Genomic DNA, 57,671 nt, shown 5'->3' with positions numbered 1-57,671 from the left:
GGTACCCAACCGGTGACCACCACCGGTTCATTTTTGGCATAGGCACGCCCCAGTTCTGAGGTCATGGCCGCACCGGAGCTGGCTTGCAGCTTATAGCCCAGGCCGTAATCTTTGATGGCCTGATCCGTTTTGAGCATCACACCGGACCCCGCATCAATCCCGACTATTTTTTGCTTATAACCCTTGTCCTCTTTAAGGTCGGCAATCGATTGGGCGTTGACGTATTCAGGCACGATCAAACCGATTTTCGCGTCTTTGAAATTGGGACCGTAATCCACCACTTTGTCCTTATTCTTCGCCCAGTATTCACCATGGGTCACGGGCAACCAGGCGGACAACATAGCGTCCAGCTTACCGGTGGCCACACCCTGCCACATGATCCCGGTCGCCACCGGCATCAACTTCACGTCATAACCCAACTTTTGCTTAATCACCTCTGCGGCCACATGGGTCGTGGCCACACTGTCTGACCAACCATCGACATAACCGATATTAAGTGTGGGCTTTGCCTGCGCACAGGCCACGCCTGCCCCCATCGCCAGCACCAAGGCAGTCCCCACACTCAAGAGTCGTCGCATCTTCATCAATGAATCCTCACCGTGTCGGGCCCGACGGGTGCCGGACCGCTTGAACCCGTATTTCGATGATCGACCCCTGATTAAATGCAACCTGCTCTGACGGCGACCTCAAGGCAACTGCAAACGACATGTGCCCAGACGTAACAAAATCATTCGCACGCGCTGACTCGCCTCAATTGCAGGTAAGATGCGCGGCTTTGCTCCCATACGGCCCGACCATGTCTGCGACTGCCCGCTTTCCTGCATTCCCTTATCTCTTTGCGTGCTTACTGAGCCTGTTTGCCGTGGCCGGTTTCTGGTATGGCCTGGGCCAACCGGTGATCCTGCCCGATGCGGCCACGCCCACCCACAAGTTGCAGTGCGCCTCCTACACGCCGTTCGACAAGGACCAATCGCCTTTCGATCAACCTTTCGTGCCGCGCATTGAGCGCATGGATGCAGATCTGGCCCTTCTGGCAACGCGCTTTGAGTGCGTGCGCACCTACTCCCAGGCCGGGCTTGAAGCCCTGCCCGAGCTGGCTCTCAAACACGGGCTCAAGGTGATGATGGGGGCCTGGGTCAGCCGCGACCCGGTGGCCACTGCCGCTGAAGTCAACGCGCTGATCGCATCGGCCAATGCACACCCGGATATCGTCAGTTCGGTCATCGTGGGTAATGAGGCATTGCTGCGCAAAGAAATCACTGCCCCGCAACTGGTCCAACTGATCGAGCAGGTGAAAAGCCAGATCAAACAACCGGTGACCTACGCGGACGTCTGGGAGTTCTGGCTGCAACACCCGGAAATCGCGCCCGCGGTCGACTTCCTGACCATCCACCTGCTGCCCTATTGGGAAGACGACCCTGCGGGGATCGATCAGGCGGTCAACCATGTCGCCCAAATTCGCCAAGCTTTCGGCAGCAAATTTGCACCCAAAGACATCGTGATCGGTGAAACCGGCTGGCCAAGCGAAGGTCGCCAACGCGAAACTGCACTGCCCAGCCGGGTCAATGAAGCCAGGTTCATTCGTGGCTTTGTCACGCTGGCCGAGCAGAACGGCTGGAAATACAACCTGATCGAAGCCTTCGACCAACCCTGGAAACGCGGCAGTGAAGGCGCCGTTGGCGGTTACTGGGGCCTGTTCGACGCCGATCGTCAAGACAAAGGCATACTCGCCGGCCCCGTGACCAACTTGCCCCACTGGCCCGTTTGGCTCGGCCTCGGCGGCGCAGTATTCATCGCCACCCTGCTGATCGGCGGACGGGTTCGCAGTACCCGTGCAGCACTGCTATTGCCTGCATTAGGCGGACTGTCGGGGTGCTCGATCATTGCCTGGGCGCAACTCGCGTCAGTCACCAGCCGTTATGCCGGTGAATGGATAGGGGCCGCAGCACTGCTGTTGCTCAACCTCATCGTCATGGCCCACGCTGCGTCGGCATTGGGGCAAAGAGACGGATGGCGCGAGCGCCTGTTCAATGTGCTTGAACGCCGCGCTGGCTGGTGGCTGGCCGCTGCGGGGTTCGCCGGAGCCGTCCTGATGCTTGGCCTGGTGTTTGAACCGCGTTATCGCAGCTTCCCGAGCGCTGCGTTGTTGCTGCCGGCACTGGTGTACCTGCTGCGCCCCGTGCGCGGGCCGCGCCGTGAATTGGGGTTGTTGGCGTTTATCATCGGTGCGGGGATTCCATTGCAGCTGTACGGTGAAGGTCTGCGCAATGAACAGGCCTGGGGCTGGGCGCTGGTAAGCGCATTACTGGTCGTGGCGCTGTGGCGCAGCGTCAGGTTGCGCCGACCTTAGTCACGCTAGAACAACGCGAGGCGCACCGACCCGGCGTCTCGCGCAGCTCATCAGCCCCCACAAGGCAAACGCATCGTTCAAACGCGCTTGGCCCTCACCAGGCGCAACCCTGCAATTACCACCGCAAACACAGCGAGACTGGCGTTATACAACGCCAGTGCTGGCAACCCGAAGACCAAGGCCAGCACCGCCAACGCACGGCCAAGGCGGCCGCGTACAAAAAAAGCCACCACCGCCGTGGCAATGCCTGCCCAACCCAGCACCCTGAAATGAATCAACAAGCCCAAGTTAGCGCGCAACTGGCACTCCCAACGGGTCGCCTCGGCCACGCAGGTGCCCACCCACTGCGGATCCTCCATCAAGCCATAACGCAAGCCATAACCGGCAGCCAGCCATAGGGGCACAGCCATAAACAGCAATATCAACGGCAAACGAGGGCGCATAACAACTCCGATAGGCAAAAGCGGCGCTCAGCTTAATCACACTTGTCGGGTATGCAAGCCTTGCAATCAGATATCTGTTCACTAAAGTCAATCAACGTGTATCGTCTGGTAGCCATTTGCCGCTTGCGACGCGTGGGGGGATTTATTTAGGGGTGCAAAAGGCACTTCGAAGGTAGCCCTGTGGTCATAGGCTGCGAATCTTCTCAGCTCCTTCTCTAGGATAGTCTTCATGCTTCGTTCTCTGTCCCTTGCTGCCCTGCTGGGCGGCCTTATATTGAGTGCGTCCGCACAGGCGGTCGATGTCGACCCCGCAACCTATGGCTACCCGATCACCAATCCGTTCGAAGCCACGATCGCCACCACGCCACCGCAGATGCGCCCTTATCTGCCGAGCGAAGATGACATTCGGCAATCGGATTACAGCCTGACCCTGCGCCCGGAGCGTGAGTTCACCCTGCCCGCCAACTTTTGGGCAGTCAAAAAACTCACCTACCGCATGGCCAGACAAGACCACCCGGCCCCCTTGATGTTCCTGATTGCCGGCACCGGCGCGCCTTACAACAGCAGCCTCAACGAATATCTGAAAAAACTGTTTTACCAAGCCGGCTACCACGTGGTGCAGCTGTCATCGCCCACCAGCTATGACTTCATGAGCGCGGCCTCTCGCTTTGCCACCCCGGGTATCAGCCAATACGATGCCGAAGACCTGTATCACGTCATGCAAGCGGTCCGCGCACAGCAGGCCGACGTTCCGGTGACCGACTATTACCTCAGCGGCTACAGCCTGGGCGCGCTCGACGCAGCCTTCGTCAGCCATCTGGATGAGACGCGCAAGAGCTTCAACTTCAAAAAAGTGCTGATGCTTAACCCGCCAGTCAATCTGTACACCTCCATCAGCAACCTCGACAAACTGGTTCAAACCGAAGTCAAGGGCATCAACAACAGCACCACCTTCTATGAGCTGGTACTGAACAAGTTGACCCGGTACTTCAAGCAGAAAGGCTACGTCGACCTCAACGCCGCACTGGTGTACGACATCCAGAACTCCAAGGAACGACTGACCAACGAACAAATGGCGATGCTGATCGGCACTATGTTCCGCTTTTCGTCAGCCGACATCGTGTTCACCTCCGACCTGATCAACCGTCGCGGCCTGATCACCCCGCCAAACTACCCGATCACCGAAGGCACCAGCCTCACGCCGTTCCTCAAGCGCTCACTGCTGTGCGACTTCGATTGTTACCTGACAGAGCAAGTCATCCCCATGTGGCGGGCCCGCACCGATGGCGGCACGTTATTGCAATTGATCGACCAGGTGAGCCTCTACGCGCTGAAGGACTACCTGCAAAACAGCCCGAAGATTGCCGTGATGCACAACGCCGACGACATCATCCTCGGCCCCGGCGATCTTGGGTTTCTGCGTAAAACCTTCGGCAATCGGCTGACGGTTTACCCGTATGGCGGCCATTGCGGCAACCTCAACTACCGTGTCAACGCTGACGATATGCTGGAGTTCTTCCGTGGCTAAACATTTATTACTGGTCGCCGCCCTGCTCAGCGCCGGCATCGCCCAAGCGGACAACAGCAAGGCCAACCTCGAACGCACCCAAGACGTCGATGGTTTCACCCAACCTTTGAAACTCCTGAAGTTCAACCCCGGCCTGGATCAACGTGAATTTGAACGCGCCACCATGAACGCCCTGAGCGTTTATGACCCGCTGGAGTCCGTGAACCGCCGGATCTACCACTTCAACTACCGCTTCGATCAGTGGGTGTTCCTGCCGGTCGTCAACGGCTACCGCTACGTGACACCCAGTTTTGTGCGCACAGGCGTGAGCAACTTCTTCAACAACCTGGGTGACGTCCCCAACCTGTTTAACAGCCTGCTGCAACTCAAAGGGCAGCGCTCGCTGGAAACCACCGGGCGACTGCTGCTGAACACCACCCTTGGCGTCGGCGGCCTGTGGGACCCGGCCACGTCGATGGGCTTGCCTCGCGTGAGCGAAGACTTCGGCCAGACCTTGGGTTTCTATGGCGTTCCAGGGGGGGCTTACTTGATGCTGCCGATTCTTGGCCCGTCCAACCTGCGGGACACCACAGGGCTAGTGGTCGACTACGGCGTCAATCAGGAAATCAACTTCCTCAACGTGCCCCACGAAAGCACGCGTCATCCGGAAATCTGGGTACTGGGTGCTGTCGACAAGCGCTACACCACCAGCTTCCGTTATGGACAGTTCGACTCACCGTTTGAGTACGACAAGTTGCGTTATATCTACACCGAGGCACGCAAGCTGCAAATTGCAGAATAGGTTAACTCCCACACAGCCAACTGAAGTGCCAGCGGGCTTAAGTTGGCTGTGGAGTGAGTACTCTGTGCCGAGTAAAAAACAGCGTTATAAATGACAAAATTCCTTAAACGTATAGATGTATCCTAAAAACACATTGCTAAACACCTTGTTAACGTGCGCCCCTAATACGCTTACTCTGGATTAGTCGTATGTTAACTACCCAATGGACTGAAGATAGTACAGAGCCCACCGTAAGAATTATTCTCGCCGATGACCACCCCGTAGTACTACTTGGGACTCGCGTGGCTTTGAAAAAATATCCAGACCTCACGTGCCTATCATCGCAGAGGCTTCGTGTACAGATTCATTACTTCGAGCATTTGACCACAGCCCATGCGCTCTTCTAATCACAGATATTTCTATGCCGGGAGGCACATTTGTTGACGGCATCAGTTTGATAGGCTATCTATGCAGAAAATACAAAAATCATTGTCATGACAATGACTAACAATGAACTAATCCTAAAGCATTTGCTTGATCTCAACAGACACGGACTCTTCGACAAGCACGCCTCACTCAACGAACTCAACAAGGCTGTTCAGTATGTCATTCAGGGCAGAAGATAGATAAGCCAGGGTTTTTCATCAACACTGACGGCGAGCCACTGTGGCCAACCTAGGCAAAATGCGCTATCAATAAAATAAGTTGAAGTTATGCGCTTACTGGCAACCGGCCTTGCAGGCCGAGAAATAGCCACACAGGTAAACCGCAGTGAAAACAATTAGCCGACAAAAACGCTCAGCCATGCATAAATTGGGAATCAACAGCCTCAGCAAGTTGAACACTGTCACTTGGAATGGTTTTTAAGCGTAGCGACGGGATTGTCTTCTCAAATGCAGTCCAAAAAAGCCTGAGCAACACTTGTATGCATCGCTCAGGCCAGCGCAAGCATTGATGAACTAAGGAGTGACAGGCTCACTCACATTAATCAGGCGCCCTAAATCGTCATAAAACAAAGCACGTCCGCATTCATCCTTAGTCATATTCCCATCGTCATCATATTCCAGATCAATCTGTGACGGATAACTGGCATGCGTGTTAACTACTTTACTCAATTGCACAGGATCTAAATTATCGTAGTAGTAGGTGGCAATATTGGACTGGTTAGCAAAAGACGTTTTGACACGCGTGATATTATCCAACGCATCAAACCTGAATATTTGCTCATCAATGGTATTCCCGTAAGGATCAACAGGCTTCTGAGTTCCCTCACATGTATATTTTGTTAGTCTAGCCCGCGCATCATATTCGTATGACTCATCCCGTAACACTTCACCATCATCGCCCTCTTCATTAAGGCTGATTAACACTCGCCGCTCAAGATTATCTACAGCTGTGTACATTTGCGACAGCTTCTGCTTGGCACCATTAAGATCAAAAATTCTTTCTATTTCTCGACCAAATTCATCATATTGCAACTCAATAATGACGAACCGCTCATTTAACTCATCCGTTGCATCTGTGGTTGTAATCCTCTTGGTCTGCCCTAGTTCATCATACGTAAAGTAGGAAGCTATGTTGCCCAAACAGGTCGAGCTCACGCGACCGCCCTTTTCAAAATCATACTCATAATCCTGAGTATTACCCAGCACATCCGTGTAAGCCAATATAAGGCCACGCAAGGAATAACGATAAGACATCGAAAACTCCCCCATCACCTCACGACTGAGCTCGCCAGTACTGAAATAATCACGGGTCATTGTGACTCCGTTCTCAGAGCATGAGTTCATGCGAGCATTGGAAGGATCATAGTTATAAATAGCTTCTACACCATTTAGTTTTCTTAATTTTGGTTCCTCCCCCAGCAGTGGATTATATTCATAGTCAATGCTTCGGCCACGAGATTTGATGACTTTATTCGGCTGAGTCTGACCGGGAGCGTACTCATACGATTGCTCACGCATACCGATCGTAGACGATGACATGCGACCTAGCCCATCAAACTTTTGTGTCCCAAGCAATTTATCGTCCACACTAATAGAGACCGGCAGATCTTCGACGGTATGCAAGGCATAATCACGCGTTACGATTGCACCACCAGGCAGTGTCGTATGTATAATTCGATCATAAGTATCATACGAATAAAGCGTACTATTAGAGAGCGCATCTACCTCTTTAGATTTACGTCCAAGGCCGTCATATTCGTAAGAGTGAGTACTGTAATGAGCGCCCAGCTCATTAAACCGCTGGATCCGTACAGGGTTATCAAATTTGTCAATGTAAGTTACAGTCTTGCCAGTTGTTTTGGTGACATTACCATCATTGTCAACTGATTGTTGCCAAGAAGTTTTGATACCTCCTTGCTGCCAGTCATCAGCTCCGCGGGGTTCCATAACCTCGTACGTTTCCACGCTATCAGGTCCAACCGAACAGAACTGCTGCCCCCAATCGTCATAACGCAAGTGAGTGACTAGAGGCCAATCCTTTTCCTCCTCCCAATCATATTCAGTTTCTTCTACCAACTGACCCAACGCATCATACAATGCCGCATAAGTAGGTCTAATAAGCTGTGCATTTAACTTGCTGTCAACGTTCATACGCTGCTCAGCAATCGTTCGATTGAAACCGTCGAAAAAAGTAAACGTCAAAACACCCTTAACATTCTTTGACGTTTGTGTTGCTTGGTCCCCAGGCTTTGAACACAATATGTAACTGTAATTGCGTGCGGCTTCATAGTCAGTACCGGGTGCCACAGTTTCGCGAGTGATGCGCTGCAAAGCATCGTACTCATAACGTATTTCAACATCGTTATCATCACGAACCAATAACGGCTGCCCAGAATAAATAGAGGCTTCACTCAATACCGTTTTGGTATGCGAATCCACATCAGATCTATTGACAATTTTAGTTCGTACTAGACCAGAGCCCGAATCGTTTTTAGCGGAAACGACTAACTCATACTCATATTCAGTTGTCATGACATGGCCATTTATATTGAGCGTTTCACGCGCTAATAAGCCATGACGCAATGGGTCAGTCACATCATTATTGTATTCATATTGAGTGCTCTGCAATACCTGAGTGGATTGGGTATCAATAGATTCCAGCAATGCGGTGTCCATAACGTGCCATTGATCTAACACATTATTGACAGAAGGTAATAACTTATAAGTGTAAGCAGTACTCAGTACAGGGGCTGCATGCACAGCCGTGAGTTCCGGTTTGATAGTTGTATTCTTCAGATGCCGTATAAAACCTTTAGGATCAGGCGGACAGGCTTGCCCTTCTCCTTCCCAAGGATAATACGTCGACGTCACAATCACACCGTTTGCTTGTTTAAACAGCGTCTCATTACCCTGCATATCATATTCTCGATACTCAGTCTGGCTACGTAACAAAGACTCTGTATTCGAACTCCATTGAGTAGTCGTGTTTTTAGGCAACTGGCAGTATGGCCATTGCTGACTGAAAGGCACATCAAATTGAAGATAGTACTCCGTGCTAACGGTCATCACGTTAGCGCCTTGAGTGGTTAGCTCCGATGTCAACAAATGAAAACTATTGAATAGCCGCTCTATTGTTTTTACAGCTTGCCCCGCCACATGCCAAGACTCCGTAGACTGGTACACATAATCCATCGATGCTTGATACAGGTTATCAGCACCTGAATTATCCCAAGTGATACCAGATCCGGCACCCAAGAAGTTAGTATCAGAGTAGCTGTACTGAGTCTCGACTATTTCTTGGCCGAAACCCGGGTCGCGCTTGCAGTGCGTAACTCGGGGTAAAGTGGTACTAAAAGCGCCCGGTGGTAATGGATGCCCCGACCAGTCATAAGTAATATCGTCCTGACCGCCCACTGGGGTCTGAGCTTGAACAATAAACATGAGACCCGTTACGGGATCCTTCCGGTACTTGAACCTCCAGCTTGCCCGCTCAGGTGTGGGCAAAACTAAGGACTCAACAGTGTTGTCACTACCGAGCAACAGTTCGAAGGTCGCTAAGGGTGTGCCTTGCTCACCCGCGTAGGGGTGCACATGCATGACCACGTTATTGTCAGAACCACGTGTTGAGTTAAAAATAGTCTGAGCCTGTTCATCTTCAATACGTGTCAATAAGAAGGGGAAATACAAGTGCTCATAAAAAAAAGAAACCGTACGGCCTTCTATAGAATGTGCACGGGTAGGTAATGCCATTTTCGACCCCGTCGCTCCCAGTTCTTCTAACTCCTCGAGCAGTCCAGACTTGTGGGCAACCAAGTATCGCCCATTACCCTGATCATAAAACTTGAAACTAAGAATTTTTTGTTCTTCGATTTCGCACAAGCCTTCCATGCCTGGGAGAACGCCATTGACTTTAAATGTCTCACCCGAACTCAAGGAAATAATAGAACGCACTGGATCATATTCAGTCCGTTGTAAAGACCAGCCCAGCCCACAGCCCATATCTTGTGCATTGAGGGGGTTAAACAAAAGTTGAAGAGATAGCTCAGGCCCTGCAAGGTTATTAACTTTTAGCGCAGGCAGACTAATAGCGACTGTGTATTGCCCTGTACGCGGGTCAACCCCTCCCTGCAAATAGCTTAAAAAATTAAATGCATTCGAATGAACAGCGGTAGATGCTGCCATGACGGCCTCCATCAACAACAAGTAAGAAGCTCAGGCTGGCCTAGCTAACGCACTGCGTTAGCCGCCCAAATAAATAAAGCCAACCTGAATTTTTGATACCCAATTTAGTACTTGAGCACCTGAAATATATTGACGTTGCGACTTTAAACAATGGCTATTCAGAGCGTATTATTTCTAAGCAGGTCCATTTGCCTCCAACCGTACCACCGGTCCCATGCTTTTCAAGTAGTCGCAACCCAGGTGTGATAACTGCCCCTTCTTCAAAACTTGAAATCTCAGCAAGGCGAACAAGCACTGTAGTGACCTCATACTTTATAGTTTTAAGCCTGAAATAAAAGTTCTCATCTTTCCCACAATCCCCTGCATCCGAGAGGATAATGGTCGCAGCCGACGGCACATTGAGCAACTTAAAACTATAGAGCTCATCATTCCTACATTTATTACCTTCACCCAGCCTATGCTTCCCCGTGGTAAATGTGAATTCACAGTCCTTATTATCATTACCATCAAACAGCTCTATCATTCCATCTTCCGCTGTTATTTTCACATTTGATGATTCATCCGCCGCCGCGTAAGCTGCAAACCCAACAACCAGCGCCAAAGCGAACCCTGGTATTAATAACTTTTTCATTTCACATCCTCATCTCAAACAACATTAAACCTTTAGAATATTAATTATTATAAAAATCTAACCGCTAAATTTTCCCGATCATGCACTTTCTCTTCCGGAAAACTTACCTCCATAAGATACCAACATCCATACTCGTCCATCACATTGGCAAAAATTGAATCGTACAAGGCATCACGTACTATTAGTGCTTCGCCCTCTTTGGCATCACCATAACGTACATCATCTGTACGATGCATACTGAATATAATGCCTCCTACAGCTGCGGGCCGTGCCACCGGAATTGTCAGTGCTCCTTCCTTTGTCACCAACAGATTCAAGTCAGGATCAAACTGCAAATGATTTTTTTTTGGTTCTCCCTCTGGTATGCCTTCCAGTAAGGCTGGGTTCCACGCATACCCGGTATAACTGAACATTGTTTCCTCTTGAAGCCTCGACTCCCAGCGAACAGTAGACTTACGAGCAAAACCGCCACTGTCTTGATCGGTCGTAAACTTAAAACTCGCGATTTTTCTATTCAAAAAATTAAACTCGTAATAAGCAATAGTTCTCAATTTAAAATCGTATTCAGATCCAGGTTCAGGTTCAGGTTCGAGCGCAACAGTTCGTGCTAAATGCTGCTGCGAGGGTGCGGATGAATCAGCTGACACGAGACGTGTGCCATCGTCGATCTCGGTCCTGACGAAAGTAAATTCATTTTCTTGGATTTTAGGAATTTCTATAGGGGTCAGCGTTACCTTACCTAAGCTTTCATTCAATTCAGTTGAATACCAGGTTTTATTAAGAGCTCCTCCGATGAAACTCATGTGAAAAGTACTGTTCTCTTTTGCCGGTGCCGTGGTATGAACGTATATCTCCAGCCTAACTGTACTTTCCTCATCCAAAGGTACAGGTAGGGAGGCTGACACGGAAGCGCTTGAAACAGGATACAGATGAACACTATTAGCAATAGTATGGGTCGCCCAGCTAACAGACGTTCCGGGAATGATACCTGACTGCTCAGGTAATAACGGATCCACGACGGACCCATTACTGAATAAAAGTCTCAGGGTTTGTAATTCTTCTGCAGAAGGACGAATTGAATCTTGACCCACTTTCTTAGTTTCAATGACGACAGCTAACTTGATTTGCTGCAATCCATTACGATAGGCATATCCAGCATCTGTCAAACTTCCTCTACTGTCCAGTACCCTTATGCTGAACGTGTTGAGGTCTTTCCAGTCGGGTTCATCTTCAAACCGATCAAGCTCTACCGTGCTATAAAAGGATCTCGTTAAACCTTGATAAATCCAATCACATTTAACAATAGAGACAGACGCGGTAACCGTATCAGGCGCGGTGAACTCACCGACGGAGGGATCCTTAAATTCACCCTCACCACTAATGACACTCCAATGCTTAGTGCCCTCGCCTGTATCATCAGCAATTTCGAAAAGCTGCGACGCAGACCGTTTCATGTGACGAACATAACTAGGTGAAACCTTACTTGTAAGAAAATCATTAAACAACAAAACCGTTGAGGACGCTGATTGATCAGTGGACGCATCGTAAGCGGTGATGATTTGTACCGTTTCGAACTCGGCTTGTTCAAAAGTGGGAGGGGTATAGATCGCGGTATTGGGCGTAGGGAACTCCAGTGTACCGACGTCAGGCTGTGACAGAGTCCAGGTCAACTGTGACCGTGAGGTAGAGGTGACACTTAATTTGATCGGCTTAGGGTTTTGTTCAATAATTCTACTACTGAGTTGAGGGGCCACTACCATATTATCTACAAAGACTGACACACCGGCAGAAACAGTGAAGACCCTATCCTCTTGATAGACTGTTCCAGTAATGACGACTCGCACTGTGTCATGTCCGATATATTCCTGATCCGCAGCAGTATAGACACCACTTGAGCTTATTGAACCAGCGGCATTTAGGGTGCGACTGTTCAAACTTTTTGCTGTCCATACCACACCGGTTACAGGTACACCTTGAGCATCTAAAAGTTTAAATGTCTCAGACTTACCCGCCTGTAATGTCACCATCGAAGGCTCAATGGCTAACTGAGTGCTTGCCGGATTTACATTACCAAAATTTACATAGTCATGGGGAGTCGCAGTGTCCTTACTTTCAAACACCTCTGCGCCAGGATACAGCAAACTACTTAATTTAGAGATCTGCTCATCCCCTACATACCTTTTCCATTTTTCAGCAACTACGATGGCTGCTGAATAAATACTTACGCCCTCCTCTTCATCGTCAGGAATTAAGTAAGGAAAACCTGAGCCCTCACTCGGCAACACCCCTTTCTCTTTATCACCGGCCACCCGAATGAAAACCACCACACCCCCATCCCCGTAATTTGAGGCGGCAATTTTTTCAGCTCCCGGAGCACGTTGAGTCAAAATGGCAAACTCTTTAGGGGCCAAAGGATCATATTGACTGACATCCAGCATTCCAAGAACGAAGACGCGCTGATAGACGGGCAAACTCTCAAAGTAATCTTTAAATGCAAGGCCTATTGCCGCTTGGTCCAGGTAGTCCGGTAATACATCACAGGTAAAATCGACCCCCTCTTTTAAATCCATGATAACCAGGCCCTGATCATTGATAGAACCCGCCACCACCGATAATTTAATACGAAGTTTTAATTGATAGCCCTGTGATTCTCGGATCCTGAGGCTCGTTGCCACTCGCGCCACCCTTTCACCGGGCTGCATCATCAGCACAGTGCCAGACACCATATTCATAGTGACAGTGGCATAAGACTCATCCAGCGAAGCTTCATCGGCAAATGACAATAAAGGCTTGCCCAGCATAATCGACTCAAGCTGTACTGTGGCCGAAGCGTTCCCCTCAAGAGTAACAGCACCTTTAAACGCAGGGATAAAACTATACCCTTGCATACGCGTGATGTATTGCTGCTCTAAAAAACGATTGATTCGCGTGCGATTGAATACAGTTATCGCCCCCCAACCGGACATCACTGATTTACCAGCCATTTGATTCAAAATTTCGTTGCGAGAATTAGTACCCATTGCTTTCACCTTACATGGACTGCCAGAGGAATAAATTACGAACCACTTCTTATTCACCACCTTCATAAGGACTTAGCGGTAAGGGAATCAGAATATAAGAAAGTGCAGAACTACCAAAATAAGAGGTATTGCAACTGACCAATGCAAACGGTTCTTTTACTTCAGCAGCTTGCGTATACAGACCCGTTTCACTAATAGTGCCTGCCCCCCCTAACAACACATTAAATTCAGTAAATGGGGTCACATCATCCTTACCCACCTTACATTGCAACTGAACAGTGGTGGCAGTCGCCGAGCCTTCAGTCATGGCGGAATTGATATTGACAGCATGATTAACAACGATAATCGCGCGCTGTTCTAAACCGTTACTATCTGTCAAAATTATTTCATCAACGACGTAAGCATCCTCTACCTCATCATAGGGTCGTGGCGTGTAAACATTAGAGAAGCCTTCCTCAAGGTCGAGTGTGCCTTCAGTACCGGTTTTTTTAAGTGACCATTTAGGCGGAATACCGTCTGCTGTATTGGCGGTCAGCGTAACTTTATCTGCGTCACTTGGATCTTCGCCGATTACCTTTACAGTAACCAAGGGGTTAACGGTAATGGTCTTTTTCAACACACTTACCAACGCGTAGGTTTTGTAACCTCCCTGTGTGGCAATGACACGGACACGTGCTTGTGAGCCTTGGTAATTACCGAGATCTGGCGCAGTATATAGACCGCTAGTCGCATCAATGCTGCCAATAAACAGAGGGTCACCCGAGGCACTTTCAATAGACCACGTGACACCCGTAGCTCCCAGAGGGGTGATGGCAAACTGCTGGGTTTCGCCGTTTAGCATCACAGCTTCCATAGGCGTGATTTCATAGGCTGCTTGACTCGGACCCACCTCACCAAACATCACCAAATCATTCGGCAGGGCGCAAGAAGACAACAATACGGTATCTTCGTTTTTGAACAGAATACTTTCAAGAACAAACGTATTCAATTCGGGTAAATCAGAAATAACTTCAACCGTTGGGGTAATTATCGTGTTGTCCAGCTCAGGTAAATATTCATCCCTGAATTGAGGGCACAATTCCTCGATGGCGCGTCTAAGATGGGCGGTAGCGTCTGGTATATTTGTACATTCAATGCCTCGCCCCCATTCAATTACATGGCTCATCACATCAGAAGCAACCACACCACTTCCATCCGATTTGACTATGTACTCAACCTCAGAGAATGCTAGCCAAGACTGCTTAATAAGCCCGTGCCATCTCGTTCCCCATTGATTATTGAAACCCGCCTGCACACCAGCCGCATTGGAAGCAATCCATCTGGAACGCAAGACACCGTTATCGACACCAACCGATAAACCATTTCCATCACTAGGATCTCCAAAAAAAAATTCTTGGCTGCTAATTTTGACGGGGTATGTCGAGCCGTCTTCTACATAATAATATTCTTTAGCTTGCGAAATGCGACTTCCAGAAATCACATTCAGCTTATAAAGATTGCCATCCAGTACCACGCGAGTGTCAGCCGATGGATAATAATTCAGTATTTGGTGGCTAACAGCCTTATCGAGTAGTGTTTTTTGCCCCAAAATAATAACAGCAGAGTTGAGCTCTGTTAAATATTTAAAATCCTCGGGCAGTGAGTAACCTGCGACGTCACCCTCCATACTTACACATATGATTAACTCACCATCAGCTATCTCCGCAGCCTCTCCCCGCTTACGTACCGATAGCTTAACGATTGCAGGCTTCAGATATTGATTTTTACTGGTATCAATCTGACTTAAGGCCCACACTTTTTTGTCATCAGGTAGCGCAGATTCAAAATAGGCTTTAAAGGCGCTCCCCACCTCAACTTGATCAAGGTAATTATTATTAACATCGACAGAGAATTCAGTACCTTTTGCTATATTAAACATTACTTGATTTTTGTCGTTAACCGTTCCAGTTTCCAGGTTCATAATCATTGACAATACTTGACCGTCCAAGGGGTCAAACACCGAGATAGAAGTCACAATTCCTTTTGCCGCTACCGTTTTATAAGACCCTGCGACGATAGGCATTCTTATGACACAGCGAGGTTCATTTTTAATATCAGAGTCAGAATAGTTTTCAAATGACATCAGCGGCGCATCAAACTCATACCCATATAACTGTTTACGTTCCGCTCCCCCTGGAACATCAATATCAACAGGCAACATAACAGACTCGCTATTAAATCGACCAATATACTCCTGCTTTAGCATTTTATTAGCTTTTTGGCGGTCATACGCCAGAATAGCCCCCCACCCATAGGTTCGAGGTGTTTCTTCTAACCACGCCATCAACTGCTCTGATGCCCTGGGTGATGCAGGTAGTTTATTCAAGTTACGCACGGCTTGAAATATTTTGGTCATGTCACTGCTTCCTTCAAGTAGAATTTACACGCAAAAGCACATTTATTTTTTAAGCATCAACGTCAGCAAACGAAAAGGCAAATAGGTTTCCCCTTTATCAAAACTAACCTGAGTACTTATTGTGAACGTTGTATTAGGCGTGAGTTGTGTCAAAAATTCCTTTGATAACAAGGCACTGAATCGGCCTATGCTGACATCGCCCTCATGCACTTCAACTTCACGACACAAATACTCTTGAACATCGGGTTCACTCGTACCTCCTTTTGCTTGAATAGTGACACGCTGACCAGCAGCCATAAACTTCCACGTCTCCAATACAAATGGAGCCCCCGCGTCGGGCACCGCGGCCAAGGACAAAGTATTAGCATCCCCTCCCAGTTCATGCTTCAACAGTGGGAACTGGTTAGTGGGTAAACGATTAACTTGAACATCGAAAAAATCTGAATAATAAACTTCACCTTCCACGTGAGTAGAGTTGGGTGTCACACTGTAGGCCACATTGATACGCTTACCCATGAAGGGTGCAATGTACTCGAGGGGTATATTAAACTCTCTTGGTTTGTCTTCGTAGGATGGACCTGTATAAGCAGCCACGGTTCCGTCAAAGGCCCACTCTACGTTGACCGTATCGGTAATATCGATAACTGCTGCATCGGGAATAATGACATCGATACCAGCCACCGATCCTTCAATCGCATCGAACCAAAACTGATCGTTACCGTCCGGGTAGGCCGTTTTAACCATTGGAGCAATCAAGTCGCGTTTTTGCCTTATGGCAAGTGATAAAGAATTCGAACTTCTCGAGAACGTGTGACGCCCCCACTGATAAAAAAAATCTACCGCCTGCCAATTGTTAGCGACTAACCAATCATAATCAAAGTGACACTCTACTCGTCCACTATCAAGGACCGAAGGATCTACACGCAATGTGCGTAGAGCACTTAGCACCTGCAAACTGCTCGAGCCATAAACCCTTAGATCGTCACCTATTCGTGCGTTGTGTAACAACGGGATGCTCACGGTAATACCTGACTTATAATCGTCAGGATTAAGTTCTACGCCACTGAGATCATCGAAATCATTGATTGTCGGCGCCTCGAGCAAACTCTCACTTGACGGGATTATTACAAATCGTTGCTGAGTAGCATATGACACGCCTACGTTTGAAGGTGCGCTGTATTCTACGCAATAGTCCAAGTGGCCATAGCCACCTTCTATAAATTCAAAATAGGTCTTTTCAATAACCCATGTTAATGGCTGACCGATATCTTTCAGCGTGACGTCGTACTCATAACTGACGCTATCATCATGCGAACCGTCATCCATATATCCTTGCCACATAAAGGTGACTCTATCACCTGCGGCCATTGCTTGATAAGGCAAGACAGTAACACTTGCCCCAGTCCCTGGGAGATCATCAATATTTATACATAATGCATTAGACTCCGTAATGTGCGCGCAGGGCAGCCTTTGTGCGGGGCGTTTACCGACGTAAATAACCTGTCGCTTGGACTCAGGCTCTAGATCTTTTTCACCTTTAAGTTGAATGGCATACGAATAGAAAGCCCAGCCTTGATCAAGTGGAACCAGCAAATTATTGGGTACACTCACAGGCATACCTTTGCTAAAGTCTCCTTCGACGTCTACCCCAGAACGATCCAGATCCAATACCTCGCCCGAGGCACTGCACCCGCGCCAATTAGGCCATACTGTATCGCCCTCCTTAATGCCTTCATACCATACGTATGTCTGCAAATCGGCAGTACCTAACGCAACAAGATCCAGTACATTTTCCGGATCCAGACTATTGATGATAGGTTGCGGGTATATATCAACCACAAGATTTACTCCACGAAAGCACGCTAAGCAAGCGGGCATAGATGAGTCATGTATTTTTTTGGACATCGGTGTAGGTATTTTTTACACCTCAAAATGCTCCTTGCCTACTATCAGAAGTACTAGGTCCACTTGAGCTCAACAGCTGCTAAGCTGGCTGAAATCCCCCATGAAAACAGACACTGCTCCGGGTGCGAGCGCACAGCTTACAGTCTTGTTTGATCGTTATCGCACAAGCTTATTGCTTTTCATTTTTTAAGGTCGTTAACGTCTATTGATACACTTTTAAATAAGGAAACTTAACCCATGGTCGCTTCCACAGCAGTGCATTCAAACGCGTTCAACTTTTTAGGTGCTCTTCAAAACGGGGTTGATCCTCGCACCGGCCAATACACCATTACGGTAACGTTACCTGAACTTAAAACCTATTATTTAAATGGTCCAAGCCTTCCACTGACACTTTCATTCAATCCAATAAGTAGAGTTGATCGTGGTTTTGGCTATGGTTGGAACTTAAACCTCACTCACTACGATACGTCCACACAAATCATTTCATTACACACCGGAGAGACTTATAAGGTAGAGGGTTGGGATCCAGAAACGGCCCGCGCAATCATCCCGGAGCAAAGGCTAGATACGTTTCACCTTTATGATGAAGGTAACAACACTTATCGCCTGATGCATGTCTCTGGGGAAATGGAAATATTAGTCAATCAGGGCACCAGTGCAGTGCCTGAAGAATTTTACTCCGCCCAAGGGCAAAAAATTATATTGGCGTATACCGATTTTAATGGCTACCCGTTGCTCAACAGCATCACTGATGCGAACGATTTACTTGTTCTGTCAGTGACACGTGAGTCTGGAAGCAGCTTTATAGACATTGAGTTGTATCCATTTTCTGCGGAAGGGGGGACACCTGTTGCACATTACAGCTTGGAATTAACAGGCGATGAGGGTTGGGTCACCCAGATTCATCTACCTTCTGACGACAACGCCAAGTGGGAATTCACTTATAAAAATGTTTTTGGATGCCTGTGCATCGAAAGTGTCACTTCACCCGCGGGCAGCCAGGAACATCTCACCTATGACAATCAGGGACATGCACACCCGGCTCCTGGCAGTCAACCTATCCCACGGGTGTTCAAACATGTTGTATTTCCTTTTTTTGACCAACCGCCAATAGAGCACCACTACACCTACAGTAGCGAGAACTTTTTAGGTTACGGCGCGGGTAGCTTTGAATGGAATGATGATGGGTATGACAACCTGTATAAGGTATTAAACGACTACACCTATCACAGCACCCAAACACTAATCGTCAATGAGAGCCCTGTGCTCACCCAGGAACGCACGTTCAATCGCTATCACCTGCTGATCCAGGAGGTAACGACGCAGAACGGTCACGTACATCGCGTGATTTCAGAATATGCGATTAATCATAACCAACCTTTTCATCAGCAAGTTGCCTATTGCCAACTGCCTATTAAAAAGAAACAAACGTGGTATCTAACCGGTGATATTAATCAACTGCGAAGTTGCACAACTTCTAGCACGTACAACAACAGAGGCTTGATAACCAGTCATACCAAAGAAACCGGCGAGGTGGAACATTACACGTATTACAGCCCCGATGGAGAAGACTCAGAGGGTTACTTTTGCCCCCCAGATCCGGAGGGGTTCGTGCGATACCTGCGTGACAAAACAGTCACTCCGACTGTAGGTCAGCTTGGTTCAACGGCACCTAAACTACTAACCTGCTTTTCTTACACCTCGCTGAGTTCGCTGGCTTACGAGCAGATGGGCGATTCCATCTTAGTCCGTGAAGAGAATCTCTTCGAACTTAAAGACAACACACAATTTGCATTGCAGAAGACGTTAACCACTTATATTGATACTCCCAGCGCCCCATTACTGCATGGGCGTTTGAATAACAAAACCGTGATCGTTGACACCACTGCCTTAACCACAGAATACAACTACGAGCTCGACGATGATCCCACTCTCTTAGTCGTAACCCAAATAGATCGCACCAACGTTCTGGATCAACAACCACTGAGCAAGACTTCAGTCACCAAGCTCTCCATCTTTGATGCCGAACCACGTCAGCGCATTGAAAACTCAATTGTTCAAACTTATCGTTACGACAGCTTAGGCAGGCTGACTCAGGAAACCATTGCACCCGGTACAGAAGTAGAAGCCTCAAAATTTTACACTTACACCCTTAGTGTTGAAGGCTCTCAGTCCAAACAAGTAACTTTAAATGTTGACGGCGTTGAGACACACACTTATTTTGACGGACTTAACCGTGCTGTCCGTGAGGCTCGTCTAGACCCGACTGCTGGCGTTTTTGCCGGCGAAGAGGTCCGCACGTACAGTGCCCATTACGACGCCCAAGGCAATCTGATTAAAGAGTCCAGTTATGATTGGCTGGAAAACATTGAGCATGTATTTTCTCGCACATACGACTATGACAATTGGGGCCAGCAGTACTCTGTAACTGCACCAGACGGAACGCGCGCGGTAACGTGTTACGACCCTATTGGTATTGATGTAGGCACTCCAGCAGTAAAACACCCTACCGAAACTCACTACATACAATGTGCTGCCGAACCTACGCTCATCAGTGGTTTAACTGTCACCGTGCTTAATGCTTTTGAGAAACCTATCCGCATTGAGTCCCTTGCTGCCAACGGTAAACTGTTGGCCATTAAAACGTTCGCCTATGATGGATTTGGACGTTGTATTGAGTCTAAAGATGAGTCTGACCGTATTACACGCTATCGCTACGACAGCAGATCACGCTTACTGTCTACCACCCTCCCGGATCTGACCGTGGTCACCAACACGTATGCTCCCCATCCGCAACAAAGCCTACACACTTCGATATCTGTAAGCACTAACAATCATTTAGTGCCCACACAGTTGCTGGCCGAACAGCAGTTCGACGGATTTGGACGCCTCTTCTCAAAGACGGTCGGAACACTGACTGAGCATTACGACTATGTCGAAGGTCAAGATCAACTCAGCGGCTTAAAAAAACCCAGCGGTAATTACATAAAGTATGACTACGATCTGCGACTGATAACGCTGCCTAAAACTATCATGCTCGAGAATGAAACTGCACCATTGTGTATGTTCGAATACAACAAACTTAACGCCACGATGACCAAAGCCAGCAATGCTGATGGTGCCACGTATTACGAATATGACAGTCGCAAAAATCTTATTCGGGAAACGCACTCAGACAGTTCTGGCCATGAATTAATTAGCCAGTATGGTTATTCTGTAAATGGTCTTCCGTTGATTAAAACTGATAGCACAGGGATGGAAAAGCGATATTCCTATGACCAATTTTCTCGGCTCGAATCTGTAAAGCAGTCTCAGAACGAAGATAATAAATCGCTCAGCATCACCTTCACTTACAACCGTCTGGGGCAACTTTGGCGCACGACCACTGTAGACGAGGCTGCCAAAACAACGCTTCTTGTCGAGATCGAGTATGACGATCAGGGTCGGGAGGTTTTTCGTACTCAAACGCTAAATGCTCAAGCCCCACACACTTACTCGCAGCGTTGGTTACCCAATAACCTGCTAAATACTCGCGAACGCACAGTCGCCGGTATTTCGCAGCTCTTGGAACAATTTGAATATGACGCTAAGGGTCGCCTGCGTAAACACACCTTTAAGGGGCCTGCATTACCCAAAGATCGGTACGGTCATGAAATCACCCGTCAGGTATTTCGCTTTGATGCCCTCGATAATATACAGCGTTGTTGGACTACTTTTGCCGATGGACAATCAGATCTTGCCCTGTTCACTTACTCAACAGATGATGCGTGCCGCCTGCTCAGCGTCACTCATGATCATGCAAGTTACCCGACCTATCAGGCGTTTACGTATGACGCTGATGGCAACATGCAAAATGATGAGCAAAACCAACACTTGTTCTATGACACGCTAGGTCGTTTAGTACGCGTTGAAGCCGCAGACAGTGGGCAAATAGTCGGCAGATATCGTTACGATGCACACAATCATTTGATTGCAACACAAGTAAAAGACCAGTCTGAAACCTTACGTTTCTACGAAGGTAATCGCCTGAGCTTGGCTGTTCATGAAGGTATCAATACCCATCTGCTCACGGTTAATGACCAACCCATTGGCCAGCAACAAAATGGGGATGAGGCTAAAACATTGATATTACTTACTGATGCTAGCCACAGTGTCGTGGGGGAGTGCTTCAAAAACGAACTCCTTACCGCTACTTACACCGCCTATGGAGAACGCACTAGCGATCAAGCGCTTCAGAGCATGATGGCCTTCAACGGTGAAGTACTGGATGAGGCCAGCGGCTGGTATTTGCTGGGTAAGGGGTACCGCGCTTACAACCCACACCTGATGCGATTTCATAGCCCAGACTCCATGAGCCCGTTCGGTGCTGGTGGCCTAAACCCTTATGTATATTGCCTGGGAAATCCAATCGCTTTGCATGACCCAACAGGCCACGCCGGGTCGGGTCGTAACATACGTCCCAAAACTCAGAGACCTTCACGTGGGGGGGGAGTGATGGAGTGGATAGGTGTCATCATTGGCGTTCAACTTTTGATGATGGCCATTGTCGCAACGGTCTTCTTCCCACCTGCTGCTGTTGCAGCTTCGGCTATAGCAACCATGTTTTCTACCGGTGTTGTTAGTGCGGCTACAGCCGTAGGCGCCAGTGCTGGAGTATCTTCTTATATCGGTATGGCTGCTTACGCCGCAGCATATGGAGTTTCCTATCTGGCTTTTTCAATATTCCCAGTCACCAATATCCTCGATAAATCTTTATTTACTGTTGATGTTGCCTTGACCGGAGCTGAAGCGACTTCAATCATAACCAAGGATCATAAAAGCTTAGGCATTATTGAATTGGCCGGCTGGGCACCACTTCCAGCAAGTTTGATAGGCGGAATATTCATGGGGGGTGCCAAAGGCATTAAAGCGGCCTCCAAGAGATCTATAGCTCTTCCTGATGACCCGCATGTTAGTGCATATGATCATTTCCCAAGAGGGAGTGATAACTTCAATAACATAGATTCATCACTATTTGATCAAAGCGCGCCTGCGCCTGCGCCTGCGCCTGCGCCTGCGCCTGCGCCTGCGCCTGAGACAGCGTCCAGCTATTCCTCCGGAGAAGAAGTTTTATTCCAAAAAGTAGACTCTATCACAGTTACTAATACCTCGCGCAGAGACAGTGTGACTACGACAGGATCGCCAAGAAAAATACATCCAACCATAAAAACAAATTACGCATTTTTGACCACTGGCCTAAGTGCGACAAGTCAGTACAAAACTTCTACTACCCGCTTGTAATAAAGGCTAATAAAACCCCATGCTCAGGTGCCCTCAGCGCACCCAGAGCATGGGGTGGGGCACTGCCCGAGTGCCTTTACTCCTCACCGCAAAAATGAGAGTTCTCTCATATCTTCCGCCCACTGATCAATTCAGAATTCAGCCCGCAAAAAAGACTCACTCTACATACTCACTTTTAGATGCACTTAACAGTGAGCTATTTCGCTCCATGGACGCTGCATCTATCTCTAACAGGTTGAACTCCATGAAAAAAAAATTGATACCTCTGACGTTGGCTCTTCTAACGAGTGTGACCAGCCACATCGTTTCTGCGAACACCGGCACCATTAATTTTGTTGGCAAAATCGATAGTTCGACTTGCCCTATTGAAGTCGTGAATCCGGACAGCCAGGCGACCAGCAACGAAGTAAAAATGGGCACCGTCTCTCCGTCTAGGTTCACTGCAATCGGTCAAGAGTATCTGGGCAATGATTTTATCTTGCGCGTACCGGCTGACGCGGGTTGTAATTTAATCCCTGGAAATGTGGGAACAGTCACATTCACTGGAACTGCAGATGCGAGTGGTAATTTTTATGCGACCAAATCCTATACTGGTGCAGCTAAAGGCGTCGCGATTGTCATCAAGGATAGGACCGGTCAATCGGTTAACAATGGCACTCAATCTGCTGAATACCCGCTCAGTGATACCGTGGCCAGCGATATGAAGTTTGATGCTTACTACGTTTCAACTGCTGCCACGGTACAGCCCGGCCCTGCTGATGCCGATGTTAACTTCCTGGTCACTATCAACTGATCCATAAAGTGCGCCCTTGCTTTGCAAGGGCACACCCGTTACTCCTCTTTCTATCGTTATGCATAGGTATTCATCTAATGCCAGGCCTCTTCAGACGGGCAGCTTTTTCACGCCTCCTTTGCCTTGCCATCTCTGTTAGCGGTACTGCACTGCTCTGTAGCTCACCCACCCATGCCGCACTCACCATCAACGGCACACGCATTATTTACGAGAGCCATAAGCGCAGCGTTTCCGTTATTATCTCCAACCCCAGTAAACGCCCATTTGCCGTTCAAACCTGGATAAATACCGAGCGCGATGACACCACCACAGCTGTTCCCTTCATGCCCACACCTGCACTCTTTCGGCTGAACGCAGGCAAAGAACAATACGTTCAAATCAATCAATGGCCCCATACACTGCCCGAAGACCGAGAATCTGTATTTTATTTTAATGTTCAGGAAATCCCTCAATCCAAGAGTTCGGACACGGGCGTTCTGAATATCGCAATGCGTACCCGGATCAAATTGTTTTACCGCCCAACGTCGATAAAAAACCCTGCGGATACGCATTTAAAACAACTGCAGTGGGCCGTTAAAAAAATGGATGGGCACTACTATTTAGAAGCTCACAACCCGTCCCCTTACTTTATTTCTTTTGCGAGCCTTGAGCTGAGGTTTAGCGGGCAAAAAGAGCTCCCAACCAATCCTGCGATGGCGGCTCCATTTTCTCGCCAACTGTATCGACTCTCTGAGTACAAGCCCACAGCAGATACGCAAGTAACCTTCTCATCCATCAATGATTATGGCGGTGTTAGTCGTCCTCTTACGGTTGCTATCACTCCTGCCGATTAATACATCGCTGCGCTTCAATCTGTCTGGAACTCATCATGATCTGTCTATCCGGTCTGAGGGGCACCACTGCGTGTCTGTCTATCAGCCAGTTCGCATTAATCTGTGCCAGCGTTAATCTATTCACATTGCGCGACGTCCACGCTGAAGAACATGAATATTTTCAATCGAGCTTTATGCGCCAAACATCAGAGGCCGGACATCTTGCACTTGATGCGCTGTCTCAGGGGCAAGACGTGGTACCAGGGCGTTATTGGGTTGCGATTCACGTGAATTCACGCTTGATAGACCAACAGCACCTTGATTTCAAACTGGCAAACGATAACGAAACCCTTGAGCCCTGTTTGCCTGCCAGCCTCCTGACCTTGAGTGGTGTGAAGCTTGACGCCTTTGAAGATCCGATCTCTATGCAGGCGAACTGCCTGGATCTTTCAATCTTAATACCTGGTTCAACAGTTGACTTCGACAGTTCCAAAATGCTGATCGATATCTCTATTCCACAAATCGCACTTCGAGCTGACGTCGTAGGTTATGTTGACCCTGAGCGCTGGGACGCGGGCATAAATGCCGCCTACCTGAACTATCAAGCGTCTGCCCAACGCGGCAGAAATCGTTATAACGGCCTAACCGCTAGCGAAGATTTACTCCTCAACATGGGTGTCAATTATGAAGGGTGGCGTTTTCGGAGCACACAGGCACTGCGACAGGGTGAGTCGGACAAACGTGATTGGGTCCGCTCCTCAACCTTTTTACAACGCGACATACCGGGCACCTTTGCGAACATTACCCTGGGAGAAACCTCTACCGATGGCGATGTTTTTCGCAGCATCCCCGTACAAGGCGTTTTGATTCGTTCGGATGCAGGCATGCTTCCTGACGCGCTGCAAGGTTACGCTCCGATCATCCGAGGCGTAGCTCAAACACGTGCAAAACTTGAAATTCGGCAAAATGGTTATCCCATTTATTCAACTTATGTCAGTGCCGGGCCCTATGAAATAAACGATCTGAACACTGCGGGTAGCAGTGCAGAACTCGAGATTATTCTGACAGAGGAGGATGGCCAAGTGCGGCGCTTTACTCAACCCTTCTCGACCTTGAGCAACCTGCTGCGCGAAGGTGTTTGGCGATACAGCGCTTTCGCCGGTCGTTACAACGCCGTAAATGATTTGAGTTCCCCGCTGCTTTGGCAAAGCACGTTGACTGTCGGTACGGGTTGGGACACCACGCTGTATGGCGGGCTGATGGGGAGTGACTTTTATCAAGCGGGGTCTTTAGGTCTAGCCAAAGACCTAGGCGCCATTGGCGCACTGGCATTTGATGTGACGCGCTCCAATGCTCAGATCAACACAACCAATGAACACAGCCTGCGAGGGATGAGTTATGCCATCAAATATGGCAAATCTTTCACAACGGGTACTGACTTACGTTTTGCGGGTTATCGCTATTCAACCCAAGGCTATCGTGACTTTGATGAAGCGTTACGCGAGCGCTCTCAATCCTCAAGTTTCTTCGGTAGCCGACGGAGTCAGATTGTTGCCTCGCTCTATCAAAAATTAACGAACAATAGCTCCGTTAATTTGTCACTCTCGCATCAGGACTATTGGGGGACAGACTACAAACAGCGTCAATTTCAGTTCAGTTTTAACACCCAGCATAAAGGTATTACCTACAGCTTGATGGCCTCTCAGGCGTTGAGCGATACGTACAAGAATGATCGGCTAATCAGTCTGAGTGTTTCGATTCCTCTAGACTTTGCGCTGGCCTCCAATGCCACTTTTGATCTGCAAAAAAATGGCGAGCACTATAGCAAGCGCTCAAGTATCAGCGGTAAAACCTATGACCATAAACTTAGCTATCGAGCCTCATTCAGCCAAACGGAATCTCAGCAAACGTCCACTTCCTTTTCGACAAACTATCAAACGTCATTTGCGAGTCTGGGTGGGGGCGTCACCTATGGCACCGACTACCGTAGCTTAGCCATCAACACCAGTGGCGCGGTATTACTCCATGACCAAGGGATTGAATTCAGCCCTTACTTGGGAGAGACGATTGCGCTGATTCAAGTTCCGCAGATCGCTGGAGTGGGTGTCGTCAACGCGACCGGAGCGCTGACTAACAATGAAGGATTTGCCATAGCACCTTATATGCGTCCCTACCGCATTAACCACCTAGAGCTCCAAACTGACGACATTGACCCCAGCATCGAAATTGAAAATGGCACTGCCCAAGTTGTTCCTAGGCGCGGCGCGGTTGTCAAACACGTGTTCACAGCACGAAAAATCAACAGACTGCTGTTAACAGGCTCGCTGCCAAATGGGCAGCCTCTGCCTTTTGCAGCCCAAGTGAGTACAGCGGACGGTGAGCAGTTAGGGGTCATCGGCCAGGCGGGACAAATACTGCTGTCGACTGACTTAACACCACAAGTCCTAACAGTGCGGTGGGGCGTTTTGAGTGATCAGCATTGTGAGCTGAAGATCGAACCAGAGGCTATGCAAAAGCTTGATGGTTTTTACACGCAGGATTTGGTCTGCCGATAACTCTCTTGCGCAAATATAGTGGCGACCTTTAATAGGCTCGCCCGGTACCTTTGGGGTGTTTAATGACAACACTAATGCGACGGTTCGCATGCTTGATCGGCCTTTCTACTTGGTTAGTAATGCCATTGGCATCAGGGGCTCAGGAAGACAATAAATGCTTTTGGGCGGTCGGGGCAGGCCCGGTAACCTTCACCCCCAGACTTGGCACACTTTATGTACCCCGAGATGCGCCTGTGGGTACTCTCATTGGCTCAGAGCAGAGTTTGTTCACGCCCAACGATGAAGGAGCAAGAATAGAGTGCAGGAACGATGGGAATACCGTTTTAAACTTCAATGCCATGGCATCTGCTCCCATTTATATTGGCCCCATCCCACCACAGCCGGGGACTGTTTTGCATACCAATATTCCTGGCGTGGGGGCCTTGATCAAATTGGGAAGACCGCTGGTCAAAGAGTTCAATGAAGAGAATTCGTTTACCGCACTCAATGGCCCTTACGTGCCGATGCTCAGTGAGCACCGGCAACCGATGGGCAGTGCAAATTTCAGCCTTGGTAACTTAAGGCATACGCTAACCTTGATAAAAATTGGTCCCATTGCCCCCGGCGTGCATATATTGAATGGCAGCCCTCTCTTTAGTGGTCATTTCACAGGTATAGGCAAAGCCTTTAACTACGGCCTGGACGGCACTGTTGTTCAATCTCAATGCAGTTTGTCAAGTAACCCGGTCAGTGCAGATCCGGTGCAACTGGGTGACTGGGACAGTAAACACTTCACCCAAGAGGGTGATACGACAGACGCCGTAGATTTTCACATCAATATGGTTTCGTGCGAAACCGATCCATCGGGGGAATCTATTGCCATGGCTCATATTCGCCTAGAGGGCGCTAAAGGCTCTGTACCGTTTGACCCAGTCAACGGTATTTTCACCTTGGCGACCAATGCGACAGCAAAAGGCGTGGGCATTCAAATGCTAAAAGAGGATGGTCTAACCCCTGTCCCGCTAGGGGTCGATGTTCCAATTGTTTCGATAGTCCCGGGCAATATGGCTATGCACTTTAAGGCGCGCCTCTATCAAACCCACCCCACCGTTAACGTTGAGCCAGGCTCAGTAGAAGGTGCTCTGAATTTTACCTTGACGTATCAATGAATTAACCCCGCCCTGACCCACAACTTAAGGGCGGGGTTACCCTGCTAGTCCTTCAGTAGCGCCCATTCACGCCTGAAGTTGTACCAATAGCCTTTGTTATTAAAACTCACCCGCCCCTCAAAATTAATCTGAGTACCCACTTTAAATTTTTCGAGATCTGCCTTTGCCACGACCGTTGATACTTTTTCTTCGGTCACTTCCTCTTCCGTGACAGCGTGCTCGGTAAAATACTCAATCGTCAGGTTTTTACCATCCACACCTAACCCTACCAAACTAAAAGACAAAAACTGATCATCTGCCATAAAAGGCCAATAGCTGACAAATACAAAAGCACCACTTTGCGGTACATTTGCCAAACTTAATTCATGACCTTTGACACTTTCGCACTGCAGAGTAGGATAATTGGCCGCAAGCACATCAGAAATAGCCAAGTTATAAACTTTTGACGTCGCCAGCACTGTCATGCCTGAGCTATCAAGCACCTCGTAATACACAGGGATATAGCCTGCCCCATCTGCCAAACTGCTGACCATATGGGCTGCAATATAATCTTTAGACACCTTAAACTGTAAAGGGTCTATCGGATCTGCGTCACTGAGGCATAGTGAATTAAATGCCAGTGGATCAGCCCATTGCAAACGAACCTTCTCACCCTCATAAATATCAGCATCGGCGGGGAGTTTAACAACGACACCGTCTCCTGCAAAGTCGATATTCAATTTCCCATACTCAGCGGAGCCGCTGGCGCCTGTAACTTTTACGAAGTTAAGAGAACGCGGCGTCATGTCTACTTCAATCGGTACAGACTCACTGATCGGACTACTATTGCCTGCTTTATCGTACAGTTTATATTCGGCATAACACTCACCGTTCTGTGCAGCTTCAATCTGCACACGGGTGTAAACTATTTTTAGATCCGCCGGGACTGGAATTCGATTAATGTGTTGACTGCCTGCACTTGTTTTCCAATAATAATCCACTTCATCGCCCTCTTGGCGATCCGCATAATCCGGTATCACACAGACAAATTCATCACCGTGGGCTTCGAAGAATGGAATTGTAATTTGCGTGGTAGGCAATATCAATGCACCGGGCGGTGCGTGTTTATAGGGAGGGCTGCGATCAATGACCAAGGGGGTAATTTTTGAGTCATTTTCAGCGCCTCCATTATGTCCAATTACAAGATACCTAAAGTCAAACGGCCCTTCTTCGTAGTCTAATTTCCCCGCATCTATAGTGAGTAACAAAGGAAAATCTGTATCGTCAAGCGGCCCTTTAATTTCATACGCTTGCAGCGTATTAAACGCGTTTGAAGTATTCTGTCTACGCCATTGAAATGAAAGTTTATCAATGGCATTTTCTGGCGGGAGGTTATCCCATGCAGGCACCTCCACGGATAACGGTTGCTCCAGTGCTGAGGCGGGTAGTAAACCTTCGGGGGCTCCCGGCAAAGTTCCCAGTATATGGGGTACCTCCAACTCAATGTGTTTTGACCCTACCGTGGGGGCATCCACTGAGCCGTTAATTACGTTCACATTTTTTTTTCCGTCAGAATCAGTCATTGCCGTCACTCACTAAATTTCAATTTAATTGAACCTTGATCTGACGAGCAAAGTGAAAAGTCACTTTGCTCGTACAGCACGCCAAGTATATTTAGCAGGTTTTTGATCGGCTTGTTACTATCAGAACTACTAGCCCCCTACCTTTTTAGCGATAGACTATTACCTTACTTAACGCACACTTCATACTCACCAGCTGTAATGAACCCCTACAGAACCACCCAACGGTTGCTCAATGCCATCGCCCTTGCTGTATTCCAGGTCAGCATATGCCTTAACTTTCTGAGTCAGGGTCATCGTCACACCTGCGCCAAACTCACCCCGCGAACCTGACAAATCGTTGTTAAACACATTGTCGTTCACTTTAACTTCGTTGTTTTTAGAGAACTCATGCACGTACGCTGCACGCAGGTAAGGTTGTACGAGCTGGCCGCTCGCCAACTCAATATTACGACCAACCGTAGAGCCAAGTTCGCCCAACAATGAACGCGTGCGATCACCTTCGGCACGCAGTCCATTATCAAGGTCATAATTTTTACCTTGAATCACTACGCTCGATACTTGGGCATAGGGCTCAACAAAATACCCGTCCTTTAACGTTATATGCCGCCCAAACTCTGCAGAGGCACCGACACCATAATTGTTATAACTGCCTTTTGTGCTTGTGTTATCACTCAAGTTCACATCTGATTTATTCTGAAAGCGGTTAACCTTCACGACACCATCAAAGTAATAACCTGTTTGCGCATCAAGCCACGTGGTGTAGGCGCCCGCGTAGTAACTGTTTACGGTACCGGAAGTACCGCGATCAAGGTCAAGATCAGACCGGCTATAACCGGCCATCAAACCCGCCAGCCACTGCCCATCACCGATAGGCAACGGTGCATCCGCACCGAACGTTAACCCTTGCTGGTTTTGCTTATAGCCCGCACCGGTAGAAGCGGACACCACGTACTTATTACCATAGGCTCTAACCCACGCACCGGACTGACCCGTACCGACGCGCAACTCACCCATGCGTGAACGCAGTGTTGTCAACTCTCCGTACCAGATAGTCGGTGCCGTGTTAAACAATGCCATGGCCGACTGAGTGCCGGGGCTGATGGTCTTACTTTCCGGGTTCAAATACCAATCGGTTGCGCCTCCAGTTTCAGTGCTAGCTAACTGATAGGAATAAGCCCCAAGGTCAATCCGATCATTCAGCAGCGAAAATTTTGCATCCCCTGCTGCGGTGTGCACTAGATAAAGCTTGTCTGCATTAATCGGATCAGCACCGGAACTGGCCACTACTAATTGGTGATTCCCGGTCGCGGTGCCAGTCACGTCAAGTTGATCGGTCTGGCCTGTTGAAAAATCTGAAGCCATAAAGAAAGTGCCGCCAGTCCCACTCAGGTTACCCACCGACAGCGTGAAGTAAGAAGTAGGCTCACCAAACTTAATCGAACCGCCATTCATGGATAAGTCGGACACTGTACCGTCTTCAACCATCACCCACTGAGCTTGGCTATTGATTGCCAGACTCGTGAGATTTTCGAGGCGCCCGGTTAAGGTAGCTTGATTATCAAGGATCACGTTGGCAGTAGCGCCGGATGCGGCAATCACATCTCCCGCAAGGTGGGTATTGCTGTCACTGACTCGCAAGGTAGCCGTGGACGTGCCATTAACCTCCATTAAGTGACCGTTACCACCGGAGAGTGTGGCGCCATTCATCACATTGATTTGAGTGTGAGTAGCGCCTGAATCGTAGTTTTCTACAACGATGGCTGACCCGGTACGCCCGACCACTGTTGTGCTGTCCAGGTTAATAAGCGTATCTTCGGGGTTAAAGTAATCAAAGACTTGTATGCCGTTCAGCCCCCCAACAATCGTGCCTCTTACCGCTGAGGCCGTACCATTGAACACCTCAAGTCCGATGCCATCGGCCCCGTTGGCCAACAACGTGGTGTCGGTCATCTCCAGCCGGCTCAATTGAGAGACAGTTGCGCCGCGAGTCATACCTGTGATGGTGCTACTGAATACCTGTACAGCAGACCCTACTCCTGTATCCGCAGCGACCCTAAGACCGATCTCATTACTGTTAATCGTACTGCCCGTGATGGTCGCCGTGCTGCCATAAAGACTCACGCCGGGCTCGGTACCGTCACCGTTTACGGTTGACCCGTTTAATACCAAATTTGACGTGGTCACCTCAATATTGCGTGAAGTCGCATTATTGGCAGTCAGCGTCCAGCCATTGAACACTTTATATTTATCCAGCGGACTACTTGAAGCATCAATAATGGCATCTTCATACCCGATAACCACCGTTTCAGCATACGAGCGCTCACTGACCAACAGACTAGAGCCCATTACAACAAGAAATATACTTTGAGAAAGCGGAGAGTGTAGATAGGGCATAGTCATCAACCTAATAACTGGTGCGGGTTTTATGCAAAGAATCACCTTAGGCTTCTCTCGGCACATTCATACAAAGCCAACGCATGTTACGCACCTTGTCTAAGCCTTAATGTAGGACTATCCCTACGCTTCTGTAAGGATAGTCCCGACAAATGGGGCATTTGAAAATCTATGGATTGGGGGGAATAGTGCACGGCCCACCGGGGCTATACATCCCGATTTTCACAGTCGCCTCTCCAGGTTGTTCTACACCATCAATAAGCAGGGTGTACTCAAGCTTGCCACTGCCATAAGGATTACCATCAGCATTGTAAATAGGTAGAAAATAGGTTTCATAAGGTCTGACCCACCAGTCAAAACCCTCTTTTTCTTGCTCCTCAGTCACCGTAAGCTCGCCACTTTCAAGTGGGCCACCCGGTATTGGATCTACGGTGTTGTCATCAATATAACTGGTCCATTTCAGTTTTATTTTTCTGCCCGCATTCAAATACCTAGACGCTGGTATATGCACACGAACCCCATAGGTGTTATCATCGGTCAACTCTAATGAGGGACAATTCAGCCAGTTATAATTAGGATCAATTTTAGGGAATTGAGGCGCCTCCAGCACAATAGGGACCCCCGTTACCTTTACTGGCTTGGGCTTTGATTTTTCTTCATTAATAAAATCTTTATGAGAGACGGTAAACCACGCATCAATGTCGCCGTTGCCCGCCGCGTCAATATCGGCCCAATTAACAGTGAGCTCTATGTCAGGATCGCCAGGAGCCTCTGTAGTGACTGTATGGGTTCCGATGGATTTACCTCCCCAAAAAAATTCGATTAACTGGTCGGTGGCAATCCCCACATAAGGGGACAGTTTTATCGTGGCAGGTTGGTTAGCATCAGCATCCACTATTTTATCGATTTCACCCGTATAACTGTTTACGGTCACTACGCCGAGTGCTGGGTTTACTGGATTAGGCTCATCCGGGTTTTCAGGACCCACCTTGGACAAATCAACCTGAATCGTTACATCGGCAGAACCCAAGAGTATCGAGCCCCGATAATAATCGTACTTAACAGTGGTGGCTTGAGAACCAGACGTCGTGAAATCATAGGCCGCTTTCAAAACAGCCCACGGCACAGGAACATTAACTGGAAACTGATTAATTGGATAAGGGGGAACCAGTTTTTCACTTCCCCACGTGACCGTAATAGCATCGCCAATCTTCCAGTTGAGTACCTCCGTCTTGATATCAACATAAACACCCAAAAACGCATCATCACGGTCAATTATATTATCTGAACCATCATCGGCATGGCGCACCGTCAGCGCCGGGAACGGAGCCACAGGCCAAGGCCCAAGCGCTACTGGCATTTTCACGGACTTGCCAATGCGACTGTCATTACCAGCTTTATCGACCAAGATATAACACGCGTAATAGTCACCATCACCCGCGTCAACGATAGTTGATTGGGGAATGGTGAACTGTCGATTTGTCGGAATATCTTGATAGCCACCGATCGGCGTCAAACCCGATATATCTTCGGGCACATCACCTTTCACCCAAAACACGCCAATTTTATCGCCATCCGCTTGATCCTGATACGAAGGAATAGTGGCTACCACGGCATCACTGTTTGCATCCGTGATAGGGCCAGTCGGGAGGACCAAGTCTGCGGGATAGGCATTGCCATAGGGCGGAAGAATATCGAGCACTATGGGCGTTGCTTCCGACCTTTGTTGTACGCCATTACCGAAAACTTTGTATCGAAAATAGAAAGCACCATGCACATTTTCAAAAAACTCAACCGGTATCTCTAGAGGGATAGGATCCGGGTGCGCTCCTTTTATCTCTGTTTTTAGAAGGTCTGTATACGAAGTATCGTTGTCGTCACTGTTTTGCAGCCGCCATTGCAGAGTTAACTCGTCTCCTACCGGAAAATTGGGATCCTCAGGAAGACCCGCCCAATGCGGAATCCCAACCTTGAGAGGCTCTTTTAAAAGCGCTTTAGGCATGAGCCCCTGCGGTTCACCCGGCAAAACACCTTGCACAGTAGGCTTAGCAAGTTCATTAACACGCCTTAACTCAGCACGACGTTTTAAAAAAGCCTTACGCGCATTTCGAGCAGCCAATTTCCTCTCAAGCATATTCATCGTTCAACCCTCAATTCATAGAGAAAGTACCAGTACCTCAGCCCCCCTGATAGCAACTTAGTTTTTGCCTTGGATAAACAGGTAAAGCACGTGTTAAAGTCCGAAGCATAAATACAAACTCATCAGGCATGACTCTATTGAAAGAATATTTTCATCCATAAGTGCCTGAGTATTTCTAAACGCTTAAAAGTATTGAACGCCTTTTTATGGCGGCTGAATACTGTCAGAAATGACAGGTATACCCATTTTTTCCATCAGACCACCCACCGCACTCCCCCCTCCAAGATCCCCGGCAGTGTCAATTTAGAAGCGGCGTTGGCCCAAGCGTCAGACTTGTTGCGCTGCGCGGGCGCTTCGGCGAATGAAGTGGGCAATGGCATGCCCGGCGCCACACGCGACTTGGTGATGTCGATAGGGCATGTGGTGGAGCTGGCCAAAGCCTATGTCGATAAATCGCTGGACGGTTTAACAACGAACTGACGCTGCACGCGCCTGGGTACAAGCAGGCGCGCGCCCCAATATCAACAAGCTCGCTCACCGTAGGTTTCTTACTTACGCTTTTGGTACAACTTAGGCTCACCGGGCGGACGGGTCTTGAAACGGCGGTGGGCCCACAGGTATTGCTCGGGGCATTCACGAATGGCCCGCTCGACCCACTGATTGATGCGCAGGCAATCGGCCTCATCGCTTTCTCCGGGGAAATCCTTCAAAGGCGGATGAATCACCAACTTGTAGCCACTGCCATCCGCCAGTCGTTGTTGAGTAAAGGGCACAACGTGCGCTTTGCCCAGCTTGGCAAACTTGCTGGTGGCGGTCACGGTGGCCGCCTGAATGCCAAACAAGGGCACAAAAATACTCTGCTTGGCGCCGTAGTCCTGATCCGGCGCATACCAAATCGCACGCCCCGAGCGCAGCAGCTTGAGCATGCCGCGCACGTCATCACGTTCCACGGCCAGCGAATCCAGGTTGTGGCGCTCGCGGCCCCGTCGCTGAATAAAATCGAACAGCGCGTTCCCATGCTCGCGGTACATGCCATCGATGGTGTGTTTTTGCCCGAGCAGGGCCGCGCCGATTTCAAGCGTGGTGAAGTGGAACGCCATGAGGATCACCCCTTTGCCTTCCAACTGCGCCTGCTTGAGGTGCTCCAGCCCTTCTACATGGGCCAGCCGGGCCAGGCGCGGCTTGGGCCACCACCAGCTCATGGCCATTTCAAAAAATGCGATACCGGTGGACGCAAAGTTCTGCTTGAGCAAGTGCTTGCGCTCGGCGGCGCACTTTTCGGGGAAACACAATTGCAGGTTGCGCGCGGCAATGCGCCGACGATCACCGGCGACCCGGTACATCAGCGCGCCCAACACACGCCCCAACCCCAATTGCACTTTATAAGGCAGCTGCACCACCAGCCACAGCAGGCCAAGGCCAAGCCACAGCAGCCAAAAACGCGGGTGAAAAAAAGCAGCACGAAAACGCGGGCGATCCATTAATGATTCCGGACAGACACAAGGGCCGGGCATTCTACATCGTTCGACCCCGCTTGCGGCTCGCGGGCGATCTCGTTATAAGTCTCAGCACTTTAAGTGACAAGCCGCATTAAGCCGACCATGAGCCAAACCGAATCGCTAGACCAAGCCCCTGTGTTCCAGCTTAAGGGCAGTATGCTCGCCATCACGGTGCTGGAACTGGCCAAAAACAACCTTGAAGCCCTGGATCGCCAACTGGCAGCCAAAGTGGCCCAAGCCCCGAATTTTTTCAGTAATACCCCGCTCGTCCTGGCGCTGGACAAAATGCCCGCCGGTGAAGGTGCGATTGATTTGCCAGGCCTGATGCGTGTCTGCCGTCAACATGGCCTGCGCACACTGGCCATTCGCGCCAGCCGCATAGAAGATATTGCCGCCGCGATTGCCATCGACCTGCCTGTGCTGCCACCGTCCGGCGCCCGTGAGCGGCCGATTGAACCGGTCGAAGCCGAGGTGAAGAAAAAACCCGAAAAACCGCCCGAGCCTGTGGTCAAGCCGACCCGCATCATCACCAGCCCCGTACGCGGCGGCCAGACGGTGTATGCCGAAGGGGGCGACCTGGTGGTCATGGCGGCGGTCAGCCCCGGTGCGGAACTTATGGCCGATGGCAACATCCATGTGTACGGGCCAATGCGCGGTCGAGCACTGGCCGGGCATAAAGGCAACACCAAGGCGCGCATTTTCTGCCAGCAGTTGAGCGCCGAGCTGGTGTCGATTGCCGGCAAGTACAAAGTGTCGGAAGACCTGCGCCGTGATCCATTGTGGGGTGCAGGGGTTCAAATCAGTCTGTCAAGTGACATGTTGAACATCACCCGTCTTTAACGGATACTCTCGCCATTTTCCAACCATCTCAAAAGCGTAGAGAAAACAGTTTAAACCTTGTAGGAAATCACCAATCAGCCAGCGCTTACGGCTTGTAAACGCCGACCTGAACGATCATCCGCCAGGACTGTTCACCTGCCGTCGTTAATAGAGATGTTATTCAGGGGCTAAAAAGTCCTTTTTCCTTAGGGGTGAAACACCTTGGCCAAGATTCTCGTGGTTACATCCGGCAAGGGTGGTGTGGGTAAGACCACCACCAGCGCCGCTATCGGTACCGGCCTCGCACTGCGCGGCCATAAAACAGTGATCGTCGACTTCGACGTCGGCCTGCGTAACCTGGACTTGATCATGGGCTGCGAGCGCCGCGTGGTGTATGACTTCGTGAACGTGGTCAACGGCGAAGCCAACCTGCAACAGGCCCTGATCAAAGACAAGCGCCTGGAAAACCTGTACGTGCTGGCCGCCAGCCAGACCCGTGACAAGGACGCACTGACCAAAGAAGGCGTCGAAAAAGTTCTGATGGAACTTAAACAAACCTTCGAATACGTGGTGTGCGATTCCCCGGCCGGTATCGAAACCGGTGCGCACCTGGCCATGTACTTCGCTGACGAAGCGATTGTCGTGACCAACCCTGAAGTTTCCTCGGTACGTGACTCGGACCGCATGCTCGGCCTGCTGGCCAGCAAGTCCAAGCGTGCTGAAGAAGGCCAGGACCCGATCAAGGAGCACTTGCTGCTCACCCGTTACAACCCGGAGCGCGTCAGCAGCGGAGAAATGCTCGGCGTTGAAGACGTCAAGGAAATCCTCGCCGTGACCCTGCTGGGCGTGATTCCGGAGTCCCAGGCTGTTTTGAAGGCTTCCAACCAAGGTGTGCCGGTCATTCTTGACGACCAGAGCGACGCTGGCCAGGCCTACAGCGATGCCGTCGATCGCTTGCTGGGCAAGTCCGTGGAACATCGATTCCTCGATGTCAAGAAGAAGGGATTCTTCGAGCGTATCTTTGGAGGCAACTAAACAATGAAATTTCTCGACTTCTTTCGCGCCAACAAAAAGCCAAGCACCGCGTCGGTCGCGAAAGAGCGTCTACAGATCATCGTGGCGCACGAACGCGGCCAACGGAGCACGCCGGATTACCTGCCCGCCTTGCAGAAAGAGCTGGTAGAAGTGATTCGCAAATACGTCAATATCGGCAACGATGACGTGCATGTCGCGCTGGAAAACGACGGCAGCTGCTCGATTCTGGAACTCAACATCACCCTGCCAGATCGTTAACCGATCCGGCCGACACCACGGCGACCTGGGCACCTTCTTTACGGAGACGGTTCCCACGTCGCCGTTGGCGTTTCTCAAGAGGCTGTTTTAATGCCGTTGTCCAACATCCACATCATCCACGAGGACGCTGGCGTTCTTGTGGTCAACAAACCGACGTTGCTGCTGTCCGTGCCCGGCCGCGCAGAAGACAACAAGGATTGCCTGATTACCCGCCTGCAAGAAAACGGCTACCCCGAAGCGCGGATCGTACACCGCCTTGATTGGGAAACGTCCGGGATCATTTTGCTGGCGCGGGATGCTGACACCCACCGCGAACTGTCTCGCCAGTTTCATGACCGTGAAACCGAAAAAGCCTACACCGCACTGGCGTGGGGCCAACCGGCGCTCGACAGCGGCACCATTGATCTGCCGCTGCGCTACGACCCGCCGACCAAACCCCGGCACGTGGTGGATCACGAGTTTGGCAAAAATGCCCTGACGTTCTGGAAAGTCCTGGAGCGCTGTGGAGATTACTGCCGCGTGGAACTGACGCCGATCACCGGCCGCTCGCATCAACTGCGGGTACACATGCTGTCCATCGGCCACCCGCTGCTGGGCGACGGCCTGTACGCCCATGAACAGGCGCTGGCGGCATACCCACGCCTGTGCCTGCACGCCAGCATGCTGAGCTTCACTCACCCGCAAACCGGTGAGCGCTTGCGCTTCGAGTGCCCGGCACCGTTCTGACTCCCGCCCCTGCGTGGTCGCTGCCGGGCAACACAGGCGGCGGCTGCGGGATTGAGGTTCAATCGGGGTCAATTTTTGTGACCAATGCGCTAAACTCGCGGCCTTGCTGTCTGGAGTAACTTATGCGCGAAGAGTTGAACCAAGGCCTGATCGACTTTCTCAAGGCCTCCCCTACCCCCTTTCATGCCACCGCCAGCCTGGTGCAGCGTCTGGAGGCCGCCGGTTATCAGCGCCTCGATGAGCGCGAGACCTGGTTCACCGAAGCCAACGGTCGCTATTACGTCACTCGCAACGACTCCTCCATTGTCGCGTTCAAGCTGGGCCGTCACTCGCCCTTGCACGGCGGCATTCGCATGGTCGGCGCGCACACAGACAGCCCCTGCCTGCGGGTCAAGCCTCAACCCGAACTGCAACGCCAGGGTTTTTGGCAACTGGGCGTCGAAGTCTACGGCGGCGCCTTGCTGGCCCCGTGGTTTGACCGCGACCTGTCACTGGCCGGGCGCGTGACCTTCCGCCGCGACGGTAAAGTCGAAAGCCAGCTGATCGATTTCAGGGCGCCCATTGCGACCATTCCGAACCTGGCGATCCACCTCAACCGCACCGCCAACGAAGGCTGGGCGATTAACCCGCAAACCGAGTTGCCGCCGATTCTGGCCCAGGTCGCGGGTGATGAACGTGTGGACTTCCGCGCCTTGCTGACCGACCAACTGGCCCGCGAACACGGCCTGAACGCTGACGTGGTGCTCGATTACGAGTTGAGCTTCTACGATACCCAGAGCGCTGCGGTGATTGGTCTCAATGGTGACTTTATCGCCGGCGCCCGTCTCGACAACTTGCTGTCGTGCTATGCCGGCCTGCAAGCGTTGCTCAATACCGAGACCGACGAAACCTGCCTGTTCGTGGCCAATGACCATGAAGAAGTCGGCTCCTGCTCGGCCTGCGGCGCCGATGGCCCGATGCTGGAGCAAATCCTGCAACGCCTGCTGCCAGAAGGGGATGAGTTCGTACGCACCATCCAGAAATCCCTGCTGGTGTCGGCTGACAACGCCCATGGCGTTCACCCCAACTACGCCGACAAACACGACGCCAACCACGGCCCGAAACTCAACGCCGGGCCGGTGATCAAGGTCAACAGCAATCAGCGTTACGCCACCAACAGCGAAACGGCCGGTTTCTTCCGCCACCTGTGCATGGCCGAAGAAGTGCCGGTGCAAAGTTTTGTGGTACGCAGTGACATGGGCTGCGGCTCGACCATCGGCCCGATCACCGCCAGCCACTTGGGGGTGCGCACGGTGGACATCGGCCTGCCAACGTTTGCCATGCACTCCATTCGCGAATTGGCCGGCAGCCATGACCTGGCGCATCTGGTCAAAGTGCTGAGCGCGTTCTACGCCAGCCAGCAACTCCCGTGAAGGGCCTCGGAGCGGGCCTGCCCCGCTCCAAACCCCGCAAAGTGCAGGCGTGCCGCTCAATTTTGATACACGTCACCGCACACTTTCACAATCGGGCCTAGACTGGAGCCCATTCATTCCTTCAGGTCCATAACAATGATCGAGATGTCTGCGTTCCACTCCATGATGATTCCCATTGTGTGCGGCATGTTGCTGCTGACTGTCGGTTTCACCCTTCGCGAGCGAACCAGCGGCATCGGCGTCCTGATGATCTGGTGCGGCATGCTGCTGATATTCGGCACGATTGTGTTCAAGATTCTGGCCAAGCTGAATGCCTGAACACCTGCGTTTTTTCGCAAAATCCAGCGCTGATTGATTTCATGTGTGACAAGAAGCGAATCAGTGCTGCCCCAGAGTCTGTTCCCTTTTCATAGCAGCCGCGACGAACACCCACGGGTCGCGGTTCACATTTAATCAGGCTGCGTTGCAGCGCTTGAGAAGGGAACAACCATTGCCTTCGCTCTGCGCCTTGCCTGGCTAAATGTGACCCCGCGACGCGGTTTGCAGTGAAACGGGAACAGACCCTAGCGTACACTCGGTCGACCTGCCCCCTTGAGGTTGACCGCCCAGTGCTTGTTCGTTTGTTCGCCCTGCCATATTTAGTGCTCGTTTGCATGCTGACGCTGCTCCCCATCACGTCTGCGCACGCTGTCGGCCTGCCCGGCCTGCTCAGCCCGGATAAAACCCAGGCCCAACCCACCGAGCCGTTGGGTCAGTCGCTGGACGAAGTGATCAAAAACCTGGAGAACGACCAGCAACGCAGCAAGCTGCTGGCCGACTTGAAGAAGCTGCGCGACGCCACCAAAAAGGCGCAACCCGAAGCCGAGATCGGCGTGCTCGGGCTGATCGGCAGCACCCTCACCGACCTCGAAAAACAGTTTTTGGGCAATGACAGCCCAACCTCGCGCTGGGCACGGGAGATTGATCAGGCACAGGACGAACTCAAAGCGCTGATGCTGCCGGCCAGTCAATGGCTGCCGATCATTTTTGCCTTTGCGCTGATCATCATGGTCTGGAGCTTGCTGGCCGCGCTGCTGATTTGGGTCAGCCACCGGGTGCGCCTGCGCTTTGGCCTGAGCGAAGAGTTGCCGCAACACCCCAAGGCGGTGGACATGCTGCGGTTTGCCTTGCGCAAGCTGGGGCCGTGGCTGGTGGCGTTGGTGATGACCGTGTACATGAGCTATTCGTTGCCGTCGTCGCTGGGCAAGGACTTGGCGATGGTGCTGGCGTATGCGCTGGTCATCGGCACCTGTTTCTCGGCCATTTGCGTGATTGCTTTTTCCCTGCTCGACGGCCCGCACCGCCACCGCGCCCTGCACATCCTGCGGCATCAGGCTTTTCGTCCGCTGTGGTGGATCGGCAGTTTTGCCGCCTTCGGCGAGGCCTTGAGCGACCCGCGACTGGTCGCCACCCTGGGCGTGCACCTGGCCCACACGGCCGCCACGTTTGCCAATGTCATGGCGGCGCTGTCCACCGGTTTGTTCATCATTCGCTTCCGCCGCCCGATTGCTCACCTGATTCGTAACCAGCCTTTGTCGCGGCGCCTGACCCGTCGTGCCTTGAGCGACACCATTGAATTGCTCGGCACGTACTGGTGGATTGCGGCGCTGATTCTGGTGGCCATCTCGCTGGCCGCGACGTTTATTTCGGCCGGCGACACCAGCACCGCGTTGCGTCAGTCACTGATCTGCACCGTGCTGGTGGTGCTGTGCATGGTGATTAACGGGCTGGTGCGCCGCCACGCGCAAAAACCACAACGCGGGCTCAAACGTCACGCCCTGTATTCAGAACGCCTTAAAGGCTTTGTCTACACCCTTGCGCACCTGGTGGTGTGGCTGGTGTTCATTGAATTGGGGCTGCGGGTGTGGGGGCTGTCGCTGATTCGCATCACCGAGGGCGACGGCCACGAGATCACCGTCAAGCTGTTCGGGCTGGGCGGTACGCTGCTGTTTGCCTGGCTGATCTGGATTCTGGCCGACACCGCCATTCACCACGCCCTGACCCGCTCGCGCAAAGGGCTGGCCAACGCCCGCGCGCAAACCATGATGCCGCTGATCCGCAACGTGCTGTTCGCGGCCATTTTCATCATTGCGCTGATCGTTGCCCTCGCCAACATGGGCATGAACGTGACGCCGCTGCTGGCCGGTGCCGGTGTCATCGGTCTGGCCATCGGTTTCGGTGCGCAGTCGCTGGTCGCGGACTTGATTACCGGCCTGTTCATCATCATTGAAGATTCACTGGCCATCGATGATTACGTGGATGTCGGCGGCCACTTGGGCACGGTCGAAGGGTTGACCATTCGCACCGTGCGCTTGCGCGACATTGACGGCATCGTGCACACCATTCCGTTCAGCGAAATCAAAAGCATCAAGAACTACTCCCGCGAATTTGGCTACGCGATCTTTCGCGTGGCCATTCCCTACAACATGGAAATCGACGACGCGATCAAGCTGATGCGCGAAGTGGGGCAAAAGATGCGCTCCGATCCGCTTCAGCGCCGCAACATCTGGTCACCGCTGGAAATTCAGGGGGTTGAAAGTTTTGAATCGGGCAGCGCCATTTTACGGGCGCGCTTCAAGACCGCGCCGATCAAGCAATGGGAAGTGTCGCGTGCGTTCAACCTGTCGCTCAAACGCCACCTGGACGAAGCCGGGCTTGATCTGGCCACGCCGCGCCTGAGCGTACAAGTCGTCACGGCCGGCAGCGGGATCTTGCAGAAGGATTAACCCTGCGCCGGCACCTCCACGCCGACATGAATCGCGTCATGGCGCCAGTACTCCAGGTCACAATCGATCAGCCGCCCGTGCTGATCGTAGTTGACCCGCGCAATGCACAACCCCGGGCTGCCCGTTGAGACTTTCAACGTGGCGGCGGCTTGTGTGGGTAACGCAGTCGGCACAATTTCGAATTGCACCCGACCGTAATGCAGGTCGAAATGCCGGGCATACAGCTCGGTAATGGACTGCGTCAGATCAAACTCTAAAATTCGCGGGAAATACTGCGGGTTCAAGTAGTGCTCGACATACAGCACCCGTCGTCCGTCGATACGCCGCCCCCGGCAAATCTGAATCACGCTGGACAGTGCCGGCAACTTCAACCGCTCGCACACCGCTGCCGACGCGGGCTGTAGCCGCGCCGATATCACATCTGTGGTGGGCACTCGCCCCTGGGCGCTGACCATGGCGTGAAAATGGCTGCGCTGCATCAAGTTGTAGGCCAGTCGCGGTGGCGAGATAAACCAGCCGCGCCGTTCTTCGCGGTACACCACCCCTTGGGCTTCGAGTTGCAACAGGGCTTCGCGCACGGTCACCCGCGTGGTATCGAATAACTCACTGAGCTTGCGCTCGGCAGGCAACTGGCTGCCGCACGCCAGCAAACCGTGCCCGATTTGCTCCTGCAACGCACGGCTGATGGCTGTCACCGCTTTGGGGGCCTCTTCACGCATCAACGTTACCTATCTGGACTAGTCCAGCACCAAATATGGGCAAAGGCGGGGTCATCTACCCCGCGTTCCTGAGGGGCCAAGCCTAGGCAGCTCACATGACTGTTCGATGACAGCCCAGGCCCTCTATGCCCTCAACGCCCCGAAAAACGGGGGCAAAGGCATGGTCTACGCTTACTCGCAATGAGCGCATCGGACTCGATCAGCCCTTGCACGGTTGATGCCGACATCAAAGTGTCATACGCCCGTCCTAAATTGGCTCGGGTATTGCTGACCTAGACCAACACCTGCAAAAGACCCATAACAATCAGCGTGAAAACGCCCAAGGAGCTACGGATGAAACAGTTTTTTCTGGCATCACTGTTAGGTTCAAGCATCGCTCTGTGCAGCACGGCCATGGCCGCCGACGTCGATTTGCAAAGCCTGGAAGCCGCCGCGCGCGCCGAAGGTGCAGTCAACAGCGTGGGCATGCCCGATGAGTGGGCCAACTGGAAAGGCACTTGGGCCGATTTGAACCGGCTCTACGGCCTCAAACACATCGACACCGACATGAGTTCGGCGCAGGAAGTGGCCAAGTTTGCAGCTGAAAAAGACAACGCCAGCGCCGACATCGGTGATGTAGGCGCGTCGTTCGGCCCGATTGCCGTGGCCCAAGGCGTCACCCAGCCCTATAAGCCGACCACTTGGGAGCAAATCCCCGACTGGGCCAAGGACAAAGACGGCAACTGGGCGCTGGCTTACACCGGCACCATTGCGTTTATCGTCAATAAAAAACTGTTGCACGGCTCCGACGTCCCCACCCGATGGGCGGACCTGAAAAATGGAAAATACAAAGTATCTATCGGGGATGTCAGCACAGCGGCCCAAGCCGCCAATGGGGTACTGGCCGCCGCACTTGCCAATGGCGGAGACGAAAAGAACATTCAACCGGCGTTGCTGATGTTTGCTGACATCGCCAAACAAGGGCGCCTGTCGCTGGCCAACCCGACCATCGCCACCCTGGAAAAAGGTGAAGTCGAAGTGGGCGTGGTCTGGGACTTCAACGGCCTGAGCTATAAAGCCAAGATGGCCAACCCGGATGACTACGTGGTGCTGATCCCGTCAGATGGCTCGGTCATCTCCGGTTACACGACCATCATCAACAAATACGCCAAGCACCCCAACGCGGCCAAATTGACCCGTGAATTCATCTTCAGCGATGCAGGGCAGACCAACTTGGCACGCGGCAACGCACGGCCGATTCGAGCTGAACACCTGAAACTGCCTGAAGACGTGCAAAAGCAGTTGCTGCCCAATGAACAGTACAAAGATGTAACGCCTATCAAGGATGCCGCAGCCTGGGAGAACACCTCCAAGGCACTGCCGCAGATGTGGCAGGAAGAAGTCATCATCAATATGCAGTAACGCCCTTAACCCTGGAGCGGCTGCCGCAGAGTCGGCAGCCGCAATTGGAAGGCATGCTCTTTCCCTGGTGGAGTCGTACATGAAACACAAGGTCATTCTGGTGGTGCTCGACGGGCTCAACGATGGCGTTGCCCGCCATGCCATGGGGCACTTGCAAGCGTATGCCGCCGCCGGACGCGCGGCCCTGTACACGCTCACGTGCGAATTGCCCGCCCTGTCACGCCCGCTGTACGAGTGCATCCTGACCGGCGTGCCGCCGATTGACAGCGGCATCGTGCACAACAATGTGTCGCGCCTGTCCCACCAACGCAGCGTGTTCCACTACGCACGTGAAGCGGGCCTGAGCACGGCCGCGGCGGCCTATCACTGGGTCAGCGAACTGTATAACCGCTCGCCGTTTGTCATCTCCCGCGACCGTCATACCGAAGCACCGGACTTCCCGATCCAGTACGGGCATTTTTACTGGAACGATCATTACCCCGACTCGCACCTGTTGGCTGACGCGGAGCATTTGCGCGTAAAGCATTCGCCTGACTTTCTGTTGGTTCACCCCATGAACATTGATGATGCCGGGCACAAGCATGGCCTGGACTCGGCGCAGTACCGCAACAGTGCGCGCTCGGCCGACATCCTTCTGGCCGACTACCTGCAAGGCTGGCTGGACGCGGGTTATCAGGTGCTGGTGACGGCCGACCACGGCATGAACAACGACCGCTCGCACAACGGTTTGCTGGAGGAGGAACGTCAGGTGCCGCTGTTTGTGCTGGGCGATGCGTTCAGCTTCAACCCCGACGTCGAACCCCTGCAAACCGAGCTGTGCGGCACGGTTTGCGCGTTGCTGGGCGTGGCCCATGACAAGCCGGTGTGCCGCGACCTGCTGAGGCCCGCCGTATGAGTCGAAGCAAAGGGCTGGCGCTGTTGTGTCTGTTGCCGTTCGCGGTGTTTTTTATCGTGTTTCAAATTGCGCCGCTGGTGTGGGTGCTGATCCACAGCGTGCAGTCGCAAGACAGCGGCTGGGGCCTGGCTAACTTCAGCAAGATTTTCAGTTCCAAGTTTTACCGACAGGCCATTGAGCACAGCCTGCAGATCAGTTTCTGGTCGAGTGTGTTTGGCATTGTGATCGCGGTGCTCGGCAGTTATTCGCTGCGCAAGGTGGATTCGCGGCTGCGCAATTTCGTCAACGCCTTCGCCAACATGACCAGTAATTTCTCGGGCGTGCCGCTGGCCTTTGCTTTCATCATTTTGCTGGGGTTCAACGGCAGCATCACGATCATGCTCAAACAGGCGGGGATCATCGAAGATTTCAACCTGTACTCCAAAACCGGGCTGATCATTCTGTACACCTATTTCCAGATCCCGCTGGGGGTATTGCTGCTGTACCCGGCCTTCGACGCGCTGCGTGAAGACTGGCGCGAATCGGCCTCGCTGCTGGGCGCCAGCAGTTGGCAATTCTGGCGTTTTATCGGCTTGCCGGTGCTTACCCCCGCCCTGCTCGGCACCTTCGTGATTTTGCTGGCCAACGCCCTGGGCGCATACGCCACGGTGTACGCCCTGACCACCGGCAACTTCAACGTATTGCCGATCCGGATTGCTGCGCTGGTGTCCGGTGATATCAGCCTCGACCCGAACATGGCCAGTGCGCTGGCAGTGATTTTGGTGGGCTTGATGACCCTGGTAACGCTGGTGCATCAGTGGCTGTTGAAGAGGACTTACCATGTCGCGCGCTGAATCCACCTCCGCCAGCCTCTACCACCGCAGCGTGGTCTGGCTGCTGTTCCTGATCCTGCTGCTGCCGCTACTGGGCACGCTGATTTACTCCATCGCCAGCAGTTGGTCGGCCACCGTTATGCCCAGCGGGTTTACCTTCAAGTGGTATGTGCAGTTGTGGGGCGATCCACGGTTCCTTGCAGCGTTCGGGCAGTCGCTGCTGGTCTGCGTGGCGGCACTGGCGCTGTCAGTGGTGCTGATTTTGCCGTTGCTGTTTGTGGTGCATTACCACTTTCCCAAGCTCGACGCGCTGATGAACATTCTGATCCTGTTGCCCTTTGCCGTACCGCCCGTGGTGTCGTCGGTGGGCCTGCTGCAACTGTATGGCTCCGGCCCCCTGCAAATGGTCGGAACCCCGTGGATTCTGATCGGCTGCTATTTCACGGTGGCCCTGCCGTTCATGTACCGCGCCATCACCAACAACCTGCAGGCGATCAACCTGCGCGACCTGATGGACGCCGCGCAATTGCTGGGCGCCAACACCTGGCAAGCGGCGTTTCTGGTGGTGTTGCCCAACCTGCGCAAAGGCTTGTTGGTGGCACTGCTGCTGTCGTTTTCGTTCCTGTTCGGTGAGTTCGTGTTTGCCAACATTTTGGTGGGCACCCGCTACGAAACCTTGCAAGTGTTCCTCAACAACATGCGCAACAGCAGCGGCCATTTCACCAGCGCACTGGTGATCTCGTATTTCCTCTTTGTATTGGTGCTGACCTGGGTTGCCACCTTATTGAACAAGGACAAAAGCCAATGAGCTTCGTCAGCGTCGAACATCTGCAAAAAAGCTATTCCGGCACGCCCGTGTTCAGCGACATCAATTGCAGCATCGCCCAGGGAGAGTTCGTCACCCTGCTCGGCCCGTCGGGTTGCGGCAAGTCCACCCTGCTGCGCTGCATCGCCGGGCTCACCCCCGTGGATGACGGCAAGATCCTGCTCGACGGTCAGGACATCGTCCCGCTGAGCCCGCAAAAGCGCGGCATTGGCATGGTGTTTCAGAGCTACGCGCTGTTCCCCAACATGACGGTCGAGCAAAACGTGGCCTTTGGCCTGCGTATGCAAAAGGTCAACGCCAATGACAGCCAAAAGCGCACGACAGAGGCGCTGCAACTGGTGGAGCTCAATGACTACGCCAAACGTTACCCGCATCAGTTGTCGGGCGGGCAATGCCAGCGCGTGGCACTGGCGCGCTCGCTGGTCACCCGCCCACGCCTATTGCTGCTGGACGAGCCGCTGTCTGCCCTGGATGCGCGCATTCGCAAACACTTGCGCGAGCAGATCCGGCAGATCCAGCGCGAACTGAACCTGACCACCATTTTCGTGACCCACGATCAGGAAGAAGCGCTGACGATGAGTGATCGCATCTTCCTGATGAATCAGGGCCGCATCGTCCAGAGCGGTAATGCTCAAACCCTGTACGCGGCCCCGGTGGACGCCTTCGCGGCCGGTTTTATTGGCAACTACAACCTGCTTGAACCCGAGGCCGCCACGCGCCTGTTGCAACGCCCGGTCACCAGCCGCATTGCAATCCGTCCCGAAACGCTCGCTTTAAGCCTGCACGGTGAGCCGGACGCGGTGATCCGCGGCCACAGCCTGTTGGGCAATGTGATTCGCTATCGGGTTGAGGTGCGCGGCGTGGAGTTGATCGTTGACGTGCTCAATCGCTCATCTGCGGATTTGCTTGCAGATGGCCAACGGGTTGCCCTGACCATCGATCCGGGCACCCTGTGTGAGGTAGCCTGATGCTCTTCAACTCATTGCATAGAGAGTGGCGCTGATGGCTTTGGCAATTTTTGATCTGGACGAAACCCTCATTCACGGCGACTGCGCCACCTTGTGGAGCGAACAGATGGGCCGTCTGGGCTGGGTCGATCCCATTTCGTTCATGCAGCGTAACAACGAACTCATGGACGCCTACAGCCGGGGCGAGCTGGCCATGGAGACGTACATGGCCTTCAGCCTGGAGCCGATGATCGGTCGCACGCCTGAAGAAGTTGCCCACCTGGTGGGCCCATGGGTCGAGGAGCATATCGAGCCCATCATTTTCAGTGATGCCACCCGCACGATCGCTGCCCATCGCCAGGCCGGGGACCGGATTCTGGTGATCTCCGCGTCGGGCACCCATTTGGTCAAGCCGATTGCCGAACGACTGGGCATCGACGAGGTGCTGGGCATTGAGCTGGAGGTCAAGCACGGGGTCTACACGGGCAACACCGTCGGCACGTTGACGTACCGGGAAGGCAAAATCACGCGCTTGCTGGAGTGGCTGGACGCCGAAGAAGAAAATCTGGAAGGGGCGAGTTTTTATTCCGACTCACGCAACGATTTGCCGTTGCTGTTGAAAGTGGATCACCCACACGTGGTCAATCCTGACCCGGTGTTGCGTGAACACGCTGAAAAAGCCGGGTGGCCGATCCACCACTGGAAGTAGGCGAACAAGCCCCTGACCACAAGGGACAGGGGCATTGCCGCCGTTTTAGAGCAGGTCCGGGTCGATCACCAGCACCAGCTTGCCGGACACTTGATTGCCGGCCAGCTCATCAAACGCTGCTTGTGCCTGCTCGATCGGGAAGGTCTTGGCCAGTTGTGGGCTCAAGCGCTTCTCAGTGAACAACGGCCACACTTGCTGACCCAAATCGCTGAGTAAATCCGCCTTGAACTGGTCATCGCGGCTGCGAAGGGTCGAACCCAACAGCTGGATGCGCTTGCCCAGTACGAGGGCCAGATCCAGCTCAGCCTTGCGCCCGCCCATCAGACCGATCAGCACCCAGCGACCGTCCTGGGCCAGCAATTGGAGGTTGGACTCCACGTAATTGGCGCCCACCGGATCCAGCACCACATCGAACGGCCCCAGCGCCTTGAGGCTGTCGAGCCCGTCATTGCGCAAAACGCCACCTTGGGCACCGAGAGACTGGCAGTACGCCAGACGCTCTGCAGACCCCACGCTGACCCAGCACGGGCTGCCAAAGGCTTTACACAATTGAATGGCCGCTGAACCGACGCCACTGGCTCCGGCGTGCAACAGCACTTTTTCACCGGGTTTCAGACCGGCCAGTTGGAACAGGTTCAGCCAGGCGGTGCTGTACACCTCGGGCAAGGCCGCGGCTTCGACCAACGACAGACCTTCGGGCACCGGTAAAGCGTGGCGCGCATCCACCACAACCTCTTCAGCCATGCCGCCGCCGGCCAGCAGCGCGCACACACGGTCACCCACTTGCCACGACGATCCGGGGCCGACTTCACTGATCACGCCCGAGCATTCCAGGCCCAACACCTGGCTGGCGCCGGGCGGTGGCGGATAGAGCCCCGCACGCTGTAAAAGATCGGCGCGGTTAAGCCCCGCTGCCGCCACACGAATCCGAATTTGCCCTGCATCGCAGGTGGGACTTGGCTCTTCAACCCACTTCACATGACCTTCAACGCCTTGCAATGCTTTCACAGTGCCTCCATAGTGAGTCCGGACTGAGCCCGGCGCTGAAGCACCGGGCTTTTTGCATTATGCGACCGGTCCTTGATGGAACCGGCGACTTCAAAGACGGCCTAATATGCGTTATCAATTGCCCCCGCGTCGAATCAGCATGAAGCATTTATTCCCTAGCACCGCACTTGCCCTATTCATTGGCCTCAGCGTTTTGCCGCTCTCGGCCAATACATTCGCCGCTAACAGTTGGGATAACCTTCAGCCCGATCGTGATGAGGTAATTGCCAGTCTTAACGTTGTTGAGCTGCTCAAACGCCATCATTACAGCAAGCCGCCACTGGATGACGCACGTTCCGTGATCATCTATGACAGCTACCTGAAACTGCTCGACCCCTCGCGCAGTTATTTCCTGGCCAGCGATATTGCCGAATTCGACAAATGGAAAACCCAATTTGACGATTTCCTCAAAAGTGGCGACCTCAACCCCGGCTTCACGATCTACAAGCGCTACCTGGACCGGGTCAAATCGCGTCTGGACTTCGCCCTTGCCGAACTGAACAAGGGGGTCGACTCGTTCGACTTCAATGCCAAAGAGACCCTGGAGGTCGACCGCAAGGACGCCCCATGGCTCAAGACCGAAGCCGAACTCAACGACCTGTGGCGCAAACGTCTGAAGGACGAAGTGCTACGCCTGAAAATCGCCGGCAAAGAGCCCGCGAAAATCCAGGAACTGCTGACCAAGCGCTACAAGAACCAACTGTCGCGCCTTGACCAGACCCGTAGCGAAGACATCTTCCAGGCGTATATCAACACCTTCGCCATGTCTTACGACCCGCACACCAATTACCTGTCGCCCGATAACGCGGAAAACTTCGACATCAACATGAGCCTGTCGCTCGAAGGCATTGGCGCCGTGTTGCAAAGCGATAACGACCAAGTGAAAGTCGTGCGTCTGGTGCCAGCAGGCCCGGCGGACAAGACCAAGCAGGTGGCCCCGGCGGACAAGATCATCGGCGTTGCCCAGGGCGACAAAGAGATGGTCGACGTGATCGGCTGGCGTCTGGACGAAGTGGTCAAGTTGATTCGCGGCCCTAAAGGCTCGGTGGTGCGTCTGGAAGTGATTCCGGCCAGCAATGCGCCGAATGACCAGACCAGCAAAGTGGTGTCCATCACCCGCGAAGCCGTGAAGCTGGAAGAACAGGCGGCCAAAAAGTCGATCCTGAACCTGAAACAGGACGGCAAGAACTACAAGCTGGGCGTGATTGAAATTCCGGCCTTCTACCTGGACTTCAAGGCATTCCGTGCCGGTGACCCGAATTACAAGAGCACCACCCGCGACGTCAAGAAACTGCTGACCGAGTTGCAGAAAGAAAAAGTCGATGGCGTGATTATCGACCTGCGCAACAACGGCGGCGGTTCGTTGCAGGAAGCGACGGAGCTGACCAGCCTGTTTATCGACAAAGGGCCGACCGTGCTGGTGCGTAACGCGGACGGCAAGGTAGACGTGCTGGAAGACGAAAATCCGGGCGCCTTCTACAAAGGCCCGATGGCGTTGTTGGTCAATCGCCTGTCGGCTTCGGCCTCGGAGATTTTTGCCGGCGCCATGCAGGATTATCACCGTGCACTGATCATCGGCGGCCAGACCTTCGGCAAAGGCACCGTGCAGACCATTCAACCGCTCAACCATGGCGAACTGAAACTGACACTGGCCAAGTTCTATCGGGTTTCCGGCCAGAGCACGCAGCATCAGGGCGTTCTGCCTGACGTCGCGTTCCCGTCGATCATCGACACCAAGGAAATCGGTGAAAGCGCCCTGCCTGAAGCCATGCCATGGGACACCATCCGCCCGGCAATCAAGCCTGCGGTCGACCCGTTCAAGCCTTTCATTGCCCAGCTCAAGGCGGACCATGAAGCGCGCACGGCCAAGGATGCAGAATTCATCTTTATCCGTGACAAGCTGGCGCTGGCTGACAAGCTGATGAACGAGAAGACCGTCAGCCTCAATGAAGCCGAGCGCCGCGCGCAACACGCCGACATTGAAGCCAAGCAACTGGCGATGGAAAACGCCCGTCGTCAGGCCAAAGGCGAAGCACCGCTCAAGGAAATGAAAAAAGAAGACGAAGACGCACTGCCGGTCGAGCCTGAAAAGACCAAACCGGAAGATGACGCCTACCTGAGCGAGACCGGGCGCATCTTGCTCGACTACCTCAAGCTCAATGGTCAGGTGGCCACCCGCTAACGACGCACGCGTGTCGTGGCGCAGTGGCAGCGCACGATCGGGATCATCAGCCGTTAAAGCCGATCCCGATCTCAGCCTGGTTTCTGAGCCACCCCGGCACGGGCGTTTGATCGGGAACAGCCGTGTTGTTCACTGACCTAAAAAAGGGCGGGCCGCGCAAAGCGGTCCGCCCTTTTTTGTCACGTCGGGGGCTTAACGTAACCCGGCCCGATAATGCTGAGCCTGCTCGGGATCGGCTTGCACCCCCGCAGCACCTTGCTCATACAGCGCCGCCAGTTTGATCGGCGCCAGCGGGTGGCCTGCCTTGACCGCCATTGTCCACCAGCGAACGGCTTCAGCGGCGTCAGGGGCTTTGGTCACACTTCCCGCGAGGCTGAACACACCCACTTGGTACGCGGCCTTGCCATCGCCCGCCAGACCCGCCAGGCGCAACAGGCGCACGCCCTCCTCCTTGGCCCCCAGCCCTTGCCCGCGAAACGCCAGGATGTGCCCATAGAAGCTCTGGGCATCGGTATCACCCAGGTTGGCCATGCGCGCGAACTGGCCTTCCATCCAGCGCCATAAACGTGGCTGGCGAACACACCAGCGCCAGTGAAACAACTTGCGCGCCAGCCAGTAGCTCAAGCGCGCCTTGAGTCGCCACATCACTCAGGCTTCCTCATGTTCGTAAACATGCTCAAAGACCCGAACCACTTCAGCGGCATGCCAGGAAGCAGCTGCGATGCCGTCAGGCGGTCCGCTGAAACGGCCGAGCCGCTCTGCGCATTCGAAAAAACCGGTACGGGGCAAACGGCTCGCCCCCTGGCTGATGACCAATGAACTGCGCATCGGCTGTTCCGCTTTGGTGTCCAGCGCGGCCAGATGCTCAAGTGCTGCGGTCAGGGTCAACATGGCCGGGCTGGGCAATTGCAAACGCTCCAGCAAGGCCCGATAGGTCACCAGGTGCCGCTGGCGGCGGGCCTGATCGAGTTCTGCCAGCAAAGCGTCCCAGTGTTGACGACTGATGCGTACGCTCATGACGCGTCCCTCCAGCCGGTGATCCCCAACTCCCAGCCAAGGCTGCGGCTGATGGCGCTGTCCGGCGTGCGCTCACCCCGTTCGATCATGCTCAGGTAAGACGGGCTGATACCGACCGTGCGCGCCAGCGTGTCGAGCGCCAGGCCTTTTGCTTCCCGCAAACTTCGCAGTTGATCAAGCCCTGGCAGCGTGTGCTCAGGAACAGGCGCGGCTGGCGCCTCGGCGGGTGCTGGCTGCTGGCTCATACCCGCGGCCTTGAGCAGTGCCTGATAGCTTTCCCATGACAGAACCGCGTATTCGGGTTCCCCGTTGCGCTTGATAATTTGAAGATCCATTACTAAACCCCGTCAGACTTTTAAATAAATCGAGTCGGAACTTTCCCTAGAAGCTTAATCCTAACAGCCGCTAAGGTCTTGGGGGTTTTTGATGTGAGGTCAGATAAACCTACGACCGGTGAGGGAAACGGTGCGGGGCGCTGCAAATGTTATCCACACAAATTGTGGATAACCTTGTGAACAGAGCTGATTTTGATCCCTGAAAGCCCCGTTCCATAAGGGCTGCGCTCAGATCGGGCATTTTTTACACACATAAAAAAACCCATAAATTCATTGACTTGGCAGCCGAGTGGCACTAGCAACCCGCACACAGCGCTTTGGGGATGTTCCGATCAGAGGTCAAACAGAGCGTAGGAAATGAACTACAGAAACGAAAACGCCCCGTCGAGACGGGGCGCTATGTGCTGCAACTCGCTTACTTGCTGGCAGGTGCTTGCGGGGCAACTTCCTGATCAGCGCTGGCCGGGTCTTTGATACCCAGCAGTTCCAGGTCGAACACCAGCACCGAGTTGGCTGGAATGGCCGGGCTTGGGCTCTGCGCGCCGTAAGCCAGTTCGCTAGGAATGTAGAGCTTGTACTTCTCGCCAACGTGCATCAGTTGCAGGCCTTCAACCCAACCCGGGATCACGCCGCTCACTGGCAGATCAATCGGGCTGCCACGCTCAACCGAGCTGTCGAACACTTTGCCGTCGATCAGTTTGCCTTCGTAGTGAACCGTCACCACGTCGGTCGCTTTTGGCTGTGGGCCATCGGCTTTCTTGATCACTTCGTATTGCAGGCCAGAAGCGGTGGTGGTGACACCGGCTTTCTTGCCATTTTCTTCGAGGAATTTTTTGCCAGCTGCCGAGGCTTCTTCGCTCATTTTGGTCAGACGCTCTTCAGCACGCTTTTGCAGTGCAGAGAAGGCTTCGATCAGCTCGTCATCTTTAAGTTTTTGCTCTTTCTTGCCAACGGCATCTTCGATGCCCAGGGCGACGGCTTTGGAATCCAGATCATCCATGCCTTCTTGAGCCAGGCTTTTGCCCATGTTCAGGCCGATGCCATAAGAAGCTTTTTGTGCCGGAGTTTTCAGCTCTACGCTGGTTTGCGAATCGCAACCCGCCAGTACCAGGCCTACCAGAGCCACAGCTGCCGCCAACCGATGCTGTTTCATGCTATTTCCTTGTTCATGCGCCAAATGGGCAATCGAATAAAGCCGCGAGCTTATCAGGCGGCCGCGACCAATGGCTACCGGCATGAGAGCCACAAAACGCTCAGAAGTTCATGCGTAAAAGACAATTCATAATCGCTGCAACTTTTGTAAACACTTAAGACGGTCTGTCAAGGCGGATGCCTATTTTTCAGCAGGAACTAATGGCTACTTGATGCCAGCCACTCTGTAAGGCATAAGACGGTAAAAATTTGACAAGGAGCGTGACAGTGCGTCTGTTTTACCGTGTTCTGCTAATCCTGCTGGCGGCCGTGGCGGGGTTGATTGCCGTGGTGGTCTATTTCACCGCCCATCCCCACTTACCGGCCTATCAGGCACCGCAGCAGCTGCATTACCTGGATCAATGGAGCCCGGCAGACCGCCAGACTTATTACTACACGCCCCAAGGCACTCAAGTGAAAGGCTTGCGCTACAACTGGTTCAGCGCGTTGGAGTTGCCGTTTTCGCAGCAACCTTTTGCCGCGCCCGAGTACTTGGCGCGCTTCGGCTTTCTGGTCGACCCTCAACAAAAAGCCAGTGCTGCCAACCCCGGCAATTTGCCTGTGGGGTTTACCCGTCACAGCAATCCCGGCAGCACGGTTGAATACCTCGACATCACCTGCGCCGCCTGCCACACCGGCGAATTGCGTTATCAAGGGCAAGCCCTGCGCGTGGATGGCGCCCCGGCCCAGCACGTGCTGCCTTCAAGCGTGCCGACCCTGCGCGGTGGCAGCTTCGGCCAGGCCTTGGTGGCCAGCCTGGCCACCACCTATTACAACCCGTGGAAATTCGAGCGGTTCGCCCACGCCGTGCTGGGCGATGACTATCAAGCGCAGCACAAACAGTTGCGCCGCGAATTCAAAACCGCGCTGGACACTTTCCTCGCCGTGGCCTGGAATGACACCCATCGCGGCCTCTACCCCACCCTGGAAGGCCCCGGCCGTACCGACGCCTTCGGCCGCATTGCCAATGCCAGTTTTGGCGACGCGATTTCCCCTGACAACTACCGCGTCGCCAATGCGCCGGTCGATTACCCGCACCTGTGGGACATGTGGACATTCGACTGGGTGCAGTGGACCGCATCGGCCAAGCAACCCATGGCACGCAACATCGGTGAGGCCCTGGGTGTCGGCGCCACCCTGAACTTTTTCGACAGCCACGGCCAGCCTTTACAAGGGGATGCGCGCTACCCCTCCAGTGTGCGGGTGCATGACTTGCACCTGATCGAAGAAACCCTGCAAAAGCTCAAACCGCCCGTGTGGCCTGAAGCACTCTTCGGCCAGATCGACCGCCCGCTGGCCGCCAAAGGGCGCGCCCTGTTCACGGAAAACTGCGCCGGTTGCCACGTGCCGCAGGTCAAGGACGAAGCAGGCCGCCGCGTGCAACAGCTGACGGTCATCGCATTGGACGTGATCGGCACGGACCCCAATACCGCCAATAACATCGCCGATAACCGCTATGACGTCAGTGCCCTGCAATGGGATCCGGCCGAGTTGGCGAAGATGAACGTGACGCTGTTCCCCCACAGCGATGAACCGCTGGACTTGCATCAACTGTCCGTTGCCAAGGGGCTGGCGTACATCACCGCCTTTGTTGAAAAGCATGCGTACGACGCCGCCGGGATCAGCCCGCAGGAACAGGATCGCCTCAATGGTTACGGGCTGCCGATTGCCGTGCAGGAAGTGCGCGCATACAAGGCGCGGCCGCTGGACGGGATCTGGGCCACAGCGCCGTATTTGCACAACGGCTCGGTGCCCACGCTGTATCAATTGCTGTCGCCTCAGTCCGAGCGCGACGAAACGTTTTACCGCGGCACGTTTGAGTACGATCCACGCCATCTGGGTTATCGCACTGAAGCCTTTGACGGGGGCTTTGTGCTGGACACCCGCATCAGCGGCAACCACAACAGCGGCCATGAGTTTCGGGCCGGGCCGCGGGGCAATGGGGTCATCGGGCGCTTGCTGCAACCTGAAGAGCGCTGGGCCTTGCTGGAGTACCTGAAAGTCCTCGGCAGCCCGCTCGAACAACAGGTGCCCGCACTGTGAAAAGGCCATTCCAACGCACGGTAACTGAAAGGATCTTTGCATGCTGACCACTCTTTGGATGCGCTTGGGCTCATGGCTGGGCAAGCTGCTACTGGCACTGATAGCGCTGGGGTTGATCGGCTGGGCATTGGCCAGCGGCTGGTATGCCTGGCAACACCGCGGGCCGGTGTCCACGCAAGAGGAAATCCCGACCGGCGAAGCCGCGATGACCCGGGATACGATTCAGACCGCCCTCAAAATTGTCGATCAGCACCGGGAAAACACCCGTTACCTGCGCGATGCTCACGCCAAGGCACATGGTTGCGTCAACGCCGAGGTTGAGGTGTTGAGCGACCTGAATCCGGCCTTGCGTCAGGGTGTCTTCGCCGAACCGGGCAAGACCTGGCACGCCGTAATGCGCCTGTCCAACGGCAATGCCTACCCGCAATTTGACAGCATTCGCGATGCCCGGGGGATGGCCATCAAACTGCTGGACGTCCCGGGCGCTCAACTGATGCCCAGCCAACAAGGCCGCACCGAACAGGATTTTGTGATGTTCAACCATCCCAACTTCTTCGTCAGTGATGTGGCCGAGTACCGACAAAACATCGGGGCGCAGGCTGACGGCAAAAAGGTCATGGCGTTCTTCCCGTCGTGGAACCCCAAGGACTGGCAAGTTCGCCATTTGTTCATTGCCTTGGCGACGTTGT

General features: G+C 52.8%; 42 protein-coding genes (2 of these 42 cut by a window edge). 25 read left to right on the top strand and 17 right to left on the bottom strand.

From position 1 onward, the window contains the following. A protein-coding gene (locus IF654_RS08290) for a glycine betaine ABC transporter substrate-binding protein (RefSeq protein WP_047274250.1) crosses the window boundary here: on the bottom strand, positions 1-584 show its 5' portion. The gene continues 268 nt to the left of window position 1, outside the view; the window shows 584 of its 852 coding nt (coding positions 1-584); its start codon is at positions 582-584; its stop codon lies beyond the left edge, outside the window. 212 nt (positions 585-796) lie between these two features. On the opposite strand from IF654_RS08290, the gene IF654_RS08285 reads away from it, so the two are divergent. After that, the gene (locus IF654_RS08285; protein WP_194862596.1) at positions 797-2,350 is read left to right on the top strand and encodes a glycoside hydrolase family 17 protein; all 1,554 of its coding nucleotides are present in this window, start codon (positions 797-799) and stop codon (positions 2,348-2,350) included. Between the two features lie 77 nt (positions 2,351-2,427). Here IF654_RS08285 and IF654_RS08280 read toward each other — a convergent pair whose 3' ends face one another. Continuing rightward, entirely contained in the window at positions 2,428-2,793 is a 366-nt protein-coding gene (locus IF654_RS08280; protein ID WP_194862597.1) for a hypothetical protein, read from the bottom strand. A 229-nt stretch (positions 2,794-3,022) separates the two neighbouring features. On the opposite strand from IF654_RS08280, the gene IF654_RS08275 reads away from it, so the two are divergent. Beyond that, positions 3,023-4,321 carry a serine/threonine protein kinase gene (locus tag IF654_RS08275; protein WP_047274245.1) on the top strand — a complete coding sequence of 433 codons (1,299 nt, stop codon included), beginning with the start codon at positions 3,023-3,025 and terminating at the stop codon, positions 4,319-4,321. After that, positions 4,314-5,102: an MlaA family lipoprotein gene (locus IF654_RS08270; protein ID WP_047274243.1), complete on the top strand. Its 789-nt coding sequence runs from the start codon at positions 4,314-4,316 to the stop codon at positions 5,100-5,102. The genes IF654_RS08275 and IF654_RS08270 overlap by 8 nt, the downstream gene beginning before the upstream one ends. Positions 5,103-6,040: 938 nt before the next feature. Here the strand turns inward: IF654_RS08270 and IF654_RS08265 are convergent. The 5 genes from IF654_RS08265 to IF654_RS08245 all read right to left on the bottom strand — a co-directional run bounded on the left by IF654_RS08265 (position 6,041) and on the right by IF654_RS08245 (position 17,594). Continuing rightward, positions 6,041-9,709 (bottom strand): RHS repeat domain-containing protein, encoded by a 3,669-nt coding sequence (locus tag IF654_RS08265; RefSeq protein WP_194862598.1) that lies wholly within the window; start codon positions 9,707-9,709, stop codon positions 6,041-6,043. Between the two features lie 154 nt (positions 9,710-9,863). Then, positions 9,864-10,340, bottom strand: a complete 477-nt coding sequence (locus IF654_RS08260; RefSeq protein ID WP_047280459.1) for a hypothetical protein — start codon at positions 10,338-10,340, stop codon at positions 9,864-9,866. 47 nt (positions 10,341-10,387) lie between these two features. Continuing rightward, positions 10,388-13,360, bottom strand: a complete 2,973-nt coding sequence (locus IF654_RS08255) for a hypothetical protein (protein ID WP_047280460.1) — start codon at positions 13,358-13,360, stop codon at positions 10,388-10,390. 49 nt (positions 13,361-13,409) lie between these two features. Further along, positions 13,410-15,755 (bottom strand): hypothetical protein, encoded by a 2,346-nt coding sequence (locus tag IF654_RS08250; RefSeq protein WP_194862599.1) that lies wholly within the window; start codon positions 15,753-15,755, stop codon positions 13,410-13,412. Positions 15,756-15,797: 42 nt separating this feature from the next. Next, entirely contained in the window at positions 15,798-17,594 is a 1,797-nt protein-coding gene (locus IF654_RS08245; protein ID WP_047274236.1) for a hypothetical protein, read from the bottom strand. A 303-nt stretch (positions 17,595-17,897) separates the two neighbouring features. Between IF654_RS08245 and IF654_RS08240 the strand changes: the two genes are divergently transcribed. The 5 genes from IF654_RS08240 (at position 17,898) to IF654_RS08220 (ending at position 28,248) form a co-directional block, all read left to right on the top strand. Then, a complete protein-coding gene (locus IF654_RS08240) occupies positions 17,898-22,940 on the top strand; it encodes an RHS repeat domain-containing protein (RefSeq protein WP_194862600.1) in 5,043 nt (1,680 codons plus the stop codon). A gap of 244 nt (positions 22,941-23,184) precedes the next feature. Further along, entirely contained in the window at positions 23,185-23,733 is a 549-nt protein-coding gene (locus tag IF654_RS08235; protein ID WP_047274234.1) for a fimbrial protein, read from the top strand. 77 nt (positions 23,734-23,810) lie between these two features. Beyond that, a complete protein-coding gene (locus IF654_RS08230; RefSeq protein WP_080960318.1) occupies positions 23,811-24,566 on the top strand; it encodes a fimbrial biogenesis chaperone in 756 nt (251 codons plus the stop codon). Positions 24,567-24,601: 35 nt separating this feature from the next. Then, positions 24,602-27,100 carry a fimbria/pilus outer membrane usher protein gene (locus IF654_RS08225; protein ID WP_194862601.1) on the top strand — a complete coding sequence of 833 codons (2,499 nt, stop codon included), beginning with the start codon at positions 24,602-24,604 and terminating at the stop codon, positions 27,098-27,100. A 92-nt stretch (positions 27,101-27,192) separates the two neighbouring features. Continuing rightward, a complete protein-coding gene (locus IF654_RS08220; RefSeq protein WP_157774093.1) occupies positions 27,193-28,248 on the top strand; it encodes a fimbrial protein in 1,056 nt (351 codons plus the stop codon). 44 nt (positions 28,249-28,292) lie between these two features. Here the strand turns inward: IF654_RS08220 and IF654_RS08215 are convergent, their stop codons facing one another. The 3 genes from IF654_RS08215 to IF654_RS08205 form a co-directional block, all read right to left on the bottom strand. Continuing rightward, positions 28,293-29,810 (bottom strand): hypothetical protein, encoded by a 1,518-nt coding sequence (locus tag IF654_RS08215; RefSeq protein WP_194862602.1) that lies wholly within the window; start codon positions 29,808-29,810, stop codon positions 28,293-28,295. A 186-nt stretch (positions 29,811-29,996) separates the two neighbouring features. Next, positions 29,997-32,204, bottom strand: coding sequence for an autotransporter outer membrane beta-barrel domain-containing protein (locus IF654_RS08210; RefSeq protein ID WP_418889550.1), 2,208 nt, complete (start codon positions 32,202-32,204; stop codon positions 29,997-29,999). 169 nt (positions 32,205-32,373) lie between these two features. Then, positions 32,374-34,344, bottom strand: coding sequence for a hypothetical protein (locus IF654_RS08205; RefSeq protein WP_047274230.1), 1,971 nt, complete (start codon positions 34,342-34,344; stop codon positions 32,374-32,376). 192 nt (positions 34,345-34,536) lie between these two features. On the opposite strand from IF654_RS08205, the gene IF654_RS23250 reads away from it, so the two are divergent. Continuing rightward, a complete protein-coding gene (locus tag IF654_RS23250; RefSeq protein WP_371057953.1) occupies positions 34,537-34,824 on the top strand; it encodes a DUF6124 family protein in 288 nt (95 codons plus the stop codon). Positions 34,825-34,892: 68 nt separating this feature from the next. Here the strand turns inward: IF654_RS23250 and IF654_RS08195 are convergent, their stop codons facing one another. Next, on the bottom strand, positions 34,893-35,825 hold the full coding sequence (locus IF654_RS08195) for a lipid A biosynthesis lauroyl acyltransferase (protein WP_047274228.1): 933 nt from the start codon (positions 35,823-35,825) through the stop codon (positions 34,893-34,895). A gap of 120 nt (positions 35,826-35,945) precedes the next feature. Here IF654_RS08195 and minC point away from each other — a divergent pair, with 120 nt between their 5' ends. The 7 genes from minC to IF654_RS08160 all read left to right on the top strand — a co-directional run bounded on the left by minC (position 35,946) and on the right by IF654_RS08160 (position 42,858). After that, a complete protein-coding gene (minC, locus tag IF654_RS08190) occupies positions 35,946-36,683 on the top strand; it encodes a septum site-determining protein MinC (protein WP_047274226.1) in 738 nt (245 codons plus the stop codon). A gap of 201 nt (positions 36,684-36,884) precedes the next feature. Continuing rightward, the gene (minD, locus tag IF654_RS08185) at positions 36,885-37,697 is read left to right on the top strand and encodes a septum site-determining protein MinD (RefSeq protein WP_047274223.1); all 813 of its coding nucleotides are present in this window, start codon (positions 36,885-36,887) and stop codon (positions 37,695-37,697) included. A gap of 3 nt (positions 37,698-37,700) precedes the next feature. Further along, positions 37,701-37,955, top strand: a complete 255-nt coding sequence (minE, locus tag IF654_RS08180) for a cell division topological specificity factor MinE (RefSeq protein WP_003175252.1) — start codon at positions 37,701-37,703, stop codon at positions 37,953-37,955. A 90-nt stretch (positions 37,956-38,045) separates the two neighbouring features. Beyond that, positions 38,046-38,681, top strand: coding sequence for an RluA family pseudouridine synthase (locus IF654_RS08175; protein ID WP_047274219.1), 636 nt, complete (start codon positions 38,046-38,048; stop codon positions 38,679-38,681). A gap of 122 nt (positions 38,682-38,803) precedes the next feature. Next, positions 38,804-40,093: a M18 family aminopeptidase gene (locus IF654_RS08170; protein ID WP_047292727.1), complete on the top strand. Its 1,290-nt coding sequence runs from the start codon at positions 38,804-38,806 to the stop codon at positions 40,091-40,093. 135 nt (positions 40,094-40,228) lie between these two features. Beyond that, positions 40,229-40,411, top strand: a complete 183-nt coding sequence (locus IF654_RS08165) for a hypothetical protein (RefSeq protein ID WP_047277756.1) — start codon at positions 40,229-40,231, stop codon at positions 40,409-40,411. Positions 40,412-40,701: 290 nt separating this feature from the next. Beyond that, positions 40,702-42,858 (top strand): mechanosensitive ion channel family protein, encoded by a 2,157-nt coding sequence (locus IF654_RS08160; protein WP_047281731.1) that lies wholly within the window; start codon positions 40,702-40,704, stop codon positions 42,856-42,858. Here IF654_RS08160 and IF654_RS08155 read toward each other — a convergent pair. Further along, entirely contained in the window at positions 42,855-43,577 is a 723-nt protein-coding gene (locus IF654_RS08155) for a UTRA domain-containing protein (protein ID WP_047274211.1), read from the bottom strand. The two genes, IF654_RS08160 and IF654_RS08155, sit on opposite strands and share 4 nt — an antisense overlap. Before the next feature lie 333 nt (positions 43,578-43,910). Here IF654_RS08155 and IF654_RS08150 point away from each other — a divergent pair, with 333 nt between their 5' ends. From IF654_RS08150 to IF654_RS08125, 6 genes are all read left to right on the top strand, one after another. Then, a complete protein-coding gene (locus tag IF654_RS08150) occupies positions 43,911-44,978 on the top strand; it encodes an ABC transporter substrate-binding protein (RefSeq protein WP_047274209.1) in 1,068 nt (355 codons plus the stop codon). 79 nt (positions 44,979-45,057) lie between these two features. Next, positions 45,058-45,873, top strand: a complete 816-nt coding sequence (locus IF654_RS08145; RefSeq protein WP_194862604.1) for an alkaline phosphatase family protein — start codon at positions 45,058-45,060, stop codon at positions 45,871-45,873. After that, positions 45,870-46,706 carry an ABC transporter permease gene (locus IF654_RS08140; protein ID WP_047274205.1) on the top strand — a complete coding sequence of 279 codons (837 nt, stop codon included), beginning with the start codon at positions 45,870-45,872 and terminating at the stop codon, positions 46,704-46,706. The genes IF654_RS08145 and IF654_RS08140 overlap by 4 nt, the downstream gene beginning before the upstream one ends. Then, the gene (locus IF654_RS08135) at positions 46,693-47,493 is read left to right on the top strand and encodes an ABC transporter permease (RefSeq protein ID WP_047274203.1); all 801 of its coding nucleotides are present in this window, start codon (positions 46,693-46,695) and stop codon (positions 47,491-47,493) included. Before IF654_RS08140 ends, IF654_RS08135 begins: the two co-directional genes overlap by 14 nt. After that, positions 47,490-48,479, top strand: coding sequence for an ABC transporter ATP-binding protein (locus tag IF654_RS08130; RefSeq protein WP_169880523.1), 990 nt, complete (start codon positions 47,490-47,492; stop codon positions 48,477-48,479). The genes IF654_RS08135 and IF654_RS08130 overlap by 4 nt, the downstream gene beginning before the upstream one ends. 34 nt (positions 48,480-48,513) lie before the next feature. Continuing rightward, complete coding sequence (locus tag IF654_RS08125; RefSeq protein WP_047277764.1) at positions 48,514-49,167, top strand: HAD family hydrolase; 654 nt, start codon at positions 48,514-48,516, stop codon at positions 49,165-49,167. Positions 49,168-49,212: 45 nt separating this feature from the next. Here IF654_RS08125 and IF654_RS08120 read toward each other — a convergent pair whose 3' ends face one another. Continuing rightward, positions 49,213-50,175: a zinc-binding dehydrogenase gene (locus IF654_RS08120; RefSeq protein ID WP_047274197.1), complete on the bottom strand. Its 963-nt coding sequence runs from the start codon at positions 50,173-50,175 to the stop codon at positions 49,213-49,215. A 139-nt stretch (positions 50,176-50,314) separates the two neighbouring features. Here IF654_RS08120 and IF654_RS08115 point away from each other — a divergent pair, with 139 nt between their 5' ends. After that, positions 50,315-52,396, top strand: a complete 2,082-nt coding sequence (locus IF654_RS08115) for a carboxy terminal-processing peptidase (RefSeq protein ID WP_169835968.1) — start codon at positions 50,315-50,317, stop codon at positions 52,394-52,396. Positions 52,397-52,588: 192 nt separating this feature from the next. Here the strand turns inward: IF654_RS08115 and IF654_RS08110 are convergent, their stop codons facing one another. From IF654_RS08110 to IF654_RS08095, 4 genes are all read right to left on the bottom strand, one after another. Beyond that, complete coding sequence (locus tag IF654_RS08110; protein ID WP_047282612.1) at positions 52,589-53,044, bottom strand: tetratricopeptide repeat protein; 456 nt, start codon at positions 53,042-53,044, stop codon at positions 52,589-52,591. Continuing rightward, on the bottom strand, positions 53,045-53,413 hold the full coding sequence (locus IF654_RS08105) for a hypothetical protein (protein WP_047274192.1): 369 nt from the start codon (positions 53,411-53,413) through the stop codon (positions 53,045-53,047). Continuing rightward, complete coding sequence (locus tag IF654_RS08100; protein ID WP_047274190.1) at positions 53,410-53,748, bottom strand: helix-turn-helix domain-containing protein; 339 nt, start codon at positions 53,746-53,748, stop codon at positions 53,410-53,412. The genes IF654_RS08105 and IF654_RS08100 overlap by 4 nt, the downstream gene beginning before the upstream one ends. 415 nt (positions 53,749-54,163) lie before the next feature. Continuing rightward, complete coding sequence (locus IF654_RS08095) at positions 54,164-54,901, bottom strand: FKBP-type peptidyl-prolyl cis-trans isomerase (RefSeq protein ID WP_047274188.1); 738 nt, start codon at positions 54,899-54,901, stop codon at positions 54,164-54,166. A gap of 266 nt (positions 54,902-55,167) precedes the next feature. Between IF654_RS08095 and IF654_RS08090 the strand changes: the two genes are divergently transcribed. Then, a complete protein-coding gene (locus IF654_RS08090) occupies positions 55,168-56,982 on the top strand; it encodes a di-heme-cytochrome C peroxidase (RefSeq protein WP_094988346.1) in 1,815 nt (604 codons plus the stop codon). 40 nt (positions 56,983-57,022) lie between these two features. Then, positions 57,023-57,671, top strand: partial view of a catalase family protein gene (locus tag IF654_RS08085; protein WP_047274184.1) — the 5' portion only. The gene runs 488 nt beyond the window's last position; 649 of the gene's 1,137 nt are visible here — the first part of the coding sequence; it begins with the start codon at positions 57,023-57,025; its stop codon lies off the right edge, out of view.

Origin of the sequence: Pseudomonas lundensis (assembly GCF_015377145.2) — a bacterium.
In the GTDB taxonomy this organism is placed as follows: domain Bacteria; phylum Pseudomonadota; class Gammaproteobacteria; order Pseudomonadales; family Pseudomonadaceae; genus Aquipseudomonas; species Aquipseudomonas lundensis.
Note: the sequence above shows the minus strand (reverse complement) of the source record. Positions and strands in the feature narration are given on the sequence as shown.

Coding starts and splice junctions, on each gene's coding strand:
- IF654_RS08285 (WP_194862596.1), top strand. CDS start 797: ATGTCTGCGACTGCCCGCTTTCCTGCATTCCCTTATCTCTTTGCGTGC.
- IF654_RS08280 (WP_194862597.1), bottom strand. CDS start 2,793: ATGCGCCCTCGTTTGCCGTTGATATTGCTGTTTATGGCTGTGCCCCTA.
- IF654_RS08275 (WP_047274245.1), top strand. CDS start 3,023: ATGCTTCGTTCTCTGTCCCTTGCTGCCCTGCTGGGCGGCCTTATATTG.
- IF654_RS08265 (WP_194862598.1), bottom strand. CDS start 9,709: ATGGCAGCATCTACCGCTGTTCATTCGAATGCATTTAATTTTTTAAGC.
- IF654_RS08260 (WP_047280459.1), bottom strand. CDS start 10,340: ATGAAAAAGTTATTAATACCAGGGTTCGCTTTGGCGCTGGTTGTTGGG.
- IF654_RS08255 (WP_047280460.1), bottom strand. CDS start 13,360: ATGGGTACTAATTCTCGCAACGAAATTTTGAATCAAATGGCTGGTAAA.
- IF654_RS08250 (WP_194862599.1), bottom strand. CDS start 15,755: ATGACCAAAATATTTCAAGCCGTGCGTAACTTGAATAAACTACCTGCA.
- IF654_RS08240 (WP_194862600.1), top strand. CDS start 17,898: ATGGTCGCTTCCACAGCAGTGCATTCAAACGCGTTCAACTTTTTAGGT.
- IF654_RS08235 (WP_047274234.1), top strand. CDS start 23,185: ATGAAAAAAAAATTGATACCTCTGACGTTGGCTCTTCTAACGAGTGTG.
- IF654_RS08230 (WP_080960318.1), top strand. CDS start 23,811: ATGCCAGGCCTCTTCAGACGGGCAGCTTTTTCACGCCTCCTTTGCCTT.
- IF654_RS08225 (WP_194862601.1), top strand. CDS start 24,602: ATGATCTGTCTATCCGGTCTGAGGGGCACCACTGCGTGTCTGTCTATC.
- IF654_RS08215 (WP_194862602.1), bottom strand. CDS start 29,810: ATGACTGATTCTGACGGAAAAAAAAATGTGAACGTAATTAACGGCTCA.
- IF654_RS08210 (WP_418889550.1), bottom strand. CDS start 32,204: ATGCCCTATCTACACTCTCCGCTTTCTCAAAGTATATTTCTTGTTGTA.
- IF654_RS08205 (WP_047274230.1), bottom strand. CDS start 34,344: ATGAATATGCTTGAGAGGAAATTGGCTGCTCGAAATGCGCGTAAGGCT.
- IF654_RS08195 (WP_047274228.1), bottom strand. CDS start 35,825: ATGGATCGCCCGCGTTTTCGTGCTGCTTTTTTTCACCCGCGTTTTTGG.
- minC (WP_047274226.1), top strand. CDS start 35,946: ATGAGCCAAACCGAATCGCTAGACCAAGCCCCTGTGTTCCAGCTTAAG.
- minE (WP_003175252.1), top strand. CDS start 37,701: ATGAAATTTCTCGACTTCTTTCGCGCCAACAAAAAGCCAAGCACCGCG.
- IF654_RS08175 (WP_047274219.1), top strand. CDS start 38,046: ATGCCGTTGTCCAACATCCACATCATCCACGAGGACGCTGGCGTTCTT.
- IF654_RS08170 (WP_047292727.1), top strand. CDS start 38,804: ATGCGCGAAGAGTTGAACCAAGGCCTGATCGACTTTCTCAAGGCCTCC.
- IF654_RS08165 (WP_047277756.1), top strand. CDS start 40,229: ATGATCGAGATGTCTGCGTTCCACTCCATGATGATTCCCATTGTGTGC.
- IF654_RS08155 (WP_047274211.1), bottom strand. CDS start 43,577: ATGCGTGAAGAGGCCCCCAAAGCGGTGACAGCCATCAGCCGTGCGTTG.
- IF654_RS08150 (WP_047274209.1), top strand. CDS start 43,911: ATGAAACAGTTTTTTCTGGCATCACTGTTAGGTTCAAGCATCGCTCTG.
- IF654_RS08145 (WP_194862604.1), top strand. CDS start 45,058: ATGAAACACAAGGTCATTCTGGTGGTGCTCGACGGGCTCAACGATGGC.
- IF654_RS08140 (WP_047274205.1), top strand. CDS start 45,870: ATGAGTCGAAGCAAAGGGCTGGCGCTGTTGTGTCTGTTGCCGTTCGCG.
- IF654_RS08135 (WP_047274203.1), top strand. CDS start 46,693: ATGTCGCGCGCTGAATCCACCTCCGCCAGCCTCTACCACCGCAGCGTG.
- IF654_RS08130 (WP_169880523.1), top strand. CDS start 47,490: ATGAGCTTCGTCAGCGTCGAACATCTGCAAAAAAGCTATTCCGGCACG.
- IF654_RS08125 (WP_047277764.1), top strand. CDS start 48,514: ATGGCTTTGGCAATTTTTGATCTGGACGAAACCCTCATTCACGGCGAC.
- IF654_RS08115 (WP_169835968.1), top strand. CDS start 50,315: ATGAAGCATTTATTCCCTAGCACCGCACTTGCCCTATTCATTGGCCTC.
- IF654_RS08105 (WP_047274192.1), bottom strand. CDS start 53,413: ATGAGCGTACGCATCAGTCGTCAACACTGGGACGCTTTGCTGGCAGAA.
- IF654_RS08100 (WP_047274190.1), bottom strand. CDS start 53,748: ATGGATCTTCAAATTATCAAGCGCAACGGGGAACCCGAATACGCGGTT.
- IF654_RS08095 (WP_047274188.1), bottom strand. CDS start 54,901: ATGAAACAGCATCGGTTGGCGGCAGCTGTGGCTCTGGTAGGCCTGGTA.